General features: G+C 70.4%; 57 protein-coding genes (1 of these 57 cut by a window edge). 35 read left to right on the forward strand and 22 right to left on the reverse strand.

Features of this window, described 5'->3' with window-relative positions:
* Window positions 1-224, reverse strand: a 224-nt coding sequence (locus tag AB0I10_RS15545) for a Sua5/YciO/YrdC/YwlC family protein (RefSeq protein ID WP_363152973.1), incomplete at its 3' end; no start/stop codon positions are given.
* A 114-nt stretch (window positions 225-338) separates the two neighbouring features.
* On the opposite strand from AB0I10_RS15545, the gene AB0I10_RS15550 reads away from it, so the two are divergent.
* The gene (locus AB0I10_RS15550) at window positions 339-1,922 is read left to right on the forward strand and encodes a hypothetical protein (protein ID WP_363152974.1); all 1,584 of its coding nucleotides are present in this window, start codon (window positions 339-341) and stop codon (window positions 1,920-1,922) included.
* A 114-nt stretch (window positions 1,923-2,036) separates the two neighbouring features.
* Here AB0I10_RS15550 and AB0I10_RS15555 read toward each other — a convergent pair whose 3' ends face one another.
* Window positions 2,037-2,933: a glutathione S-transferase C-terminal domain-containing protein gene (locus AB0I10_RS15555; RefSeq protein ID WP_363152975.1), complete on the reverse strand. Its 897-nt coding sequence runs from the start codon at window positions 2,931-2,933 to the stop codon at window positions 2,037-2,039.
* 490 nt (window positions 2,934-3,423) lie between these two features.
* Between AB0I10_RS15555 and AB0I10_RS15560 the strand changes: the two genes are divergently transcribed.
* The 6 genes from AB0I10_RS15560 to AB0I10_RS15585 all read left to right on the forward strand — a co-directional run bounded on the left by AB0I10_RS15560 (window position 3,424) and on the right by AB0I10_RS15585 (window position 9,024).
* Window positions 3,424-3,882: an Rrf2 family transcriptional regulator gene (locus AB0I10_RS15560; RefSeq protein WP_363152976.1), complete on the forward strand. Its 459-nt coding sequence runs from the start codon at window positions 3,424-3,426 to the stop codon at window positions 3,880-3,882.
* 161 nt (window positions 3,883-4,043) lie between these two features.
* Complete coding sequence (locus tag AB0I10_RS15565) at window positions 4,044-5,324, forward strand: acyl-CoA dehydrogenase (protein ID WP_363152977.1); 1,281 nt, start codon at window positions 4,044-4,046, stop codon at window positions 5,322-5,324.
* A gap of 215 nt (window positions 5,325-5,539) precedes the next feature.
* Window positions 5,540-7,207, forward strand: a complete 1,668-nt coding sequence (locus AB0I10_RS15570; protein ID WP_363152978.1) for a BBE domain-containing protein — start codon at window positions 5,540-5,542, stop codon at window positions 7,205-7,207.
* 255 nt (window positions 7,208-7,462) lie between these two features.
* Window positions 7,463-7,894, forward strand: a complete 432-nt coding sequence (locus tag AB0I10_RS15575) for an SRPBCC family protein (RefSeq protein ID WP_363152979.1) — start codon at window positions 7,463-7,465, stop codon at window positions 7,892-7,894.
* Window positions 7,895-8,014: 120 nt separating this feature from the next.
* Window positions 8,015-8,152: a hypothetical protein gene (locus tag AB0I10_RS15580; RefSeq protein WP_363152980.1), complete on the forward strand. Its 138-nt coding sequence runs from the start codon at window positions 8,015-8,017 to the stop codon at window positions 8,150-8,152.
* A gap of 77 nt (window positions 8,153-8,229) precedes the next feature.
* Window positions 8,230-9,024, forward strand: coding sequence for a uracil-DNA glycosylase (locus AB0I10_RS15585; protein WP_363152981.1), 795 nt, complete (start codon window positions 8,230-8,232; stop codon window positions 9,022-9,024).
* Window positions 9,025-9,200: 176 nt separating this feature from the next.
* Here the strand turns inward: AB0I10_RS15585 and AB0I10_RS15590 are convergent, their stop codons facing one another.
* Window positions 9,201-9,611: a MarR family transcriptional regulator gene (locus AB0I10_RS15590; RefSeq protein WP_363152982.1), complete on the reverse strand. Its 411-nt coding sequence runs from the start codon at window positions 9,609-9,611 to the stop codon at window positions 9,201-9,203.
* A gap of 85 nt (window positions 9,612-9,696) precedes the next feature.
* Between AB0I10_RS15590 and AB0I10_RS15595 the strand changes: the two genes are divergently transcribed.
* Together AB0I10_RS15595 and AB0I10_RS15600 are read left to right on the forward strand one after the other, a co-directional pair.
* Complete coding sequence (locus AB0I10_RS15595; protein WP_363152983.1) at window positions 9,697-11,172, forward strand: MFS transporter; 1,476 nt, start codon at window positions 9,697-9,699, stop codon at window positions 11,170-11,172.
* A 24-nt stretch (window positions 11,173-11,196) separates the two neighbouring features.
* A complete protein-coding gene (locus tag AB0I10_RS15600; protein ID WP_363152984.1) occupies window positions 11,197-11,328 on the forward strand; it encodes a hypothetical protein in 132 nt (43 codons plus the stop codon).
* Window positions 11,329-11,447: 119 nt separating this feature from the next.
* Here the strand turns inward: AB0I10_RS15600 and AB0I10_RS15605 are convergent, their stop codons facing one another.
* Together AB0I10_RS15605 and AB0I10_RS15610 are read right to left on the reverse strand one after the other, a co-directional pair.
* Entirely contained in the window at window positions 11,448-11,576 is a 129-nt protein-coding gene (locus AB0I10_RS15605; protein ID WP_363152985.1) for an LPFR motif small protein, read from the reverse strand.
* Between the two features lie 139 nt (window positions 11,577-11,715).
* A complete protein-coding gene (locus AB0I10_RS15610; protein ID WP_363152986.1) occupies window positions 11,716-12,231 on the reverse strand; it encodes a DUF6328 family protein in 516 nt (171 codons plus the stop codon).
* Window positions 12,232-12,640: 409 nt separating this feature from the next.
* On the opposite strand from AB0I10_RS15610, the gene AB0I10_RS15615 reads away from it, so the two are divergent.
* The 12 genes from AB0I10_RS15615 (at window position 12,641) to aspA (ending at window position 27,188) form a co-directional block, all read left to right on the forward strand.
* Entirely contained in the window at window positions 12,641-12,991 is a 351-nt protein-coding gene (locus AB0I10_RS15615) for a PRC-barrel domain-containing protein (RefSeq protein WP_363152987.1), read from the forward strand.
* Between the two features lie 373 nt (window positions 12,992-13,364).
* The gene (locus AB0I10_RS15620; protein WP_363152988.1) at window positions 13,365-15,389 is read left to right on the forward strand and encodes a M3 family metallopeptidase; all 2,025 of its coding nucleotides are present in this window, start codon (window positions 13,365-13,367) and stop codon (window positions 15,387-15,389) included.
* Window positions 15,390-15,753: 364 nt separating this feature from the next.
* Window positions 15,754-18,189 carry a SpoIIE family protein phosphatase gene (locus tag AB0I10_RS15625; protein WP_363153077.1) on the forward strand — a complete coding sequence of 812 codons (2,436 nt, stop codon included), beginning with the start codon at window positions 15,754-15,756 and terminating at the stop codon, window positions 18,187-18,189.
* A 1-nt stretch (window position 18,190) separates the two neighbouring features.
* On the forward strand, window positions 18,191-19,291 hold the full coding sequence (locus tag AB0I10_RS15630) for a substrate-binding domain-containing protein (protein ID WP_363152989.1): 1,101 nt from the start codon (window positions 18,191-18,193) through the stop codon (window positions 19,289-19,291).
* Between the two features lie 26 nt (window positions 19,292-19,317).
* Window positions 19,318-20,097 carry an ATP-binding cassette domain-containing protein gene (locus AB0I10_RS15635; RefSeq protein WP_363152990.1) on the forward strand — a complete coding sequence of 260 codons (780 nt, stop codon included), beginning with the start codon at window positions 19,318-19,320 and terminating at the stop codon, window positions 20,095-20,097.
* Window positions 20,094-21,353, forward strand: a complete 1,260-nt coding sequence (locus tag AB0I10_RS15640) for a sugar ABC transporter permease (RefSeq protein WP_363152991.1) — start codon at window positions 20,094-20,096, stop codon at window positions 21,351-21,353. Before AB0I10_RS15635 ends, AB0I10_RS15640 begins: the two co-directional genes overlap by 4 nt.
* 176 nt (window positions 21,354-21,529) lie before the next feature.
* Window positions 21,530-21,721 carry a DUF6381 family protein gene (locus AB0I10_RS15645; protein ID WP_363152992.1) on the forward strand — a complete coding sequence of 64 codons (192 nt, stop codon included), beginning with the start codon at window positions 21,530-21,532 and terminating at the stop codon, window positions 21,719-21,721.
* Window positions 21,722-21,731: 10 nt separating this feature from the next.
* Window positions 21,732-22,244, forward strand: a complete 513-nt coding sequence (locus AB0I10_RS15650) for a DUF664 domain-containing protein (RefSeq protein ID WP_363152993.1) — start codon at window positions 21,732-21,734, stop codon at window positions 22,242-22,244.
* 112 nt (window positions 22,245-22,356) lie between these two features.
* Window positions 22,357-23,094 carry a FadR/GntR family transcriptional regulator gene (locus AB0I10_RS15655; protein ID WP_363152994.1) on the forward strand — a complete coding sequence of 246 codons (738 nt, stop codon included), beginning with the start codon at window positions 22,357-22,359 and terminating at the stop codon, window positions 23,092-23,094.
* Window positions 23,091-24,587 (forward strand): amino acid permease, encoded by a 1,497-nt coding sequence (locus AB0I10_RS15660; RefSeq protein ID WP_363152995.1) that lies wholly within the window; start codon window positions 23,091-23,093, stop codon window positions 24,585-24,587. The genes AB0I10_RS15655 and AB0I10_RS15660 overlap by 4 nt, the downstream gene beginning before the upstream one ends.
* Before the next feature lie 71 nt (window positions 24,588-24,658).
* Window positions 24,659-25,693 (forward strand): asparaginase, encoded by a 1,035-nt coding sequence (locus tag AB0I10_RS15665; RefSeq protein WP_363152996.1) that lies wholly within the window; start codon window positions 24,659-24,661, stop codon window positions 25,691-25,693.
* A 79-nt stretch (window positions 25,694-25,772) separates the two neighbouring features.
* Complete coding sequence (gene aspA / locus AB0I10_RS15670) at window positions 25,773-27,188, forward strand: aspartate ammonia-lyase (protein WP_363152997.1); 1,416 nt, start codon at window positions 25,773-25,775, stop codon at window positions 27,186-27,188.
* Between the two features lie 79 nt (window positions 27,189-27,267).
* Here the strand turns inward: aspA and AB0I10_RS15675 are convergent, their stop codons facing one another.
* The 4 genes from AB0I10_RS15675 to crcB (AB0I10_RS15690) form a co-directional block, all read right to left on the reverse strand.
* Window positions 27,268-27,873 carry a hypothetical protein gene (locus AB0I10_RS15675; protein ID WP_363152998.1) on the reverse strand — a complete coding sequence of 202 codons (606 nt, stop codon included), beginning with the start codon at window positions 27,871-27,873 and terminating at the stop codon, window positions 27,268-27,270.
* A 201-nt stretch (window positions 27,874-28,074) separates the two neighbouring features.
* Complete coding sequence (crcB, locus tag AB0I10_RS15680; RefSeq protein ID WP_363152999.1) at window positions 28,075-28,449, reverse strand: fluoride efflux transporter CrcB; 375 nt, start codon at window positions 28,447-28,449, stop codon at window positions 28,075-28,077.
* Window positions 28,446-28,802 (reverse strand): DUF190 domain-containing protein, encoded by a 357-nt coding sequence (locus AB0I10_RS15685; RefSeq protein ID WP_363153000.1) that lies wholly within the window; start codon window positions 28,800-28,802, stop codon window positions 28,446-28,448. The genes crcB (AB0I10_RS15680) and AB0I10_RS15685 overlap by 4 nt, the downstream gene beginning before the upstream one ends.
* Entirely contained in the window at window positions 28,799-29,278 is a 480-nt protein-coding gene (gene crcB / locus AB0I10_RS15690) for a fluoride efflux transporter CrcB (protein ID WP_363153078.1), read from the reverse strand. The genes AB0I10_RS15685 and crcB (AB0I10_RS15690) overlap by 4 nt, the downstream gene beginning before the upstream one ends.
* A 341-nt stretch (window positions 29,279-29,619) precedes the next feature.
* Between crcB (AB0I10_RS15690) and AB0I10_RS15695 the strand changes: the two genes are divergently transcribed.
* Together AB0I10_RS15695 and AB0I10_RS15700 are read left to right on the forward strand one after the other, a co-directional pair.
* Window positions 29,620-30,036, forward strand: coding sequence for a DUF2795 domain-containing protein (locus tag AB0I10_RS15695; RefSeq protein WP_363153001.1), 417 nt, complete (start codon window positions 29,620-29,622; stop codon window positions 30,034-30,036).
* A gap of 300 nt (window positions 30,037-30,336) precedes the next feature.
* The gene (locus AB0I10_RS15700) at window positions 30,337-30,798 is read left to right on the forward strand and encodes a DUF5709 domain-containing protein (protein ID WP_363153002.1); all 462 of its coding nucleotides are present in this window, start codon (window positions 30,337-30,339) and stop codon (window positions 30,796-30,798) included.
* 184 nt (window positions 30,799-30,982) lie between these two features.
* Here AB0I10_RS15700 and AB0I10_RS15705 read toward each other — a convergent pair whose 3' ends face one another.
* On the reverse strand, window positions 30,983-31,720 hold the full coding sequence (locus AB0I10_RS15705; protein WP_363153003.1) for a VOC family protein: 738 nt from the start codon (window positions 31,718-31,720) through the stop codon (window positions 30,983-30,985).
* Between the two features lie 452 nt (window positions 31,721-32,172).
* On the opposite strand from AB0I10_RS15705, the gene kdpB reads away from it, so the two are divergent.
* The 3 genes from kdpB to AB0I10_RS15720 all read left to right on the forward strand — a co-directional run bounded on the left by kdpB (window position 32,173) and on the right by AB0I10_RS15720 (window position 35,854).
* The gene (gene kdpB / locus AB0I10_RS15710) at window positions 32,173-34,320 is read left to right on the forward strand and encodes a potassium-transporting ATPase subunit KdpB (protein WP_363153004.1); all 2,148 of its coding nucleotides are present in this window, start codon (window positions 32,173-32,175) and stop codon (window positions 34,318-34,320) included.
* Between the two features lie 154 nt (window positions 34,321-34,474).
* The gene (locus AB0I10_RS15715; protein ID WP_363153005.1) at window positions 34,475-35,353 is read left to right on the forward strand and encodes a universal stress protein; all 879 of its coding nucleotides are present in this window, start codon (window positions 34,475-34,477) and stop codon (window positions 35,351-35,353) included.
* 201 nt (window positions 35,354-35,554) lie between these two features.
* Window positions 35,555-35,854, forward strand: coding sequence for a DUF1876 domain-containing protein (locus AB0I10_RS15720; protein ID WP_363153006.1), 300 nt, complete (start codon window positions 35,555-35,557; stop codon window positions 35,852-35,854).
* A gap of 57 nt (window positions 35,855-35,911) precedes the next feature.
* Here AB0I10_RS15720 and AB0I10_RS15725 read toward each other — a convergent pair whose 3' ends face one another.
* The gene (locus AB0I10_RS15725) at window positions 35,912-36,391 is read right to left on the reverse strand and encodes a CBS domain-containing protein (RefSeq protein ID WP_363153007.1); all 480 of its coding nucleotides are present in this window, start codon (window positions 36,389-36,391) and stop codon (window positions 35,912-35,914) included.
* 140 nt (window positions 36,392-36,531) lie between these two features.
* Between AB0I10_RS15725 and ppk2 the strand changes: the two genes are divergently transcribed.
* Window positions 36,532-37,368: a polyphosphate kinase 2 gene (gene ppk2 / locus AB0I10_RS15730; protein WP_363153008.1), complete on the forward strand. Its 837-nt coding sequence runs from the start codon at window positions 36,532-36,534 to the stop codon at window positions 37,366-37,368.
* Between the two features lie 14 nt (window positions 37,369-37,382).
* Here ppk2 and AB0I10_RS15735 read toward each other — a convergent pair whose 3' ends face one another.
* Window positions 37,383-38,258: a universal stress protein gene (locus AB0I10_RS15735; RefSeq protein ID WP_363153009.1), complete on the reverse strand. Its 876-nt coding sequence runs from the start codon at window positions 38,256-38,258 to the stop codon at window positions 37,383-37,385.
* A 19-nt stretch (window positions 38,259-38,277) separates the two neighbouring features.
* Window positions 38,278-38,739 (reverse strand): cyclic nucleotide-binding domain-containing protein, encoded by a 462-nt coding sequence (locus tag AB0I10_RS15740; protein WP_363153010.1) that lies wholly within the window; start codon window positions 38,737-38,739, stop codon window positions 38,278-38,280.
* A gap of 211 nt (window positions 38,740-38,950) precedes the next feature.
* Between AB0I10_RS15740 and AB0I10_RS15745 the strand changes: the two genes are divergently transcribed.
* The gene (locus tag AB0I10_RS15745; RefSeq protein WP_363153079.1) at window positions 38,951-40,669 is read left to right on the forward strand and encodes a GAF domain-containing protein; all 1,719 of its coding nucleotides are present in this window, start codon (window positions 38,951-38,953) and stop codon (window positions 40,667-40,669) included.
* Between the two features lie 51 nt (window positions 40,670-40,720).
* Here the strand turns inward: AB0I10_RS15745 and AB0I10_RS15750 are convergent, their stop codons facing one another.
* Window positions 40,721-41,425: a response regulator transcription factor gene (locus AB0I10_RS15750; protein ID WP_363153011.1), complete on the reverse strand. Its 705-nt coding sequence runs from the start codon at window positions 41,423-41,425 to the stop codon at window positions 40,721-40,723.
* A 195-nt stretch (window positions 41,426-41,620) separates the two neighbouring features.
* Here AB0I10_RS15750 and AB0I10_RS15755 point away from each other — a divergent pair, with 195 nt between their 5' ends.
* Entirely contained in the window at window positions 41,621-42,196 is a 576-nt protein-coding gene (locus tag AB0I10_RS15755; RefSeq protein ID WP_363153012.1) for a hypothetical protein, read from the forward strand.
* A 14-nt stretch (window positions 42,197-42,210) separates the two neighbouring features.
* Here AB0I10_RS15755 and AB0I10_RS15760 read toward each other — a convergent pair whose 3' ends face one another.
* Together AB0I10_RS15760 and AB0I10_RS15765 are read right to left on the reverse strand one after the other, a co-directional pair.
* The gene (locus tag AB0I10_RS15760) at window positions 42,211-42,666 is read right to left on the reverse strand and encodes a cyclic nucleotide-binding domain-containing protein (RefSeq protein ID WP_363153013.1); all 456 of its coding nucleotides are present in this window, start codon (window positions 42,664-42,666) and stop codon (window positions 42,211-42,213) included.
* A 371-nt stretch (window positions 42,667-43,037) separates the two neighbouring features.
* The gene (locus tag AB0I10_RS15765; protein WP_363153014.1) at window positions 43,038-43,655 is read right to left on the reverse strand and encodes a CBS domain-containing protein; all 618 of its coding nucleotides are present in this window, start codon (window positions 43,653-43,655) and stop codon (window positions 43,038-43,040) included.
* Between the two features lie 214 nt (window positions 43,656-43,869).
* On the opposite strand from AB0I10_RS15765, the gene AB0I10_RS15770 reads away from it, so the two are divergent.
* The 3 genes from AB0I10_RS15770 (at window position 43,870) to AB0I10_RS15780 (ending at window position 47,560) form a co-directional block, all read left to right on the forward strand.
* Complete coding sequence (locus AB0I10_RS15770) at window positions 43,870-44,628, forward strand: HAD-IA family hydrolase (protein WP_363153015.1); 759 nt, start codon at window positions 43,870-43,872, stop codon at window positions 44,626-44,628.
* Window positions 44,625-47,063 (forward strand): glycosyl hydrolase family 65 protein, encoded by a 2,439-nt coding sequence (locus AB0I10_RS15775; RefSeq protein WP_363153080.1) that lies wholly within the window; start codon window positions 44,625-44,627, stop codon window positions 47,061-47,063. Before AB0I10_RS15770 ends, AB0I10_RS15775 begins: the two co-directional genes overlap by 4 nt.
* A gap of 143 nt (window positions 47,064-47,206) precedes the next feature.
* Complete coding sequence (locus AB0I10_RS15780; protein WP_363153016.1) at window positions 47,207-47,560, forward strand: STAS domain-containing protein; 354 nt, start codon at window positions 47,207-47,209, stop codon at window positions 47,558-47,560.
* A gap of 34 nt (window positions 47,561-47,594) precedes the next feature.
* On the opposite strand, the gene AB0I10_RS15785 is transcribed toward AB0I10_RS15780, so the two are convergent.
* Complete coding sequence (locus AB0I10_RS15785; protein WP_363153017.1) at window positions 47,595-48,281, reverse strand: CBS domain-containing protein; 687 nt, start codon at window positions 48,279-48,281, stop codon at window positions 47,595-47,597.
* A gap of 215 nt (window positions 48,282-48,496) precedes the next feature.
* Between AB0I10_RS15785 and AB0I10_RS15790 the strand changes: the two genes are divergently transcribed.
* On the forward strand, window positions 48,497-48,973 hold the full coding sequence (locus AB0I10_RS15790; protein ID WP_363153018.1) for a hypothetical protein: 477 nt from the start codon (window positions 48,497-48,499) through the stop codon (window positions 48,971-48,973).
* Between the two features lie 292 nt (window positions 48,974-49,265).
* On the opposite strand, the gene AB0I10_RS15795 is transcribed toward AB0I10_RS15790, so the two are convergent.
* Together AB0I10_RS15795 and AB0I10_RS15800 are read right to left on the reverse strand one after the other, a co-directional pair.
* Window positions 49,266-50,552 (reverse strand): sigma-70 family RNA polymerase sigma factor, encoded by a 1,287-nt coding sequence (locus AB0I10_RS15795; protein WP_363153019.1) that lies wholly within the window; start codon window positions 50,550-50,552, stop codon window positions 49,266-49,268.
* The gene (locus AB0I10_RS15800; protein ID WP_363153020.1) at window positions 50,549-50,884 is read right to left on the reverse strand and encodes a YciI family protein; all 336 of its coding nucleotides are present in this window, start codon (window positions 50,882-50,884) and stop codon (window positions 50,549-50,551) included. Before AB0I10_RS15800 ends, AB0I10_RS15795 begins: the two co-directional genes overlap by 4 nt.
* A gap of 317 nt (window positions 50,885-51,201) precedes the next feature.
* Here AB0I10_RS15800 and AB0I10_RS15805 point away from each other — a divergent pair, with 317 nt between their 5' ends.
* A complete protein-coding gene (locus AB0I10_RS15805; protein ID WP_363153021.1) occupies window positions 51,202-51,951 on the forward strand; it encodes a PE-PGRS family protein in 750 nt (249 codons plus the stop codon).
* A gap of 236 nt (window positions 51,952-52,187) precedes the next feature.
* Here AB0I10_RS15805 and AB0I10_RS15810 read toward each other — a convergent pair whose 3' ends face one another.
* Window positions 52,188-52,463 (reverse strand): zf-HC2 domain-containing protein, encoded by a 276-nt coding sequence (locus tag AB0I10_RS15810; RefSeq protein WP_363153022.1) that lies wholly within the window; start codon window positions 52,461-52,463, stop codon window positions 52,188-52,190.
* Window positions 52,464-52,512: 49 nt separating this feature from the next.
* On the opposite strand from AB0I10_RS15810, the gene AB0I10_RS15815 reads away from it, so the two are divergent.
* Window positions 52,513-53,112, forward strand: coding sequence for a sigma-70 family RNA polymerase sigma factor (locus AB0I10_RS15815; protein WP_363153023.1), 600 nt, complete (start codon window positions 52,513-52,515; stop codon window positions 53,110-53,112).
* Window positions 53,113-53,242: 130 nt separating this feature from the next.
* On the opposite strand, the gene AB0I10_RS15820 is transcribed toward AB0I10_RS15815, so the two are convergent.
* Window positions 53,243-53,713 (reverse strand): copper chaperone PCu(A)C, encoded by a 471-nt coding sequence (locus AB0I10_RS15820; protein WP_363153024.1) that lies wholly within the window; start codon window positions 53,711-53,713, stop codon window positions 53,243-53,245.
* Window positions 53,710-54,925, reverse strand: the 3' portion of a protein-coding gene (locus AB0I10_RS15825; RefSeq protein ID WP_363153025.1) for a heavy metal translocating P-type ATPase. Its footprint extends 1,184 nt past the window's final position; 1,216 of the gene's 2,400 nt are visible here — the last part of the coding sequence; its start codon lies beyond the right edge, outside the window — the gene reads right to left on this strand; it ends in the stop codon at window positions 53,710-53,712. The genes AB0I10_RS15820 and AB0I10_RS15825 overlap by 4 nt, the downstream gene beginning before the upstream one ends.

Here is a 54,925-nt window from a genome sequence, read left to right on the forward strand (position 1 = left end):
AACTGCGCAAAGTTCTCGCACACAAGGGTGAAGTGGTGACGATCATCAAGGTTCCGGATCGACCGGATCCGGCCGATACCGTCACGACTGCCCAGTCGACATCCCAATGCGAAACAGGAATCCGTCGGATACACGACGAGCGCACCGGAGCGAATACTGTCAGCCACACTGCCGATGGTGCGCCGCTGAGGATTCTCGGGGTGCACGTCGAAATACTTCGCCATCCGCCGAGTCTAGGTGATCAGGGCATCCGTACTCACGACATCCGTGATCAGGTGACCAGGTGGGCAATACAGCGCCTATGCGTGCAATGTATACGTCGACTGTAGAGTTCCGGCATGCCTCTCGACCTTGGCCCCGGGCCCACCGCCGTCATCGGACGCAGGGCCGCACTGACCCCGGTCGGAGCGCGGTGGCCGGGCTGGGTGGTTCCCGCGGTGCCTGCGCTGGTCGTGCTCACGCTGGGCGTGTGGGGGCTGCCCCGTCAGGGCGCGATATGGCGGGATGAGGCCGCGACCTGGGAGACGGCCCGGCGGTCCATACCCGAGATCTGGCACATGATCGGGCAGGTGGATGTCGTCCACGGGCTCTACTACCTGCTGATACACACCGTCTTCGAGCTCTTCGGAGCGAACCTGGCGGCGCTGCGGCTGCCATCGCTGCTGGGCATGGCGGTTGCTGCGGCGGCCACCGCGTCGACCGGCCGCAGGCTCGCCGGACCCATTGGCGGCCTCTCGGCCGGGCTGGTGCTGGCCCTGCTGCCGGTGATGCAGCGGTACGCCCAGGAGGGGCGCGCGTTCGCGCTGGTGGCGGCAGGGGTGGCGGTGGCGACCAGACTGCTGGTGGGCGCGATATGCCCGGCGGGGCCCACGACTTCGCGCAACGGTCGCGGGCGCGGGGGCGCGTGGGGGTGGCAGGCCGCGTGGGGGTGGCGCTGGGGCGCCTACACGGCGGTCATGCTCGCTACCGCACTGCTCAACTGGCTCTCGCTCTTCGCGCTGGCGGCCCACGGCGCGACCGTCCTGATCGCCTGGCGCGCCGGGCAACGCCCGCTGCTGGCACGGTGGTTGGTGGCCGCAGCGGTGATCGTGCCGGGGACTCTGCCGCTCATACTCGCCAGCCGTCAGCAGGCGGATCAGGTGGCGTGGATACCGCCCCCCTCGGCTGCCACCTTGCTGGGGGTGACCGTGATGCTGGTGGTCGCCCTGGCATGTGCCCGAATACGGCGCCGCGAGCACACGAAGCTGTCACCCGCCTCGGTGGGGCTGCCGCTGCTCGCCGTCCCGCAACTCGGACTGCTGCTGGCCTCCTGGCTCGTCAAGCCGCTCTATGTCGACCGGTACGTGCTGTTCGCCTACACCGGGCTGGTGCTACTCGTCGGCCCCGCCGTCGCCTGGGCGGTGCAGGCGGTTCTGTCGTACGGCCGGGCCCGGGGCCATGGCTGGGGGCGGGTACCGGGCGAGGCGCTGCTCGCCGGGGTGGTGGCGGTCGTGTTTGTGGCGCTGCTCCCCCTGGAGCTGGGCCTGCGAGCGCCGACGAGCCGGACGGATGATGTGCGGGTGACGGCCGGCAAGGTCGCGACGCTCGCCCGCTCCGGGGACGGCGTCGTGTTCATACCCGACCAGCGGCGTGACGCCGCGCTCGTCACGCCCGCCGCGTTCAGCGGACTCGACGACCTCGCGCTGACCGAAGGCCCGGTCGCCTCCGGAACTCTGTACGGCGTCGAGGCCGCCCCCGAACGCATCCGGGCAGCCATGCTGACCCGGAAGCGCATCATCGTCGTCGGTGACATCAGCTCCTCCCCGGCGCCGTCCGCACCCCGCGACCTGGCCAAACTCGCCGTCCTCGCCGAGCACTTCACCCTCACCTCATCCGCTGACGCCGGGGGACGCCGGGTGATGGTGTACGAGAGGGCGCGGTGAGTCCGGGCTGCGGCACGGTCCGGTGGAAGCCGCAGGGCGCTGCGCCCACCGCGGGCCGCCACCGGCTGGGCCCGGTTCTCCGGGACATCGCCGTCACGACCGCCCCGTCCCCCGTCAACGCGGGCACGGCGTGATGTGACCAGGCGCGTGCGCCGTCCTCCAGTCCACGATCTGCACCGCTGCCCCGGCGGCCTCCCGGCCCTGGCAGCGTGCGTGATGCCGGTGTGCGATGCCGTCCAGGTCGAGGTGGTCGCCGAAGGCGGGAAGGGCTGCCAGTCGGCGCGCATACGTCCACAACCGCCGGTGGTCGGCGATGCGGTGTACCGCCGCGGCGTCCAGATGCCAGCGGTGCACGGTGTCGAGTTGCACGAGAGTCACCCACAACTGGACGTCGGCAGAGGTGAGTTCGCCGCCCAGCACGTAGTCGCGGCCGGCCAGTCGCCGCTCAAGGGAATCCAGCGCGCGGAACAGGGTCTCCAGCGCGGTCTCGTGGGCCGAGCTGTCGATGCCGAGCCGGCCGGCGCGCTGCGCGGCCTCGTTGACGTCCAGCTCGCAGAGGCGCCCGATCGCCTCGATGTCGTTCCGGGCATGGTGCGGATACAGCACGGGACCGTGGCCACCGAACCGTTCGGCCAGGTCGCGCAGGATGTCGGGGGTGTGCGTACTGACGATCCGCCCCGTCCATCCGTCGCTGAGCACCGGCGCCGTGGCCGGTCCGGGGTGCTGGTGCGAGCTCGCCTCGTACAGCGGGCGCAGCGTGGAGTACCCGCCGCCCGGAGCATCGGGGACGGCGGCCAGCAGCGTCACCGGGAGGGTGTCGCCGAGGTCCAGCAGGCGGTGGGTGACGGCGATTCTCAGACAGTGCGGACAGGACAGGGAGAGGTGCAGGCGGTAGCGGTGGGGTACGGCGTAGTGGCCGCTGCGTACATCGCAGCCGATCCTGCCCCGGAGCGACGGGATGCTGGTCTCGGACGCGGCGGATGTAGCGGTGGTAGCCGAGATGGCGGACATGCGACTCCCTCGGGGGACGGGCGACGGGCCCGTTCACGGACGTATGGACGGACGTGCGGACGTATGGATGGGAGACATGCGGGAGGAGAGGACGGGCGGCAGGCAGCGGGCATGGGGCGCCGTCGGCGCATGGCCGGGTGTGGAGATGACTCGGCGCGGAGGGAGTACGGCGCGGCGGAAGCCGCTAACGCCTCAGCAGAGGGGACTTGCCGCGCTGCATACCCGCAGGAGATCGATGTGCCTGCGTGAGGTCAGAAGGGGAAGCGGCTGGGCCGCGCGGACCGCGCGGTCGGTGTCCAGCCCTGCACGCCCCATGAATTCCCACCCGTTCGCTAGGGTTCCCGCCCTTGAGTGTCGAGCCGGCACCGAGCCGCGTCAAGGGCGTGCGCCGGTTGTGCGCCGGGTGCTGGTGCGCCGGCGGATCGGACGGGTCCCGACGGGGGTGGTGCGGCCGGAGAACCCATGCCTCCCCCTGAGGGATAATGCGGGCATGCGGATTTCAGCCAGAGCGGACTATGCGGTGCGTGCCGCACTGCAACTCGCTGATGTCCGGGATGCGGGGCCGCTCAAGGCGGAGGCCATCGCCGACGCTCAGGACATTCCGCACAAGTTCCTCGAAGGCATCCTGAACGATATGCGCCGGGGCGGGCTCGTCGTCAGCCAGCGCGGCGGCAACGGCGGCTACCGGCTGGCCAAGGCCCCGGAGGCGATCAGCATCGCGGATGTCATCCGTGTCGTGGACGGGCCGCTGGTGGCGGTACGCGGTGTCCGCCCACCGGAGTTGTCCTATACCGGCCCTGCCGAGTCGCTGCTGCCGGTGTGGGTCGCTCTGCGGGCCAACGTCCGTCAGATCCTCGACGGTGTGTCGCTGGCGGATGTCGCCTCGGCCGAGCTGCCCACCCGGGTGACTGCGCTGGCGGAAGACCCCGAATCCTGGACGAACCCCTAGGCCTGTCCGGAGTTGTCCGGAATTCAAGACACGGCTGTCCAGCCCTTGAACGGCCCTTGCTGCGAACGGAGTCCGGGCGCATTCTTATTCTCTACTAATCCAGTGGGAAAACTAGGGAATCGCTGGGAATCCGGTTCCGAGAGGGGACGGTGAACGGCGCCATGCCGAAGAAGTCCGCAGCAGCCCCCGCCGCCCCGGAAGTCAACGCCCCGCCGGAGGACGGAATATGGCCGCGCGTCACCCGTGAACTCGCGGACGATCTCGCCGTCGACGCGCTCGTCCGTGACCGGGCGGGCAAGCCTCCGTTCGACGAGATCTCCCGTCTGCGCGAAGCCGGTCTGCCGGCCCTGCTGACGCCGCCGGACCCGCTTGGGAGGGGCAGCGACTGGCGGACGGCCTGTGCGGTCATCCGGGAGATTTCGGCGGCCGACAGCTCCATCGGCGAGTTGCTCGCCCGTCATTACGTCCTGTCGTGGAGCGGCCGGTTCTTCGGCACCCCGGAGAAGGCCGACGGGCTTGAGTTGCGGGCGGCAGCGGAGCAGTGGCTGTGGGCGGGGAGCACCGACATCGCGGGGGCGGAGACGGGGGCGGAGTCGGAGCGAGGTCCCGAACTCGCGCTCACGCCGGCCGGAGGCGGGTACATCCTCAACGGGCGCAAGGCATTCGCCGCGGGTGTCACCGTCGCCGACCGGCTGGTGCTCGGCGCGGTCTGCACCGCGACCGGCGAGTCGCTGATCGTGCTCGTGGACCCGGCCCGTCCCGGCGTGACGGCCGAACCGGCGCATGACCGCCTGGGGCAGCGGCTCACCGGAGCCGGCAGCATCGGCTTCGACGGCGTCCCGGTGCCCGCGGATCACGTACTCGGCGCCGTTCCGTGCGACGAGCACGACGCCTCCCCCTTCGCGACGCTCGCCCCTCTGGCACTCCGACTCGCCCTCGTTCACGTCGGCCTGGGGATCGCCGAGGGGGCGCTGGCCGAGGCACGGGACTTCAGCCGCACCGCGCCGCGCACCTGGGCGGCCACGGCTGCGGACAACAGCGGGTACGCGGACCGGCCGGGCAGCGATCCCTACCTCCTCCTCGCCTACGGGGAGTTGGTGGCCGCCGCCCACACCGCCGCGGCTGTCGTCGAACCGGCGACGGAAGCTCTGGCGAGAGGCCTCCTCATAGGGCGGGAACTCGACGTCGACGAGCGCACCGACATCGCCGTCCTCGTCGCCGCGGCCGAGGCCGTCACCAGCAGGTCCGCCATGCACATCACGACCCGCATCCTGGAACTCACGGACGGCGCCGCCGACTCCCTCGCCGACGGTCCGGGGTTCGACAGGTTCTGGCGCAATGCGCGCGTGCTGACCGCACAGGGATCGCCCACCCACAGGCTCCGCGACATCGGCGACCACTATCTGAACGGCACGCGTCCGCCCTTGACGCTGCGTATCTAAGTGCCGATGCGCTGCCCATCCGCGTGCCGATGCGCTGCGCATCCGAGCACCGATTGAGTGCCGAGCGGTGACCACTGGTCCGCACGCGGCGACTGAGGCAGTCGTCAACGCTGGGCCCGACGGCCGACACCTTCCAGCTCTTCACACGCATGCAACCCGTCACCGAGAGTGGGTGTTTGATTACACAAGGTTGCACAACGGCGTGGGGAGATTTCATGGCCGCGGACCAGACCATCACCGGCTCCGAATGCGGTACCGAGGTGGTTCAGGGGGATGCCCGCTACCAGGCTCTGAGGAGGGGATTCAATCAGCGCTTCATTGCGACACCTGACTATGTATCGGTGGTCAGCTCGACCGCCGAGGTCGTCGCCGCGCTCAACAAATATCTGGCGAGCCACCGTTCCGACGAAAGCCTCGAAAGGCGGATCACGGTCCGGTCGGGAGGCCACTGCTACGAGAACTTCGTCTGCGGCGACGACGTGGGCGTGATCCTCGACCTCGGGCAGATGGACCGGGCCTATCTGGACCAGGACATGGGCGCGTACTGCGTGGAGTCCGGGGCGAACAACTGGCACCTCGCCACCCACCTCTACGCCCCGTTCGGCGTCGCCCTCCCCGGCGGATCCTGCTACTCCGTCGCCGCCGGCGGCCATGTGTCCGGCGGAGGGTACGGGCTGCTGTCCCGGCAGCACGGACTGACCGTCGACTATCTCTACGCGGTGGAGGTCGTCGTCGTCCGTGACGGACAGCATGCGGAGGTCGTGATCGCGCGCCGCGACTCGTCCGATGAGGAGCTGCGGAATCTGTGGTGGGCGCACACCGGTGGCGGCGGCGGGAACTTCGGCGTGGTCACCCGGTACTGGTTCAAGGGCCTGCCCAAACCCCCGTCCCAAGTTCTGCTGCACGCCATCGCATGGCCGTGGGACGACGAGCTCAGGAACGAACCGGAGCGGCTCAAGTCGCTGGTGCGCAACTACGGGCTGTTTTTCGAGTACGAGAACACCACAGAGCTCCCGGAGTCCCTCCGCGGCGACTACAGCGACATGTTCACCCTGCTGAAGCTGACCAACTGGACCAACGGCAAGATCGGTTTGATCACCCAACTCGACGCCACCAGGCCGGACAGCGTGCAGCGGCTGAACGCCTTCCTCGATTGGATCACCAAGGACCTGGGCGTCGAAGCCACGCCACTGGACCGGCGGATGGGCGAGCACGCGCCCATGGGCGGACTGCATGTACCGACCCGGCTCCCCTGGCTCACCGCCACCCAGACGCTCAATGGCTCCGGCGACAACCAGTGCGGCAAATACAAGTCGGCGTATATGACCCGTGGTTTCACGGAGCCGCAGCTGACCGCCATCCACAGCCACCTCACCCGCGAGGAGTACAAGAACCCGCAGGCGCTGCTCCAGGTCGATTCCTACGGCGGCGCGATGAACCTCCCCGAGAGCGCCGATACCGCGGTCTACCAGCGCAGTTCTGTGATGAAGCTCCAGTACCAGACGTACTGGAGCTGGAAGAAGGACGCCAACGACGACGGTGTCACCGACTATCTCGACGCCGCCGTCGATCCCTCGATCGCGGCGCCACACCTGCGCTGGATCCGCGAGTTCTACCGCGATGTCTACAACGACACCGGCGGTGTGCCGATTCTGGCGCCGGATGACACCCCGGACGGCGAGATTCCGGAGACGGTGACCGACGGGTGCTACATCAACTACCCCGATACCGACCTCGACGACCCCGAGTGGAACACCTCCGGGCAGCCTTCGCACCTTCTCTACTACGGCGACAACTACCAACGCCTGCAGGAGACCAAGGAGTACTGGGACCCCCGGAACGTCTTCCGACACGCCCAGTCCATCCAGCCGTTCACGCAGTGATTTTCACCCGGTGATCCGAGCGATCCGCCGCACTCCTGCGGACTTCCGCACCGGCACAACCCTCGCTTCGCCGGGCCCCGGGGGCACGGCAGCCCCGAGCCACTCCCCCATCCTGAGCCAGAGCTGTTGAAAGCGAAATAAGCCGGCGCGGGCCCCGCAGCACCGGGCACGCTCGACTCCGGTCGCTTCCGGCCCCCGCCCGGAGCACTCTGGATACGTGACCGTGTAGCCGTGAACCAAGCTGTGAGGCGCCCTATGAGCACTCTCGAAGAACACATAGACATCGACGCCCCCATCGACAGAGCCTGGGAGACCCTCCACCGTGCGGAGAGCTATCCACGGTTCGTGGACGGCGTGCGAGAAGCCCGTTCGGAGGGCCAGCACCGGACGCACCTGGACGTCGACGCGGGCGGCCGGTCCCGGGGGCTCGACGTCGAGACCACCGACCGCGGCAAGGAGATGACGTGGAAGACCACGAGCGGTCCCGACCTGGCGGGGACCGTCTCACTGCTGCCCATCGACCGGGAGCACACCCGGGTCCAGGCCCGGTTCGAGTACGAGCCGGACACCATCACAGAGGCGTTCGGCGGACCGAAGGGCTTCGCCCAGGCGGCCGCGATCGAGCGTGGCGTACGCAGTGACCTGCAGCAATTCAAGGATCTGGTGGAACGGGAGCGGAAGCGGTAGCGGACGGCTTTCCCCGGCCGGGGTGGCTCGGCCCTGGCCGGGGTGTCGTGCCGCTGGAGGCCGAGAGCAGGGTGTTCACCGGCGCCGCGGCCGCGGGCCGGGTTCATGGAGGAGTGGGCGGTGCGCGCGCCGGCCCGGCACGGGTTGGCCGACCGACTGCTGGAACGGGCCGATACCCAGGAGGAGTTCGCGTTCCGGTTCGACGGGGAGCGGCACACCGTACGGACGGCGGAGCTGTCGGGACGACGTCATTTCTGAGGCCCTCGTCCCGTGGCTCTCATCCGGCGGGTCTCGGCTGGCGGCTTCGGCCAGCTGCTCTCGGCTAGCGTGTGAGGATGGACGTGACCGGCGCGGCAGGCCCGCCGACCAGCGACGATGGCGCCTATCCGGGCTATCGCGCGGCGCGCTCCCGCGGGCTGGGCGAGCTTGACACCCACCTGACGCGGTGCCGGGCCTGCCCGAGACTCGTAGCCTGGCGGGAACAGGTCGCCACCACTAGGCGCCGGGCATTCCACGACGAGGAGTACTGGGCGAAACCGGTCCCCGGGTTCGGCCCGTCGGACGCTGCGCTGGCCATCGTCGGCCTGGCACCGGCCGCGCACGGCGGCAACCGCACCGGCCGGATGTTCACCGGTGACGCCTCCGGTGACTTCCTGTTCGCCGCCCTGCATGCCGTCGGCCTCGCCTCCCAGTCCCGTGCGACGCATCGGGGCGACGGACTGGCGTTGTACGGGGTAAGGGTGACCGCGCCGGTCCACTGCGCGCCGCCGCAGAACAAACCCACCCCCGCCGAGCGGGACACCTGCCGGCCGTGGCTGTCGGCGGAGCTCGCACTCCTCGGTCCGAGCCTGCGCGCGGTGGTCGCCCTGGGCGCCTTCGGCTGGCAGTCGCTGCTGCCCGCTCTCGGCGCCGCGGGATGGCAGATGCCACGCCCCCGGCTCGCGTTCGGTCATGGTGCACGGCTGACTCTGCCGGCCACCGACGAGCGGCAGGAGCTGCGGATCCTCGGGAGCTACCACCCGAGCCAGCGCAATACGTTCACCGGTCGTCTGACGTTCGCCATGCTCGTCGACGTACTCGCTCGCGCCGCCGCACTTGCGGGGCTGCGAAGCGAAGGACCTGAGGTGTGAGATCTGTTCCACGGCGTCCGGGACATCCCAAACGACCGCGTCAGACGCGCCTGATGCGTCTGATGCATCAGACGGAGGGACCGAGTTGGTCGAGTCAGTCGCGGGAGACTCCCGACCGCTCGGCGGCGATCCGCTCTCGACACAAACCCGGCTGCGCAGGAACGACCTCTAGCCCGTCATCGACTTGCTGCGGGGGTCTGGTCCGTCGTGTCGCGGAGTGTCCGCGCAAGCACGGAGCGGTGGGTCGGTTTCGCTTCGCCATGACGCTTGTGGCCTTCGTCGGTGAGGACGACGAAGATGCCACGGCGGTCGAGATCACACATGACACGCTCGACGAGGCCGCCTCGTTCCAGCCTGGCGACCAGGCGGGATGCGGCGCTCTGACTCAGATGCACCACGTTGGTGAGCTCCTGGCCCCGGCACTTGCCGTGGTCGGAGGAGGCGAGGAGTTCGAGTGCCTCGAACTCGCTGACGCTGAGGCCGTGCTGCGCCTGCAACTCGCACTCAAGAGCGTTGTGCACGGTGGCATGACGGGCGAGAAGCCCATGCCACTCGTCGACCAATTCCTGCTCCGAGCCACCGATCATGCAGCCACCATAACATGCGCCAGCATTTGATGCACGAAGATTAAATGCACTTGCATTCGATGCGTGTGCATGTGAGAGTCACGGCATGACTTCCTCCGCACCCCTGTCCGCCTCCACATCCACATGGAGCGCCAAACTCTGGGGAGTTCTACTCACGGTCTCCCTCGTCATCGGCCTCGACGCGCTCGACGTCTCGATGGTGGGCGTCGCGCTCCCCTCCATCCAGGCAGACCTGGGCCTGTCCACCAGCGCGCTGCAGTGGATCGTCAGCGGCTATGTCCTCAGCTACGGCGGACTGCTGCTGCTTGGCGGACGCGCCGCCGACCTGCTCGGACGACGCCGGGTGTTCCTGACCGCGGTAGCCGTGTTCGCTGCTGCCTCCGTGCTCGGCGGTCTGGTCGACGACGGAGCCCTGCTCATCGGCACTCGCATACTCAAGGGCATGGCAGCGGCGTTCACCGCGCCTGCCGCGCTGTCCATCGTCACCACCACGTTCGCCGAAGGGCCGGCGCGCAACAAGGCACTGGGCGTGTTCTCCGTCTTCGGCGCCAGCGGCTACTCGGCCGGCTTGGTGCTCTCCGGCCTGCTCACCCAAGTTGGCTGGCGGTGGACGTTCTTCCTGCCGGTACCGATCGCGGTGATCGCGTGGATCGCGGCCAACCGCCTGCTCCCCAAGGACGGTCCCCGCTCCTCCGGCGGCTACGACATCCCCGGCGCGATCACCTCGGTCGGTGCGATGCTGCTGCTCGTCTACACCGTCGTAGAGGCGCCGGAGGCCGGCTGGGCCGCACCGAACACCCTGATCCAGTTCGCGGTCTCCGCGGTGCTGCTGCTCGCCTTCATCGTGATCGAACGCCGCAGTGCGCATCCGCTGGTCCGTCTCGGAATCCTCCGCTCAAGCTCGTTGGCACGGGCCAACCTGGGCATATCGGTGTTCTTCGGCGGCTACATCGGCTTCCAGTTCGTGGTCATGCTCTACTTCCAGTCGGTGCTGCAGTGGTCGGCGCTCCAGACCGCGCTCGGCTTCCTTCCGGCCGCGCTGATCGTCGCCTTCGGCTCGCCGCAGATGGAGCCTCTGATCGCACGGATCGGCACCTCGCGCACCATCGCGGGCGGCGTCATCGCTCACCTCATCGCCTACGTGCTCTTCCTCGTCATCGACCGGGACGCCCCGTACGTCGTCGGTGTGCTGCCCAGCATGATCCTGCTCGGTATCGGGTTCACCCTGGCCTTCGCGTCCTTCAACATCCAGGCCACCGCCGGCATCTCGGACCACGAACAGGGCCTGGCCGGCGGCCTGCTGAACACCTCGACGCAGGTCGGCGGCGCGATCGGACTCGCCATCGTCACGGCCGTCCTCACCGCCGGAGGCGAAGGCAAGACCGGCCCCGACGCGCTGCTCGCCGGCTTCACCCCGGCGCTGCTCACGATCACCGTCCTCTCGGCCATCGGCCTGCTCATCGGACTGTCAGGAGTGCTCGGACGGCGCAAGACCGACAAGCCGACGGTTGCGTCGGCGGAAAAGCCGGCGGACGAGCCGGAGTTCGCCCTCGTCGACTAACCGCTCCTGTCACGGCACATCCCGGTGCGAGGCACCAGCCAGAACCGGGATGTGCCGTTCTGGGTGCGCATCCGCCTGACTCGCCGACAGCTCCGTCACGCATTCGCCAAGTACGGCCGCAGCTCGGCCGTTTCGTTCGGTCACCGGGCGGGCTAGAGAAGGTGCCTGCGATGTGGAGTCCGGCCAGGTAGACGGTCGCGGTCTTCTCGTAGCGGGTGGCGATGCCGCGTCACTGCTTCAAGCGGTTGATGCAGCGCTCGCGTGCCACACGGGTCTCAGTGGCGGCCGTGAGCCGTGTCCGAGGCTCCGCCGAAGAGCCGGGCCAGGGCCCGGAAGGGCAGGGTGACGACGGTGGCAACGGCGCCGCCGATGGCCCGGATCACGTCTGCGATCGCCTTCAGCATCGTGAGGACCTCCGTCCTGACTGCCCGGCGAGAGGGGGTGCCACGGCTCCGGTCCGAGCATCGGAGCGGGCCGCGGCGTCGGCTCGACGCTACCTCTTCCGGTTTCGTCCCGCTCACCGGCGGAGCAGCTGCGTACGGTTCAGGATCTGGACGCGTAACGGTGGCGCGCCCAGGCCGGCAGCACGAACCAGCAGAGCGTGAGCCATCCGACGACGCCGGCGACGATCCAGGGCACCACGCTGTCGTCCATCGCGATGCGCAGGACGAGCAGCAGCACCGAGGTGACGGTGGCCAGCAGCAGGACGATGCCGATGAATGTCAGTCGCGAAGCCCAGATGACCGTCTCCGGCTTGTTCTGGTGACCGGTGACGATCCGGTGAAAGGTGACAGGTGCGATGAGCGCACCTGTGGTGACCGCACCGAGGAGGACGGTGATCACATAGATGGTCGTGTCGGTGTCGCTGAGGGTGGCGAACCGCGGGGTGAAGACGACCGTCAGCAGAAAGCCGAAGAGGATCTGCACACCCGTCTGGGTGACCCGCACTTCCTGGAGCAGCTCGTTCCAGCGCCGATCGGCACGCTCCTCCGGTGTCTCGTCACGGCCACGCGACGCCTCATACGCGCGCGGACGCGGACGCGGATCCGAAGACTCCATACGACCTCCCGATCACATCGCCATCCGGGCCAAGAGCACCTCAGGCGCAACCAGCGGATCGGCCTTGGCCAGCAGCCCATCGCGATGGGAACACCGGCTTCCGCGATCATCAACACCGCTGACATTACCCCCGAGCTCACGCCGAGCACTGCCGGGCGAACAGGCGGTATCGATGCCCCAAACGGGGTCCCTGTGCCATGCCTTCCCGCGGTTGCGGCGGCGGCATCCCGACGGCGCCGGGCGCATAATTATCTGAGGAGGGGCAGACACTCAGCCGGAGGCGGAGAGCCGGCCGCTGGTATCGCTGGTAGGCGGCGGTCCACTGCTTCAATTGCTGCCGCGATTTTTCGCATGACGGCTTTTACACGAAGGCTTTTACACGAACCAGCGGGTCATTGGAGTCCCTTCCATGACGGGCAACATCTGGAGCCACCGGGACACCGCAGGCTATCGGCCAGGCACCGACCTGACCGGCTTCATGGTCGAGGCGATCGACGGCACCGTGGGCAAGGTCGACAAGCACTCCGACGAGGTCGACGCCGCCTATCTGGTCGTTGAGACAGGAGGGTGGATCTTCGGTAAGCACGTCCTGCTGCCGGCCGGCGTGATCTCCTCGATCGACCTCGACAACACGACGCTCTACGTCGCCCGCACCAAGGACGAAATCAAGAACGCCCCGAAATTCGATAAGGAGAAGCACATCGGTGACAGCGAATATCACCGTAAGCTGACCGGCTACTACGGGGCTCCCCACTCGTGATTCCGAGGACGTGGACACGGGCGAGGAGTAGGTAGAGGAGTAGGTAGAGGAGTATGTATCGGTCGAGCCGGACGAACTCGATGAGATCGCCCGGACGATCAAAAGCGTTGGAGATCGTCGCCACCTTTGTGACCCTCACCGAAGTGCGTGATCTGCCCGGGAAGACGAGGGTCTCCGCCAAGGAGCTCCGGACCGCGGGGCAGCTCATCTGCACCGGTATGGATGAAGGTCTTCAACCCGTAGCGGAGCACCCAGGGCGGCAGCCCGACCGGGTCGATCCGGTCGGCGCGAGCGCGGTATGCCGCTCCGATTCAGCCGCAGTCGAAAACTTCCGGTCCGGCTCCCGCCCCCGGGCGTAGGGTCGGCCCCTGTGATGTCGAATCCATTCTTCGAGGCCAGTGATCTGCCCTACGAGCTGCCGCCGTTCGCGCGGATCCGGCATGAGCACTTTCTGCCCGCGTTCGAGCGCGGGATGTCCGAGCAGCTGGCCGAGGTCGCGGCGATAGGTGCCCGCGCCGCGCCCGCGACCTTCGAGAACACCGTGGAGGCGCTGGAGCGCAGCGGGGCGATGCTGCGCCGGGTCTTTCTCGTGTTCCACAACAGGGCGGCCTCGGACACCGACGCCGAGTGCCAGGCGCTGGAGGCCGAGATCGCTCCCCGGCTGGCCGCCCATGACGACGCCCTGCTGCTCGACTCCGCCTTGTTCGCCCGCCTGGACGTGCTCTTCGAGCGGCGCGAGCAACTCGGCCTGGATGACGAGCAGTTGAGGTTGCTTGAACGCCATCACACCCTCCGGGTCCGGGCCGGCGCGCGCCTCGCCCCGGAGCAGCAGCAGCGTCTGCGCGAGCTGAACGCCGCGATCGCCACCCGGTGCACCGATTTCCGGCAGAACCTGCGCACGGACACCGCCTCCGCCGCGCTGGTGCTGGACCGTGCCGAGGAGCTGGCGGGCCTGCCCGAGGACGAGATCGCCGCGGCCGCTGAGAACGCCAGAGCGCTGGGGCACGACGGCAAGTACGTGCTCAGCCTCAAGAACTTCTCCAACCAGACCCAGCTCGCCACGCTGGAGGACCCGGCGCTGCGCGAGCGTCTGCTGGCCGCCTCGCTGGAGCGCGGCATCGACAGCAACGGTCCGGTCGCCGTAGCCCTGGCCACGCTGCGCGCCGAACGCGCCGCCCTGCTCGGCTACCCCAGCCACGCCGCCTGGGCGGTCGCCGACCAGACCGCCGGCACCACCGGTGCCGTCGAGGAGATGCTCGGCCGGCTGATCACCCCGGCCCTCGCCAACGCGGAGCGTGAGGCCGCGGCCCTGGCCGAGGCCGCCGGCGTCGCGGAGATCCGTGCGGCCGACTGGCAGTACCACGCGGAGCGGATCCGCAAGGAGCGGTTCGACCTGGACGCGGCGGCGCTGCGCCCGTACCTGGAGCTGGAGAGGGTACTGCGCGACGGGGTCTTCCATGCGGCCGGTCTGGTCTACGGGATCACCTTCACCGAGCGCCCCGACCTCGTGGCGTACCACCCTGATGCCCGGGTCTTCGAGGTACACGACAGCGACGGCGAACCGCTCGGCCTCTACATCGGCGACTTCCACGCCCGCGAGTCGAAGCGCGGCGGCGCCTGGATGAACATGCTGGTGACGCAGTCGCACCTGCTCGGCCAGCAGCCAGTGGTGGTCAACAACCTCAATGTCGCCAAGCCGCCGGCGGGCGATCCGGTGCTGCTGACGTGGGACGAAGTGACCACGCTCTTCCACGAGTTCGGGCACGCGCTGCACGGCCTGTTCTCCGACGTCCGCTACCCGCTGCTATCCGGCACCCAGGTGCCGCGCGACTTCGTCGAGTTCCCGTCCCAGGTCAACGAGATGTGGGCGGACCGGCCCGAGGTGCTGGGCCATTACGCGCGGCATCACGTCACCGGGGAACCGATGCCGGCCGAGCTGCCCGCCAGGCTGCGCGAGGCGGAGAACTTCGGTGAGGGCTTCGGGAGCGTGGAGCATCTGGCCGCCGCGCTGCTCGACTGGGCCTGGCACACCCTCCCCGCCGACGGCGACCCGCCGGACGCGGACGGCGCCGAGGCGTTCGAGGCCGCCGCGCTGGAGCGCCACGGTCTGGCCCTGCCCGCGATCCCGCCGCGCTACCGCAGCGGCTACTTCGCCCATGTCTTCGCCGGCGGCTACGCGGCCGGGTACTACGGCTACCGCTGGGCCGAGGTACTGGACGCCGACACCGTGCGGTGGTTCCAGGAGAACGGGAAGACGATCCGCGAGAGCGGTGAGATCTTCCGGCGGGAACTGCTCAGCAAGGGCAACAGCGTCGATCCGGTCGGGGCGTTCCGCGCCGTTGTCGGCCGTGATCCGGCCATCGGTCCGCTGCTGGCCCGGCGTGGGCTGACCGGCTGACGGCTAACGGCTAACGGCTAAGACGAGGCTGAGGGTCTGACGGGCGAGTGCGGGCCTCCGAGAGCCCGCACTCGTCCGGCCGCCATGCCCCGTACTGCGCGCTGCAGTACCCGGTCAAGCCTTCGGGGCACCGGTACACCTGGGCCACGGCGCACTGAGCGGCCGCCTGGGCGGCCGTGAGCGCCGCCGGGCGGCCGCTGCCTGACTGGCTCGTGCCTCCCTGGATGCCGCATCATGGTGTGGAGGCGTTAAATGACGAAATATCCGATAGGGCGGCGTTGGGGCGGACATCTCGGCGCCGAGGGCGGATACGGCGACCGTGGCTTACGACGACGGCTTCCCGCGTACGGAGGCGGTGCAGGCAGTGACCGCGCGGGTGCATGGATCTTCCGGGGCTGAGCTGACCGCCGTCTATGTGCCGGCCGAAGAGAACGGCGATCTTCAGCTGGCCGAGATGGTGGGCGGCTCCGGTGTCACCTACGGGTTGCCGACGCGCTACGCCGTGTCCGGCGACTCCCCGGTGGCCGCTGCCTTCCGTACGGGTCTGCCCCTGTGGCTGAGCCCGGACGAACTCGCGGCCGATGTCTCACTGGGCGTGCTGCCGCTGGGCGGCGACGCCAAGCGGCTGGGCTGCCTGGTCGTCGTGGACGAGTCCGCGGACGCCTTCGACGCCGACCGCCGCAGCCTTCTGGAGCTGCACGCGGACCAGGTTGCCGCGGGGCTGGAGGCCGTCGCGGCGCGCGTCATCGGACAGGCAGGGGGCCCGGTGGAGGGGCGGGCGCTGCTGGGGCCTGGGCTGGACACCCTCCGGGGCGGCGCGTTCACGCTGGCGCTGAGCACCGGACGGATGGACGCGGACGCGCAGGTCCTGGACCTGTTCGGCATCGCTCCGGACGACTTCGACGGGCGGGTGGAAACCCTGCTGGAGCACACCGTGCCGGACGATGTGCCCGCGCTGATGTCCGTCACAGAGCCCGGCCGGCTGGCCGCCACCGGCCAGGAGCTGGCATTCCGTATCCGCCGGGCGGACGGCGAGCTGCGCTGGCTGAGCCTGCGCTGCCGACTGCTGGTGACCGCCGACGGCACACCGGAGCGCATCCTGGGCGTGGTCGCCGACGCCTCGTATCTGCGCTCCGGAGCCGACGAGGTCTCCATCGTGCAGCGGCTGTCCGCCGCGCTGGCCGGCGCGACGACGATCCGGGACGTCAGCCGGGTGGTGGTCGCAGCCCTGCGGGTACCGCTCGATGCCAGCCGGGTGGCGGTCGCCGAGGTGGAGGCCGACCGGTTCGTGGTGACCTTCCTCGATCCCCCGGAAGCCGATGCCTGGCCCGACACGTGGCGGTCCGAATGGCGGTCCGAGTGGCCCGACACGTCGTGCCACACCATGCCCACCCTGGAGGGCGCGCTGCGTGCGGGCCATGTGGCCCTGTGGCCGCCGGGGGCCGCCCTGGAACCCGGCCTCGAAGGCATCGGCCCCGGTGGTCTCGCGGTGCTGCCGCTTCCGGCCGAGGGCCGGATGGTGGGGGTGTGCCTGGTCGGATGGGACGAGGAGCACCGGTTCGGGCCGGAGGAGCGTTCCCTGCTGACCGCGACGGCCGGCCTGGTGGGGCAGGCCCTGGTACGCGCCCATGCGCTGGACGCCGGGCATGAGCTCGCCACGATGCTGCAGCGCAGCCTGCTGCCCCGCAAGCTGCCGAAGCTGCTCGGAGGGGTGGCCGTCGCCCGCTATCTGCCCGCCACGATGGGGCTCGAAGTGGGCGGCGACTGGTATGACGTCATTCCGCTCACCGACGGCCACGTGGCGCTGGTCATCGGCGATGTGCAGGGGCACAGCGCCGGCGCCGCCACGATCATGGGCCAGATGCGGACCGCCATCAGGGCCTACGCGGTGGAGGGCCACCCGCCGGACGTCGTGGTCGCGCATACCAACCGACTGCTGGTCGGTATGGAGACCGATCTCTTCGCCACCTGCTGCTATGTGGACCTGGACATGGTGGAGGGCATCGCCTGGTTCGTCCGGGCCGGGCATCTGCCGCCGTTGCTGCGGCTGCCCGACGGCAGCACCGAAGAAGTGTGGGTCGAGGGCGGCCCCCCGCTGGGCGTGGTCGTGGACGCGGAGTACCCGATGACCGAGGTCGGTCTGGCCCCCGGCACCGTCCTCACCCTGCTCACGGACGGCCTGGCCGAGTCGGCGGAGCTCGCTCTGGACGACGGCATCCGCAGCGTGCGCGAGGTGCTCGGCAGGACCGACCCGGCCGATGCCGGGCGGGTGGCCGACGACCTGCTCACCCTCGCAACCCGGCGGGACGACGATGTGGCGGTGCTGGTCCTGCGCTACGACGGGATGCGCGTCCAGCCGATCCGGGCCCGCTGGGCCGTATGGCGGCTCCCCGACGCCGTGATGCACGCCCGCCGCTTCACCGCGCGCACGCTGCGCACCTGGAACGTGACGGAGGAGGTGGATGTGGCCCTGCTGGTGGTGTCCGAGCTGGTCACCAACGCCGTCGTGCACACGCAGGGCGAGGTACGGCTGGATCTGACCCTGACCGCGGACCGTCTGCGGATCGCCGTGAACGACACGTCCCCCCGCACCCCCGTCAAACCGACGTCGGTGGACTGGGAGGCGACCGGCGGCCGCGGGCTGCTGCTCGTCGAGGCGATGTCGGCGTCCTGGGGCTCGCTGCCGCTCAGTGGCGGCAAGCAGGTGTGGAGCGAGGTCGCCCTGCCGCCACGCGAGCGGTACCGCAGTGCGGACGCGGCGACGCGAGCACGTCCGGCCGGAGGGCAAGGAGGTCCCTGACGTGACTGGTCACCTGCGGGGAACCGCCATCGTCCTGGCCGCGCTGTGCGTGGCCGCCGGATCGGCCGCATGCGGGAAAGCCGCCCAAGTGGACGGTCCGGGCGGCCTTGCCTCCGGAAGCGGTCTGGAGATCGGCGTACTGCTCCCGGACAGCACCTCGCGCTTCCACAACTTCGACCGGCCACTGATGCAGAAGAAGATCCATGAGCTGTGTGCCACCTGCCGCGTGGAGGTCGTCAGTGCGCAGCACGACGTGGCCACCCAGCGGCAGCAGGTGGACGCGATGATCACCAAGAAGGCCAAGGTGCTGATCCTCGACGCGGTCGACTCCAGGTCGCTCCGCTCCTCGGTCGAGAACGCGCGGAAAGCGGGGATCCACGTCGTCGCCTATGACCGTCTCGCGGAGGGTCCGGTCTCGGCTTTTGCCTCCTTCGACGGCGAGCAGGTCGGGCGGCTCCAGGGCGAGGCGCTGCTCAAGGCGCTCGGCGCCAAGGCGCACGGCGGCCAGATCGTCATGATGAACGGCGCCTCGACGGACCCCAACTCCGCCTGGTTCCGGCAAGGCGCGCTGGCCGCCCTCAAGGGCAAGGTGAAGATCGGCAAGGCCTACGAGACCGTCGGCTGGCGGCCGGTCAACGCCCATATGAACATGTCCGGCGCCATCTCCGCCCTGGGCGCCGACAGCATCGACGGCGTCTACTCCGCCAACGACGGCCTCGCCTCCGGCATCATCTCCGCCCTCAAGGCCGCCAAGATCGAACCGCTTCCCCCCGTCACCGGACAGGACGCCGAACTCGCGGCCATGCAGCGCATCGTCAAGGGTGAGCAGTACATGAGCGTCTACAAGCCCTTCAAACCCGAGGCCAATGCGGCCGCGGCCATGGCCGTCGCGCTGGTGCGCGGCGAGAAGGTCGGCAACATCGCGAAGGACAAGATCAACAGCCCCACCGACCACAACATCCCGGCCGTACTGCTCACCCCGGTCTCCGTGACCGCCGACAACATCAAGGACACCGTCATCAAGGACGGCATGTACACGATCGATCAGATTTGCACCCCGAAGTACGAGTCCGCTTGCGCGAAGGCGGGGCTCACCACGTAGGGGCTCACCACGTAAGGCGGGTCAGTATGTCGGCACCTCCCCTGCTGGCGCTGCACGGAATCTTCAAGCGGTTCGGCGCGGTTCAGGCCCTCGCGGACGTCGAGCTGGAGATACACGCCGGTGAAGTCGTCGCGCTGGTGGGCGACAACGGTGCCGGCAAGTCCACCCTGGTCAAGGTGATCGCCGGCGTCGACCCCGCCGATGAGGGCGTGGTCGAGTGGGAGGGCCGGAGTGTCCAGATCACCCGCCCGCACGAAGCGCAGGACCTGGGAATCGCCACCGTCTACCAGGACCTCGCCCTGTGCGACAACCTCGATGTCGTCGGCAATCTCTTCCTCGGCCGGGAGATCCGCAGGTTCGGGATCCTCGACGAGGTGGAGATGGAACGCCTCACCCTGGACCTGCTCGACACCCTCGCCATCCGCATGCCCAGCGTGCGCTACCCGGTCGCCTCGCTGTCCGGAGGCCAGCGGCAGACCGTCGCGATCTCCCGCTCGCTGCTCGGCGAACCCAAACTCCTCCTCCTCGACGAGCCCACCGCGGCGCTGGGCATCGAGCAGACCGCCCAGGTCCTCGACCTCGTCGAGCAGCTGCGCGAACGCGGCCACGGCGTGCTTCTGATCAGCCACAACATGGGTGACGTGAAGGCTGTTGCGGACTGGATCGCGGTACTGCGGCTCGGCCGCAACAACGGGTTCTTCGATGTGACGACCACGTCCCACGAACAGATCATCTCCTCCATCACCGGGGCCACGGACAACGCCGTGACGCGCCGCAAGGCACACGACCGGGAGGTGGAGCTGTGAGCAGGCCATCGGCCCTCGGGAAGGACAAGCCCCCCAAGAAGCACAAACCCGCAGGCCGGGATGGCCGCGAGCCCGGCGCGGAGAGCTATCTCGACACGTTCCAGCGCAGGTTCCGCGGCGGTGAGCTGGGGTCGCTCCCGGTCGCTCTCGGGCTCGTCCTCGTATGGGTCATTTTCGAGACGCTCAACAAGAACTTCCTGTCGCCGCGCAACCTGTCCAACCTCAGCGTGGACATCGTCGGTGTCGGCATGATCTCGATCGGCGTCGTCTTCGTGCTGCTGCTGGGCGAGATCGATCTGTCGGTCGGCTCGGTGAGCGGCCTCGCGGCGGCCGTGTTCGCGGTGCTGAACGTGCAGCAGGGCATGGCGGAAGGTCTCGCTCTTCTCCTCGCGGTGCTCTGCGGAACGGCGGTCGGAGCCGTGCAGGGATTCTTCTTCGCCAGGATCGGGGTACCGGCGTTCGTGGTCACCCTCGCGGGCCTGCTGGGTTGGACCGGCCTGATGCTCTACATCCTGGGTTCCAGCGGCACCATCAACCTCGACGACAACGGCCTGGTCGCCGGCCTGACCAGCTTCTACTTCAACGATGTCGCCGCCGCGTACGGGCTGGCGGCGCTCGGCACGGCCGGCTACTTCCTCGCTTCCTACCAGGACGCGAGGCGGCGCCGGGCCGCCGGGGTGCCGTCCCGGCCGCTGAGCGAGATCACCGTACGGACGGGCGTGCTGGCCGCGATCTCGCTGGCCTCGGCGTATGTGCTCAACCAGTTCCAGGGGCTGCCGCTCGCCCTGCTGATCTTTCTCGTCGTCCTCGTCGGCCTTGACTACGTCCTGCGCCGCACGCCCTACGGACGGATGATCTTCGCGCTCGGCGGCAGCGTCGAGGCCGCCCGCCGGACCGGCCTCAATGTGGAGCTGGTGCGGATCTCGGTCTTCATGATGTCCGGGACGATGGCCGCGGTCGGCGGCCTGTTTCTGGCCTCGAGGGTCACCTCGGCCAGTCAGACCTCGGGGTCCGGCAACCTGCTGATGGACGCCATCGCCGCGGCGGTCATCGGCGGTACCAGCATGTTCGGTGGACGCGGCCGGACCTGGTCCGCGCTGCTCGGCGTCCTCGTCATCCAGTCGATCGCCTCCGGCGTGGCCCTCATGGGCATCCAGCAGGCCGTGCAGTTCATGATCACGGGTGGCGTGCTGCTGCTCGCGGTGGTCATCGACTCGCTCTCGCGGCGCGCACAGAAGTCGCACGGCCGGGTGTGAGCCGCCCGGGCCGTGGCGGGCGGCGGCGAAGCGCCTCGAAGCGCGCAATGGCGCAGCAGACTCGATACGTCGGGCCTCTGCGGCCGTCACAGAGGGCGACTGCTCAAGATGCCGAGGCACCCGGGCCCTGGTTCGCTGAGGGGACAAGCTCTCACGCCCTCTTCGAAGGAATGACCATGAGCCCGAAAGACGAATCACGCGAGCGACTCCAGCAGATGCGGGACAAGGCCCAGCAGCTGAAGCAGACCGCGGAGCGGACCAGCGATCCCGAGGAGAAGAAGCGGCTCCAGGAAAAGGCCCGCAAGCTGGAGAGCCAGAGCGAGCAGGAGCGCCTCATGGGTGGCGGAGACATCTACCCCACCAAGTGAGGAACCCATGATGACCGCCGGAACGGACCTGCTTGTCGACGCCTTCGGCCGGGTCAGGGAGGCCGTCGAGGAAGCGGTCACCGGACTCGGCCCGGACGAGCTCGCCACCCGTCTCGACGACGAGACCAATTCGATCGGCTGGCTCGTCTGGCACCTCACCAGGATCCAGGACGATCACATCGCCGGAGTGGCCGGAACCGAGCAGATCTGGACGTCGCAGGACTGGTCCGAACGCTTCGGGCTGCCGTTCCCGGACGACGACACCGGATACGGCCACTCCGCCGAGGACGTGGCGGCGGTGCGGGACCTGAGCGCGCAGCTGCTCACCGGGTACCACGAGGCCGTGCACGACCACACGGTGCAGTACCTCGCCGGGGTCCAGGACGCGGATCTGGAGGGGATCGTCGACCGGGCGTGGACGCCGCCGATCACACTGGGCGTCCGGCTGGTCAGCGTCATCGCCGACGATCTCCAGCATGCCGGCCAGGCCGCCTTCGTCCGGGGCGTGCTCCGGGGCGGGTAGGCACGCCCGCGCCATCCGCTGGGGCCCCGGACAACGTTTCCCGGTGGTGCCGCCACGTCGCCCCACGTCACACCCCTTGACAGCACTCCCCCGGGCGTCCCACTATCCCCGGGTGAACCTGTCAGACAGCCAGACAGCCGGTGGTGTGCCCCGGCGGATCAGTGCGATGGAAGCAGTGCTGACCCATTTGCGCGGTGCCATCGAGCGGGGCGAGTACGCGGTCGGGGACAAACTCCCCTCGGAGGCGGAGCTCTGCCGGCGCCTCGAAGTGAGCCGGCCCGTGCTCCGCGAGGCACTGCGGGCCCTCCAGACGATGGGGCTCACGGTCTCCCGTACCGGCAAGGGCACCTTCGTCGTGTCCCAGGGCCCGTCGGAGGATCCGACCTTCGGCGACTACGCGGCCAGCGACCTCCTGGAGGTACGCCGCCATGTGGAGATCCCGGTGGCCGGGTACGCGGCGGTGCGCCGTACCCCCGAGGACCTGGACCACCTCACTCACCTGCTGGAGCGGATGGAGCAGGAGACCGACACCACCGCATGGGTGGCGATGGACACCCTCTTCCATCTGGCCGTCGCCCAGGCAGCCCGGAACCCGGTCTTCCGCCGGGTCATCGAGGAAATCCGCGACGCGCTGGCCCGGCAGTCGGCGTTCCTCAACGAGCTCGGCGGACGGCGTGAGCAGTCGAACCGGGAGCACCGGGCGATCGTCGAGGCGCTGGTCGACCGTTCCGAGCAGGACGCCGTCGATGCCATGACGCACCACCTCGCACGCGTCGAATCGACGCTGACCACCATCGTGCGGTCGGCACACCGCACGGACCCCTCCGAAGAAGGCGAGCACCACGCGTGAGTGAGCAATCCCTCCAGAAGGCGGAGCGTCAGGAGCATCGGGAAGGGCAGCAGGAAGGGCAGCGGACCGGCGGGCATGTCGACGCCGGCGACGCCGGGTACAGCAAGTCCCTCAAGTCCCGGCACGTCAACATGATCGCGATCGGCGGGGCGATCGGCACCGGGCTGTTCCTCGGCGCGGGCGGCCGGCTCGCCGGCGCCGGTCCGTCGCTTGCGGTGGCGTACGCGGTCTGCGGTGTCTTCGCCTTCCTCGTGGTGCGTGCCCTGGGCGAGCTGGTCCTGCACCGGCCGTCCTCCGGGGCGTTCGTGTCGTACGCGCGGGAGTTCCTCGGCGAGAAGGGGGCGTTCGTCGCGGGCTGGATGTACTTCCTGAACTGGGCGACCACCGGGATCGCCGACATCACGGCGGTGGCCACCTATACGCACTACTGGGGCATGTTCTCCGATGTCCCGCAGTGGGTGATCGCGCTGATCGCACTGGCGGTCGTGCTGACCGTGAACCTCATATCGGTGAAGATCTTCGGCGAGCTGGAGTTCTGGTTCGCGATCGTCAAGGTCGGTGCACTGGTCGTCTTCATGCTGATCGGCATCTTCCTACTGGTCACCCAGCACCCGGTCGCCGGCCACTCCCCCGGCCCCTCGCTGATCACCGACAACGGCGGCATCTTCCCCACCGGGACGCTGGCGATGCTGCTGGTCATCCAGGGCGTCGTCTTCGCCTACGCCTCGGTCGAGCTGGTCGGCGTCACCGCGGGTGAGACCGCGGAGCCGGAGAAGATCATGCCCAAGGCGATCAACTCCATCATGTGGCGGGTGGCCGTCTTCTACGTCGGCTCGGTGGTCCTGCTGGCGATGCTGCTGCCCTGGAACGCGTACTCGGCCGACGAGTCGCCCTTCGTGACCGTGCTGTCCAACGTCGGGGTGCCCGCGGCGGGCGGCGTGATGAACCTGGTGGTCCTGACCGCCGCGATGTCCAGCCTCAACTCCGGCCTCTACTCGACGGGCCGCATCCTCCGCTCCATGGCGATGTCCGGGTCCGCGCCGCAGTTCACCGGCGTGATGAGCCGCAGTCATGTCCCGTACGGCGGCATCCTGCTCACCTCCGGCGTCTGTGTGCTGGGCGTGGGGCTCAACTACGTCGTGCCGAGCGAGGCGTTCGAGATCGTGCTGAACTTCGCGGCGATCGGCATCCTCAGCACCTGGGCGATGATCATGATCTGTCATCTGCTCTTCTGGCGGAAGACGCAGGCCGGGCAGCTCGTCCGCCCCGGCTACCGGCTCCCCGGCTCCCCGTGGACCGAGATCGTCACGCTGGTCTTCCTCGCCTCGGTGCTGGTGCTGATGTGGGCGGACGGCGGGGCCGGCCGGACGACCGTGCAGTGTCTGCCGGTGATCGTGGCCGCGCTGGTCGGCGGCTGGTTCCTGGTACGGCGCCGGGTCGGGGCCCTGCGGGACGCGGCTGCGCACGACGGCGCCGAGAGCAGCATCAAGTAGCTCAGGGCATCAAGTAGTCGGGCTCGCCGAACCGGCGAGCCCGGCATCACGTAAGCGAACACCGAAAGTTGATGATGAGTCACACCACCCTGCCGCGCCGCGTTTCGGGCGAGCCGCCCGTCATCCGCGAACCGGCCCATGTTCCGGTCGCCCATGTCGTACGCGGAGGCGTCGTCGAGGGCGTCCATCACGGCTCGGTCGTCGTGCTGGCGGCGGACGGCAGCGTGGAGTTCCAGGCGGGCGACATCGAGGCCGCGTTCTACCCGCGCTCGGCGCTCAAACCGGTCCAGGCGGTCGGGCTGCTGCGCGCGGGGCTGCCGCCGCTGGACGACGAGTCGCTGGCCCTCGTCGCGGCCAGCCACTCCGGCGAGGAACGGCACCAGACGACGGCCCGGCGGATTCTGGACGCCGCCGGGCTGACCGAGGACGACCTGCGCAATGTCCCCGATCTGCCGTACGGCGCCGCGGAGCGGGACGCGTGGCTCCGGCGCGGCCTCGGGCCCACCCGGCTCGCGCAGAACTGCTCGGGCAAGCACGCCGCCATGCTGATGACGGCCCGGACCCGGGGCTGGCGCCTGGAGAACTATCTCGACCCCGGGCATCCGCTGCAGTGGGAGATCGCCGCGACCGTGGAGGAGCTCACGGGCCAGGGCATCGCCCGGGTCACCGTCGACGGCTGCGGTGCGCCGCTGTTCTCCGTATCGCTGCACGGCCTCACCCGGGCCGCCGCCCGGCTGGCGACGGCCGCCCCCGACACCGACGAGGGCCGGGTCGCGCAGGCCATGCGCGCGCACCCGGAGATGGTCTCGGGGCAGGGACGGGACGTCGCCCGGCTGACGCGCGCGCTGCCCGGTCTGCTCGCCAAGGACGGCTTCGAGGGCGTGCAGATCGCGGCGCTGCCGGATGGGCGGGCGGTCGGCGTGAAGATCGCCGACGGCGCCGACCGGGCCCGGATGCCGGTGACGGCCGCGGCCCTCGCCCGGTGCGGAGTCGATCCGCAGATCCTGACCGAATTCGCCGCCACACCGGTCATCGGGGGCGGCGCGGCGGTCGGCGCACTGCAGGCGGCAGGCGCGCTCGCTGCGCCGGTCTCCGCGATCGCCTGACACCACCGGCCCCTCCCGAGAGCCCACCCCGCTCAGCCCCACCCCACCCGCACCACCTCACAAAAGGAACACCTGCGTCATGACTGCCGGCCACCGCCGCGAACACGACCTGCTCGGCGACCGCGACATACCCGCCGACGCCTACTGGGGCGTCCACACCCTGCGCGCCTCGGAGAACTTCCCCATCACGGGTACGGCGATCGCCGCCTACCCGCACCTGATCAACGCGCTCGCGGCCGTCAAGGAAGCCGCCGCGCGGGCCAACGAGGACCTCGGACTGCTCGCCCCGGAGAAGGCCGCCGCCATCGCCGCCGCCTGCCGGGAGATCCGGGAGGACGGCCGGCTGCACGACCAGTTCGTCGTCGACGTCATCCAGGGCGGCGCCGGAACCTCGACGAACATGAACGCCAACGAGGTCATCGCCAACCGGGCGTTGGAGATCCTGGGCCACGGCAAGGGCGACTACACCCGGCTGCACCCCAACGAGGACGTCAACCTCAGCCAGTCGACGAACGATGTCTACCCGACCGCCGTCAAGGTCGCCACGGTCATCGCCGTCCGGGAACTGCTCGATGCGATGACGGTCCTGAGGGAGGCCTTCGCCGCCAAGGCCGAGGAGTTCCGCGACATCCTCAAGATGGGCCGCACCCAGCTCCAGGACGCCGTGCCGATGACCTTGGGCCAGGAGTTCTCCGCGTATGCGGTGATGCTGGAGGAGGACCAGAGCCGGCTGGCCGAGGCCGTCCTCCTCATCCATGAGATCAACCTCGGCGCCACCGCCATCGGCACCGGCCTCAACGCCCCCAAGGGCTATGCCGAAGCGGCCCGCCGCCACCTCGCCGCGATCACCGGTATGCCGCTGGTCACCGCGGCCAACCTCGTCGAGGCCACCCAGGACTGCGGGGCGTTCGTCCATCTCTCCGGCGTGCTCAAGCGCATCGCCGTCAAGCTCTCCAAGAGCTGCAACGACCTGCGGCTGCTCTCCTCCGGCCCGCGTGCGGGATTCGCGGAGATCAACCTGCCGCCGGTCCAGGCGGGTTCGAGCATCATGCCCGGCAAGGTCAATCCGGTCATTCCCGAGGTCGTCAACCAGGTGGCCTTCGAGGTGATCGGCAACGACGTCACCATCACCATGGCCGCCGAGGCGGGCCAGCTCCAGCTCAACGCCTTCGAACCCGTCATCCTGCACTCCCTCTCGGAGAGCATCACCCACCTCGGAGCCGCCTGCCGTACGCTCGCCGAGCGGTGTGTCTCCGGTATCACCGCCAACACCGAGACGCTCCGCGCGACCGTGGAGAACTCCATCGGCCTGGTCACCGCCCTCAACCCGCACATCGGCTACACCGCCGCGACCGCCATCGCCAAGGAAGCGCTCGCCACGGGGCGCGGCGTCGCCGAACTGGTGCTGGAAAAGGGCCTGTTGCCAGCCGACCGGCTCGCCGCCCTGCTGCGCCCGGAGGAAGTCGCGGGCACCGGCGGCGCCCCGGCGGCGTAGTCCGCGGCTCGCCCGTCCTTACGACGCCCGCGCCGGTCAACTCGCTGACCAGCGCGGGCGATCGGAATCGGCGAGCGGCTCAGCGCTTGGCCGCCTCACGCGACGGCATCCAGTGATGCACCTTGTAGTCGCCCTTCTCCAACGTCTCGATCGGGGCGGTGCTCTCACACTTGCCGACGCTGTTCTTCGGCAGGCCGTCCACGGCCCAGCTGTAGCCCAGTCGGTCCTTCTTGCCGTCGTCGAGCACCGTGAAGCCGAATCGCTTGCCCTTGAGGTCGCCGATCTCCGGCATGCCCGGTGTGTTCTTGAAGTGCGACTCGGACACGACGCCGGTGGCGACGGCGACCGGGCCGCCGGTCAGCAGGCAGTCGATGCGGCCCTTGAAATAGCCGCCCCAGTCCTTGCCGAAGTAATGGCTGACGTAGAAGGTGCCGCGTGCCTTGTCGGCGAATCCGTGGGCGTCGATGGTGAAGTGGACGTTGTCGCCTGGCTGGCGCTTGAGCTTGGCGGATCCCTTGAGCAAGGGTTCTTCGGTGGTGTGCCGGGTGGCGTGCGCCCCCGTTCCGGCGGCGTTCTCGGCAGCGGTGGCAGCGCCCGTCGTGCCGAGGGTCAGCGCGGTCGCCGCGCCGACGGTGAGGGCCATGGCGGCGGCGACGAACGGGCGACGAACGCGAACACGAGGCATTGCTTCCTCCAACGGAAGGTGGCGTTGTGGCCGGGGATTCCCGGCCGATCACCACGTTGCCGTCCGCGGCCGCATCGGCGCATCGCACCTCAGGTCGGTGGTGCTCCGCCGTGCGGGGGAAGGGGGGTGGTACGCGCGGCCGATGCGCGTACGCAAGGTCATCGGCAGGAGGCTGGGGCCGCCCCGTCCGATGGTCAACCCCTAGGTCCACACCGCCTCGGCCAGCGCCGCGCCCGCGAAGACGGCGCCGAGCCCCGCCGCCAGGCTCGCCGCGACATTCGCCGCGGCGAAGAAGCGGGCGCCGTCCTCGGCGAGGCGCAGGGTCTCGTACGAGAAGGTGGAGTAGGTCGTCAGTGCTCCGCAGAAGCCGGTGCCCAGGAGCAGTTGGACCTGGGAGCCGGCGGCCCCGCTGGTCACCGCGCCGGTTATCAGGCCCAGGACGAGGCACCCGACGACGTTGGCGGTGAAGGTGCCCCAGGGGAAGACCGTGTCGTGCCGTGCCTGGACGGTGCGGTCGGTGAGGTAGCGCAGCGGCGCGCCGACCGCCGCGCCGGCGATGACCAACAGCCAGTTCACCGCGTCTCCTTGTCACGCCCGTACCGGATGGCCTCGCACGCGTCGAGGACGACCAGGCCGTCCCCCTGACCGTCCCCCAGCAACTCGTCCAGCTGCGGAAGGAAGCCACGGATACGCTCCTCGCTGTCGACGAGGACGACGGCGACCGGGAGGTCTTCGCTCAGCGAGAGCAGCCGGCTGGTGTGGATCATGGACGAGGCGCCGAATCCTTCGATGCCGTGGAAGACCGAGGCCCCGGACAGCCCGGCCTTGTGCGCCCGGTGCACGATTTCGGTGTACACGGGCTTGTGATGCCAGGTGTCGTTCTCGCCGACGAGGATCGTCGCACGCAGGGCCGGGCCGGTGGTCTTCACTGCTGCCTCCACTCAACGGCGCGACGGGTCAGCGTCGCCGCGATCCACACAGATGCCAGTGCCGTGAACAGCGTGAGGGCCAGATAGGCCAGTCCGGTCCGGGCGCGGCCCTCTGTCACCAGGTGCTGGATGTCCGCCGCGTAGGTGGAGAACGTGGTGAACCCGCCGAGGACGCCGGTGCCGAAGAACGGGCGTACCAGGCGGTGGGCGGCCCATACGTCGGTGATCACCACCATGAAGACGCCGATCACGGCACACCCGACGGCGTTGACGAGGAGGGTGGTCCAGGGGAACGAGCCGCCGGCCGTCGGCCACAGCAGCGACGCCCCGTAGCGCGCGGATGCCCCCAGCGCACCGCCGAGCGCCACGACGCCCAGCACCGGCCACTGGCCGCGCAGCAGCTCGCGCCGCGGTGCGGCCACCCGGAGAGCGGCCTGGGCATCGGCACCGCGATCGGGACCGGTGGGTTCGTTCAGCACTGGGATCCGGGCTCTCCCTGAGGACACCGCGGTCCCCTTTCCTTCCCGGGGAAACCGCGGTGATCACGATAGCTCTTCGGCCGCGCGAACCCGCGCTCCGGCCTCCGAAATCCGTTCTCCGGCCCCGATCAGGAATTCCGGGAATCGGCAAACTTCGGTCACGTACCGTGTGCGGCCGAACCACCTCCGTACCAGCCGTTGAATCTCCGCTGCCGGACTGTTATTGCGGAGGGATAAGGGGCACTCCGTAATGCACAGGGCACTCCGTCATGACAGTGGAGCCTGAGCGGTGCGACGGTGCCCGGCCTAGTAGGGGCGCGTAACCCTGGAGGGCAGAAATGGCCATGGAACACGGTACGGAGAAGATCGGCCCGGCCCGGGACGACCTGCTGAAGAAACAGCTTCGGGGAGAATTGGCAGGAGACCGGTCGGTGCGGGCGGAGGAAGAGCGGGATCTCCAACCGGCAGGCGCGGAACCGCTGGTGGCACGCCGGAATCCCGACACGGTGTTCACGGGCGCCGCGCCGCGCGGCATGACCGCTCAGGATGTCGGCGTGCGTTCCGAGCTCGCTCAGCACCTCGGCCGGAGCGTTTACCCGGCAGGAAAGAACACCATCATCGCCACGCTCCGGCGCAACAACGCTCCGGACGAATTGGTCGCACTGGCCGAGCGGCTCCCGAAGAACGAGCAGTACGGCAACGTGCAGAGCATCGCCGAGTCCCTGGGGCTCGGAACCGAGGAGCGCCGCGGCTGACGACTCCGGACACGTGGTAGCCCCTGACTGGGGAAGGACCGGCGTGGCCGCCACCCATGCGGCCGACGCCGGCAGCCCGGCCGGCGGGGCCGGTCCGTCCCCGGATGCGGCCCGCCTCCGCCAGGCGCGGCGGGACAGGACGCGGACGCTTTCCGTCGAGCCCGCCGGCCGCTGGATTACCGCGCGGTGGGTAAGTGGACGAGAATGTTGACCAGGTGAAGGACGCCGAGATCTTCAGCGTTCCGCACGGACTCGGCAGGCAGTCTGAGCCCACGATCGCACCGCAGAAGGAGAGCGGCCATGTCCGACGACGCGATGGGCGATGAGGTATATCAGCCGTCCAGATCCGATCCGCAGGACAACCCCGACGACCTGGACATGGAAAATGCCCTCGATGAGCCGGGGCTAGATCAGATACTCGACGAAGGTTACTCACCACCCGAAAGACCCTTCGTGGTGAATCACTCGGGGACCACCGCGCGGGAACAGCACGACGGCGAAACCCTCGATGAGCGGCTGGCCAAAGAACTGCCGGATGTCGGCGTGGCCGATGACGACGGTATCGGCGACCAGCCCGGCGGTGACGGTGAGCCGGTGGACGAGGAGGTCGGTGACCGGCGTGCGGGGCGGATTGTGGGCTCGGACCAGGGATTCCCGATGGGCAGCAGCAACGACGTCATCGCGCGTGATGTCGGAATAGACGGCGGGGCCGCGTCGGCGGAAGAGGCCGCGGTCCACATCACGCCCGAACCCGGCGACTGAGAGCGGCGGCCGCGCTGCGGCCTCCGGCCGCCCACGGGACGGCCGGACGAACCGTGGCGCAAGAGCGGGCCGCAGAACGCCGTGGGAGCGTCGCAGAAGCGGGCAGACAGGCATCTGGGTGTGCCGTGCCGCAGTCCCTGCGCGCGCGTTCCCCTCCCGCCGGTACCCCTCCCGCCCGTACCCCCTACAGCCCGTATTCCTGCGGAGTCGAGACCGTGAAGAGGCCCCCGTCCGGGTCGCGGATGACTGCCTGGCATCCCGTGCTGTCCACGGCCGGGGTCACGGGCGTGACCATGCCACCCGCTGTCACGGCGGCCGCGGTGACCTTCTCGATGTCCTGGACGGGGAAGTGGACATGCCAGCGGGGCCGGATGTGCGGGTCCGGTGCGGCTTCGACGCCCCCGCCACGGAGTGCGGCCACGGTCTGCTTACCGTCGCGCACGATCACCTCGTCGTGCTCATACGTGACAGTGCACGAGCCCGGCTGTCCGGATGCCCACCCCAAGACCTCCGCGTAGAAGATGGCGGCGTCGAAGGCGTCGCGGGTACGCAGTTCCAGGCAGGACGGCGCGCCACCGTTCCCGATGGCCCACGACAGGGTCTGGCCCTGCCACAGTCCGAAGACCGCTCCGTCGCGGTCGGCGGCGATGGCGGCGCGTCCGTCGCCCACCTCCAGGGGGCCGACCGCGACCGTGGCGCCGCGCTCCAGGATCCGGGACGCGGTCTCGTCCGCGCTGTCCACGGAGAAATACGGCATCCAGGCCACCGCCACCTGCCAGCTGGGCGACAGCGCCCCGATCCCGGCGACCGGCTGCCGGTCGGCCAGCGCGATGGAGAACTCCACCCCCAGACTGCCCGGCCGGAAGCGCCAGCCGAGGACCTCCGTGTAGAAATCCTGCGCGGTCGGCAGATCGTGCGTCATCAAGGTCACCCAGCACGGCGCACCCCGTGCCGCAGCGGTGGGGCCAGTGGCCGGCATGGCAATCCGCCTCCTGTGCTCAGCACCCCGTCTTCACTGTGCCAGCGACGGCGCGTCCTCGCACGGGTTCGCTGCGCTGGGCCCGGGGCCGATGGGGTGCCCGTGTGTTGGCGGGCACCGCGCAGCGAACCCGTAAGAGAGGCGCAAGAGAGGCGCAAATACCGCGCGCAGGACGACATCCATCGACCCGCCGGGCCATAGATTTCCCTCAGCGCGACGTCTCACCGCCGCGTCCCTGAGGAGCCCTGTCGGCGCCGGGGCCCAGGCGCCGGCAGGGCCGCTCGGCGGCGAATCAGCCATCCGTCGACCCGTCCGGCCGCTCGCACCCGCCGGCGGCCGCTCTCCCAGAAGGTCTCCCCATGCTTCCCGCCCCTCCCCACGCTTCCACGGCGCCGATGACCGCGACGGATCCGGCGGCGACCGCGCCTCCGCCGGGTACTCCGGCGCCAGGGGGCCGGGGACGCCGACGGCGCCGTCCGGGCGGGCTGTTCGATCCGAAAGCGCTGCTGACGTCGTTCCCCGAGGCGCTGCGCAAACTGCATCCGCGGGCGCTGGCCACCAACCCCGTACTGTTCGTCGTCGCCTGCGGCTCGGTCCTCACCACGCTCTCCGCCCTCCTCAACCCGTCCGTCTTCGCCTGGGTGATCAGCGGCTGGCTCTGGCTGACGGTGATCTTCGCCAACCTCGCGGAGGCGGTCGCCGAGGGCCGCGGCAAGGCGCAGGCCGAGACGCTGCGCAGGACACGTACCGACACCGTCGCCCGGCGGCTGCGCAACAACTGGCGGGTCGGCATCGACCTCCGCGGCGCCGAGACCGAGACCGTCGCCGCCGTCGATCTGCAGCCCTTCGACTTCGTCCTGGTCGAGGCGGGCGAGCTGATCCCGGCGGACGGCGATGTGGTCGACGGCGTGGCCGCGGTCGATGAGTCGGCGGTCACCGGCGAGTCCGCCCCGGTCATCCGCGAGTCGGGCGGCGACCGGTCCGGCGTCACCGGCGGCACCACGGTGCTGTCGGACCGCCTCGTCGTACGGGTCACCTCGCGCCCCGGGCAGTCCTTCCTGGACCGGATGATCGCGCTGGTCGAAGGCGCGACCCGGCAGCGGACCCCGAACGAGATAGCGCTGCACATCCTGCTCGCCGCGCTCACCATCGTCTTCATCCTGGTCGTGGTGACCGTGCAGCCGATGGCGTCGTACGCGGGCGCGGACCAGTCGACGACGGTGCTCGTGGCGCTCCTCGTCACCCTGATCCCGACGACGATCGGCGCGCTGCTGTCGGCCATCGGCATCGCCGGCATGGACCGGCTCGTCCAGCGCAACGTCCTGGCCATGTCGGGCCGCGCGGTCGAGGCGGCCGGCGACATCAACACCCTGCTCCTCGACAAGACCGGCACCATCACCCTCGGCAACCGCGAGGCGGTGGCGTTCGTCCCGCTGCCCGGCCTCGACGAGCTGCAACTCGCCGACGCCGCCCAGCTGTCCTCCCTGGCGGACGAGACGCCGGAGGGACGCTCCGTCGTCGTCCTCGCGAAGAGTAAGTACGGGCTGCGGCAGCCCGCCGAGGGGGAACTGCAACATGCCGGCTATGTCGAGTTCAGCGCGCAGACCCGGATGAGCGGTGTCGATCTGCGATGGGCCGACGGGACCGGAGTGGCGATTCGTAAGGGCGCGGCCGCCCAGGTCATCGACTGGGTGGCGATGCGCGGGGGCGAAGTGCCGCCCGAGGCCCGGCTGTTCACCGACGCGATCGCGGCGTCCGGCGGCACCCCGCTGCTGGTGGCGGTACACGACCGGTACGGGCCTCGGGTCCTCGGCGTCATCCACCTCAAGGACGTCGTCAAGGACGGCATCCACGAACGCTTCGCCGAACTGCGGCGGATGGGCATCCGAACGGTGATGATCACGGGAGACAACCCGCTGACGGCCAAGGCCATCGCGCAGGAGGCGGGGGTGGACGACTTCCTCGCGGAGGCGACACCCGAGGACAAGCTCGCCCTGATCACGCAGGAGCAGGAGGGCGGCAAGCTGGTCGCGATGACGGGTGACGGCACGAACGACGCGCCCGCGCTGGCACAGGCGGACGTCGGGGTGGCGATGAACACCGGTACCTCGGCCGCCAAGGAGGCCGGCAACATGGTCGACCTCGACTCCAACCCGACCAAGCTCATCGAGATCGTCGAGATCGGCAAGCAACTCCTCATCACCCGGGGCGCGTTGACGACCTTCTCGATCACGAATGACGTCGCGAAGTACTTTGCGATCATCCCGGCGATGTTCGCGGGCGCCTATCCGGGCCTCTCCGCACTCAACGTCATGGGCCTGCACAGCCCGACCTCGGCGATCACCTCGGCGATCATCTTCAACGCGCTCATCATCATCGCGCTGATCCCGCTGGCCCTGCGCGGTGTGCGCTACACCCCGTCCTCCGCCCATGACCTGCTGCGCCGCAACCTCACCCGCTACGGGCTCGGCGGCCTCATCGCCCCGTTCGTGGGCATCAAACTCATCGATCTGGTCATCTCGGGGATCCCCGGCCTGGGCTGAGGCGCAGCGCCGGAGTCCGCAGGTTCACGGGCCCGCCGGCCGCCCGATGGGGCCGAGTGGCTCATGTCGCGACCGTCATGGATCCGATCTTCTGGAGGTAGGCGCGCGGCTGCGACAGACCGGGCCGCGACCGCCGGGAGAAACGGAGCGAGCCATGAGCGAGTCCCTGAAGGACGTAGTCACCGTCGGTCTGGACGGTTCCCCCGAGTCGCTGTCCGCCGTCCTGTGGGCGGCGCACGAAGCCCGGCTGCGGCAGTCCCGGCTGCAACTGCTGCACGCATGGGTGATGCTCGCGCCGGAGCACGCGCACCGTCCGGACGACGCGGACCAGAACTACTGGCCCCACCGGATCATGGATCAGGCGCGCGAGACGGTCCGGGCCCGTCACCCGGATCTGCCGGTGGACGAGGCACTGGTGGCCAAGGACCCGCTGGACGCGCTGACGGACGCCGCCGGGGAGTCGGACCTGCTGGTCCTCGGCTCCCGGGAGCTGGGCGCCATGGCGCGCTATGTCATCGGTGAAGTCGCTCTCCAGACGGTGGCCCGCTCCGGCATCCCCACGGTGCTGGTACGTGCCCCGCAGGCCCCCCTGCCGTCGGAGAAGGACCGCGATGTGGTGGTCGGGGTGGCCTTGAAGGACCCCTGCGAAGCCCTGATGGCGTACGCCTTCGAGACCGCCGCACGGCGTGGGGTCACCCTGCGCGCCGTCCACGGCAGGCACCTTCCGGCGCATGCGTACAACCGGGGCGGCGGCGTGGAGCCGTATATCGCGGAGATCGCGGCGAAGGACGCGCGGATGGAACTCGCCGAGGTGCTGCGTCCGTGGCGGGAGCGGTTCCCGAAGGTTCCCGTGGACGACCGTGTCGAGATGGAGAGTCCGGCGCACGCGCTGCTCACCGGGGCGGCGGGCGGCGGGCTGCTCGCCGTCGGCCGCCGGCACAAGCTGCATGTGCTGGCGCCGCGTATCGGCCATGTGGTCCAGGCTGCCGTCCATCACGCACCGTGCCCGGTGGCGGTCGTGCCGCACGAGTGAATCCCGTGACCCTGGTCCGAGGCCCGCCGCGCCGCTCGCGTCACCGGGACCTTTGGCCCCTGCCCGCCGGCGCAGGTGCCGTCGGACAGTGGTAACTACGAGGGCAGCCGAACCGGGTGCCCGCGCGCGTCTTCATGCGCACACAGTCTCGGAGCTCCGCCGGAGACGCGGTACGTCCGGCGGACGGAGCGGAGGCGGATCATGGCAAGGACACTGGAGTGGACCGTCCATGTGTACCTCTTCGAGGAGGACGGCACGACCAAGGCACGGGCGGTTCTGGACACCGGAACCTCGACGCTGACCGGACTCGGCACCGCCAGGTGCAATCCCGAGGACGTGGACATCCCGGCGATCGGGGACGAGTTGGCCGCGGCTCGCGCGATGCATCACATCACCGCGCAGCTGATGCGGGCGGCCGACCACGACATGCAGGAGGTGGGCTCGTTGCCGCCCGGCACTCAGCATCGGGAGGCCTACGGCTGGACGAACGCGATGGCCTGAGCCCGGGGCGGCGATCCGGCGGTCGTCGGGCCGGGGTCGCCGTCGCGCGGCCCGCCGTCAGCGTTCGGCCGCCCGGTCCGTCCCGGGTGGCCGGGACGGAGGTGACGGTGGCGGGCCGGGCTGGTCCCCCAGCACGCACCAGGACAGGGGCACCAGCAGTTCCCCGACGCGCCTGGAGACGTCCATGAGCAGATCGTCCAGTGTGACGGCGCCGGCGATCCTTGGTCCGTCCAGGACGGGCAGTCTGCGGACGCCGGACCGGCACATGGCGCGGTAGGCCTCGTCCAGATCGTCACCGGCCCGGATGGTGACGACCGGCGCCGACATGACCTCGGTGACCGGCGCGTCCGCGCCCAGGCCGGCGGCGAGGCCCCGTACGGCCAGGTCCCGGTCGGTGACGATCCCCCGGATGGTCTCCCCGGCCACGACCACGACACAGCCGACGGTGTGCTGCACCATCCGCTGTGCGGTCTCCCGCAGCGTGGTGCCGGTGGTGACGGTGACGACCGGTGTGCGCATTACGTCGCGGATCTTCATGGCCCACCTCCGTGCTGTTTCACTGTCGCGCCGGGGCGGGGGCGGCGGCCGTGGGTCGGGTGTCCCTTTCCCGGGCCGGACGGCCTACGGGGACCCGCGCCCTCGCGCGTTCTCCCCGTTTTTCCTCGTACCGTCATCGCATGGCGGAAAAGCACGGCACCCGCGGACACGGCACCGACCGGCCCGACAAGCTGCCGCGGGCGATGTACGAGCGGGAGCTGTTCCGGTTGCAGACGGAACTGGTGAAGCTCCAGGCGTGGGTGCGTGCCGAAGGCGCCCGGCTCGTCGTGATCTTCGAGGGGCGGGACGCGGCCGGCAAGGGGAGCACGATCAAGCGCGTCGCCGAACACCTCAATCCGCGGGTCGCCCGGATCGTCGCGCTGCCGCGGCCCACCGAGCGCGAACGCACCCAGTGGTACTTCCAGCGCTACACGGAGCACCTCCCCGCGTCCGGCGAGATCGTGCTGTTGGACCGCAGTTGGTACAACCGGGCGGGCGTCGAGCACGTCATGGGGTTCTGCACGAAGGAGGAGCACCAGCGCTTCCTCCGTCAGTGCCCGATCTTCGAGCGGATGCTGGTCGAGGACGGGATCCTGTTGCGCAAGTACTGGTTCTCGGTGAGTGACGAGGTGCAGGAGAAACGGTTCCGGCGGCGGCTCGACGACCCCACCCGGCGCTGGAAGCTCTCCCCCATGGACCTTGAATCGATCACCCGCTGGGAGGCGTACTCCCGGGCGAAGGACGAGATGCTCGTGCACACGGACGTCTCGGAGTCACCGTGGTTCGTCGTCGAGAGCGACGACAAGCGCCGGGCCCGGCTGAACATGATCGCCCATCTGCTGTCGACCGTTCCGTACTACGAGGTGCCGGCGCCGGCGCTGGACCTGCCGCCGCGCCCGCCGTCCACCGGCTACCAACGGCCGCCCAGAGACCTGCAGTCGTACGTTCCCGACCACGCCGCCGGACTCCGGAAGTAGCGACGGGTGGCCGCTCACCCCGGCTGCGGCACAACCGCCACAGGGCACTCCGCGTGGTGCAGAGCCGCGTGCCCCACCCGGCCGAGCTGGAGGCCCAGATGGCCGTGGCGGCGCTGCGCTCCGACGACGAGCAGATCCGCGGCGGCGCTGCGCCGCACCAGCACCTTGTGCGGCGGGCCCTCGACGGTGGCGCGCCGCACATGCACCATCGGGTGGGCGCCGACCGCGTCGGTGAGGGCCTTGTCGAGGAGGGCCGAGGCCCGCTCCTCGTGGTACAGCTCGGGCGCACCGGCGAGCAGCGGATGGTCGGTGGTCTCGTGTGCGGGGCAGCGCCAGGCGCGTACCGCGTCGAGGGCGCAGCCCCGGGCCTCGGCCTCGCGGAAGGCGAACTGCGCCGGCTGTGTGCCCTGGTCCGGGTCCCCGACGCCGAGCAGGACCCGGTCGTGCGTCCCCGCCAGGGCGGCCTTGTCGCCGCGCACCACGATTACCGGGCAGCTGGCGCGGGACGCCACGGCGAGACTGACCGAGCCGAGCAGCAGTTCGGCGAATTCGCCGCGGCCCTTGGATCCCAGGATCAGGGCCGAGGCATAGCGGCCCTCGCGCAGTAGCGCGGTCACCGTGTCGTCGGACAGGACCTGCACCGAGACATGGACGTCCGCGTTGCGTTCATGGGCGTATTCGGCGGCGGATCCGACGATGTTGTCCGCGAGCAGTTCCTCGGTGGGGCGGGCCGGGCTCCGGGCCGGCGCCACACCCTCGTAGCGTTCCCACCGGGAGGCGTACACCAGGCGCAGCGGAAGTCTGTGGAGGGCCGCCTCATTCAGCGCCCATTCAAGCGCCCGGTGAGCGGAACCCGATCCGTCCACTCCGACGACCAGGGGAAGTTCCATCGTCTCCACCGCCTTCCGCTCACGCCACCGGCATGTGGTGTGCGTTGGGCGGACCGTACAGATCGAGCAGCCGCATCCGGGTGGCCTGGAGCCGGCGTGCGACCACGTCGAGCATCCGGTGGGTCACCGCCAGTCCGAGTGCGGGGTCCGCCTCGCACAGTGCGCGTACCGCGATCGCGTCGAACTCGTGGGCCCGTACGGGGCTGGTCGCCTCCGCGCCCAGGCGCCAGGTGTACGGCGGTACCAGCCATGACCACCCCAGCAGGTCGCCGTGCCCCAGCATCTCGACGGTCGCCGGGCGTTCCCCGCGGACCTGGACATCGAGGTTGACCGAGCCGGTACGGATGATCCAGAAGCGGTCGGCGTGGCCGCCCTCCTCGAAGATCCGGGTGCCCTCCGGGAAGGACACATCGCGGGCGAACTCCATCAGACGGTCCCGCCCGCGTGGTGGCAGCACATTCAGCAGTGCGGTGGTGGTCATGGCAGCCCTCCAGGGTGTCCGTGGGCACCAGCGTGCGCGTGTTGCGTACGGCCGGGGCAGGGGCTGTTCGGCACGGCCCGGGGCCCGAAGGTCCCGGGCCGGGCCGTGCCCTGACCGACCGCGGGGACAAGGCATCACAAGATGCCCGAAACCCCACGGCGGCTACGGTGGAGACATGGCCCCGCCACGGCGCGCGGGCCGTGGCGGAGGCATGGTGGTGGGTGACGACGGAACCGACCGGCGAGGTGACGCCCGGCGGCGGCTGGATGCCCTCCCGGACGACCTTCAGGAGCGCCTCGACGCCGTGCAGCTGGGCTCCGGCGCGACGGCCCATCTGCTGCTGGAAGCCGTGCTGTCGGTGGGCAGGGGGCTGGATCTGCCGCGGGTGCTGCGCCGGATCGTCGAGGCGGCGGTGGTGGTCGTGGACGCCGAGTACGGGGCGCTGGGCGTGGTCGGCGAGGGCACCCGGCTCTCCCAGTTCCTGCCCGTGGGGGTCACCCAGGAGCAGCAGGACGCGATCGGTCATCTTCCGGCCGGGCACGGCATTCTGGGTGAGCTGATCCGTCACCCCGAGCCGCTGCGGCTGCCGGAGCTGTCCGAGCACCCCTCGTCGTACGGCTTCCCGCCGAACCACCCGCCGATGCACTCGTTCCTCGGGGTGCCGATCAGGGTGCGCGACGAGGTGTTCGGCAATCTCTATCTCACCGAGAAGCGCGGCGGCGGCGAGTTCGACGCCGAGGACGAGACCGTGCTGTCGACGCTCGCGGTCGCGGCCGGGGTGGCCATCGAGAACGCCCGGCTTTACGAGGAGGCCCGGTACCGTCAGCGGTGGCTGGAGGCCAACGGCGAGATCGTCGCCGGTCTGCTGCCCGGGGCGGACGACATGCAGGTCCTGGAGATGATCGTCAATCATGCACTGCGTATCCTCGCCGCCGATCTCGGCGTCCTGGCGCTGCCCGTCGAGGGCGCGGCGGTGCGGGTGGCGCTGGCCTCCGGTGTCGATGCCGGGGCGCACCGCGGGCTGGTCCTGCCGCGCGAGGGGTCGTTCATCGGCGCGGCCCTCGATGCGAAGAAGCCGCTGATCAGCCTGGGTGTCGACAACGATCCGCGGAGCACCGCCGGGCCGCGCTGGACGGGCCTGGGGCCCGCGGTCGCCGTCCCGATGATCACCGGCGAGCGGGTGCGCGGTGTGCTGCTGCTGGCCCGGGTCAAGGGGCGCGACCCGTTCACGGAACCGGAGACCGCGCCGCTGCTGACGTTCGCCGGCCAGGCGGCGCTCGCCATCGAACTGGCCGAACAACGCCAGTCCGCCGAACAGCTCGCCCTTCTGGAGGACCGCGACCGCATCGCCCGCGATCTGCACGATCTGGCCATCCAGCGGCTGTTCGCCACCGGCATGACGCTGCAGAGCGCGGTGCGCTTCGTGGATCATCCGGAGGCCAGCGAGCGGCTGCTGCGCGCGGTGGACGACCTGGACGAGACCATCAAGATCATTCGGTCGACCATCTTCGGGCTCCGCGCCCGCGAATCGGGCCGGGCGAGCCACGGTCTGCGGGTGCGGACCGTGACCGCGGTGGAGCAGGCGGCACGCCCGCTGGGCTTCACCCCGTCCCTCCACATGGAGGGGCTCATCGACACCGATGTGCCGGCGGAGATCGCGGAACATGTGGTGGCGGTGCTCGCCGAAGCCCTGAGCAACACCGCCCGGCACGCACACGCCACCGCGGTGGACGTCTCGCTGATCGTACGTGGCGGCACGCTGCGGCTGAGTGTCGCCGACAACGGCACGGGCATGCCGCCCGGCGGCCGCCGCAGCGGGTTGGCCAACCTCGCCAAACGCGCCGAGAGCGTGGGCGGTGAGTTGACCGTCGGGACGTCGGAGCACGGCGGCACCCGCCTGCTGTGGTGCGCACCGCTCCCGTCCTCCTGAACAACGGCCCGGCAACACGGCTTCGCCCCACCCAACGAGACCCAGCGGGCGTCACATCCGATGCGATCCGGGGTCGGCATGCGGAGGATGCGCCTGGGTGGCGAGGACGGCCGCCTGAATGCGGCGCTCGACGCCGAGTTTGGCCAGCAGCCGCGAGATGTGATTCTTGACCGTCTTCTCCGACAGGTAGAGACGGGAACCGATCTGACGATTCGTCAGCCCTTCACCGATCAGACCGAGGATCTCCCGCTCCCGCGGCGACAGCCCGGACAGCGCGTCCGCCTCGGGCTCCGCGTCGGAGTCCTCGCCCCGCAGGCTGTTCATCAGCCGCGCCGTGGTCGCCGGGTCGAGCATCGACCGGCCGGACGCGACCGTACGCACGGCGGCAACCAGGTCCGAACCCTTTATCTCCTTGAGGACATAGCCGGCCGCACCCGACATGATCGCGTCGAGCAGCGCATCGTCGTCGTCGAACGAGGTGAGCATCAGACAGGCCAGGCCGGGCATCCGCGACCGCAGCTCACGGCAGACGCTGATGCCGTCCCCGTCCGGCAGCCGCACATCCAGGACGGCGACATGCGGCCGCAGCGCCGGGCCCCGGGCCAGCGCGTGATCTGCCGTACCGGCATCGCCGACCACCTCGATGTCGGGCTCCGCGTCGAGCAAGTCCTGCACACCGCGCCGGACCACTTCGTGATCGTCGAGCAGGAAAACCCGGATCGGGTTCTGCGGTGAGAACTCCCCGGCCTCGGTCATGGCGTCCTCCAGGCTGTTGTCCGGTGTCGCCGGACGTTTTCCATCGTGGCCCCGGCCCCAGGGGCACACCAGGGCCGAACGGGCCCATGGGCCGCTCCTGGGGGCGCCCACCGGCCTCCGGGCAGGGCCGTTCGGCCCCTCTTGCCGGACCGTTCGGCGTGCGACCGTCGGGGGACGGGCAAAGGAGGGTGCGCGATGGCTCTCACGATGATCCTCCGGCACTTGCGGCGCGGCCCGCTCCGACGCGGTACGGACGTGGCGGAAGCCTGGCTGGTGCTGGCCACCGGGGCGCTGATCGCGGTGGCGGCGCCGGTCGCCGGCGTGTCGGCCGCGAGCGAGGTGAGCGCCGCCGCCCAGCGGCAGATCCAGGAACGGCACAGCGTGTCGGCCGTACTGACGGAGAACCCGCCGGCCCGTATCGGGGTCGACTCCACGGGTGGCGTCGGGGGCCGGGTGTACGCGACGGTGCGGTGGACGACGGCCGACGGCTCGACCCGGACAGGCGACACGGCGGTGCCGCCGCACCTCAAGGCCGGTGACCGGACCACGGTCTGGCTCAACGGGCGCGGTGTACTGCTGCGTGATCCCATCAGCCCTTCCGAGGCGAGAGTCGAGAGCATCGCGATCGGCACGGTGGCCGCCGGCGGCACCTGTCTGCTGCTGCTCGTCGGGGAGCGGGCCGGCGCCATCCTGCTGAACCGACGGCGCGCCTGGCAGTGGGAACGGGAGTGGGCGGAATTCGACCCGCAGCGGGGCCACCGCGAGGCGTGACGCGGCACCGCGCATCACTCCAGGCCGCTGCCCTGGGGACCGTAGAGGTCCAGCAGACGGGTGCGGGTACGGTGCAGCCGGTCGGCCACCGTCTCCGCGACGTACCGGTAGATCTCACGCCCCAGCACCGGATCGGACGCACAGAGGGAGCGGACCACCGCGGCGTCGAACTCCAAGGCCTCCACCGGGCTCTCGGTCTCCGCGCCCAAGTGCCACAGGTGCGGCGGAAAAAGCCAGGACCAGCCCAGCAGATCATCCCGGCCGAGCGTCTCAACTACGGCCGCACGACGCCCCGGAACACGCTGGTCGAGCGTGACCCGTCCACTACGGATCACCCAGAAGCGGTCCGCCCGCCCACCCTCCTCGAAGATCCGGGCACCACGCGGCAGCGAGACCTCATGCGCGATCCCGTCCAGCCGCGCACGCGCCTCAGCCGGCAGCGCGTCGAGCAGACTCCTGGTCGTTGACATCCGTCCTCCGTCCACCGACGTGCTGACGTGCACGAGCCTAAGCACCTGCCTTTTCACCCACCACTCACAGCCCGCGCAGCGGCAACAACTGCCGCAGGCGAAACGACACCGCACCCCCCCCCGTTCACCCACCACCCACGGGAGGTGCCGGGCCGCAGGACGAAGTCCGGAGGCCCGGAACCGCACCCAAAAGCCCCGCGCAGCGGCAACAGCGCCGCAGGCGACACGGCGCGGCACCCGGCAACGAACGGGCCCCCATCGACCCAGCCCAAGCGCAGCACCCCGCCCGCCGCAGGCGAAACGCGCTGCACCCGGCAACGCACGGAACCCCCGTCGGCTCAGGCCAAGCGCAGCGGACCGCGCAGCGACCCTCACCGGCTTGGGCCAAGCCCAGCGGCGCGCCGATGCGTCAGCCGATCCACCACCGCGATCACCCCATCGACCTGGCGCGTCATCCGTACGGCGATGGCCACGTCGGCGCCGCTCTCCAGGCAGCCGCGCAGCGTCACCACCCCGTCGTGGACGCGGACGCTGACCGTGTGCGGGCTCAGCCACAGAGCGCGGACCATGATCTCGTCGATCACCTCGTCGCGGATCTCCGGGTCCGGGCGGAGAAAGATCTGCAGCAGGTCGCGCCGGGTGACGATGCCGACCAGACGGGCTTCCTCGTCCACGACCGGCAGCCGCTCGATGCGGTGCTCGGCCATGAAGCGGGCCGCCCGGACGAGGGAGTCGTCGGCGCGTACGGTGACCGCGGGGGCGGACATCAGCTCGCCGGCGGTCGGCGGCTCGTCCGCGGCGGTCCGCTGCCAGGTGAGCCGCAGATCGGTGGTGGAGACGACCCCGATCACCTTTTCGTCGGTGTCCACCACCGGCAGCCCGCTGATGTGGTGTTCGTCCAGCCAGCTTTCGATGTCCTTGCGCGGCGTCGTGCTCCGGGCCCGGACCACGTCGCCGGTCATGACGCTGCCGACTCTCCGGGGCTTCATCTCACGCCTCCTCTCGGCCGTGCGTCGGCGCGGTGCCCCTCCGGGGGATCGTGCTCCCACGATCGGACACCGGAGGGGCCGGCCACAGGGGCCGTCCGGTGCCGCCGGTGGGCCGACCGGCCCCGGCGGCACCGCCGCCCGCCCGCGTACCGCGCCGCTGTCCCGGAGTCGTGATGCGATGGGAGACGGCACCCTCACGAAGGGATCCGTGATCATGACCGCCGCGCCCTCCCCGGCCGCGTGCCTGCGCTCCGTACGGGCCGTCGTCTTCGACACCGACGGCGTCATCACCGACTCCGCCCAGGTGCACGCTGCGGCCTGGAAGGACGCCTTCGACGCCTGTCTGGCGGTGGCGGGCGGACAGCGGCCCTTCGACCCCGCGGACGACTACCGCCACTATGTCGACGGCCGGTCCCGGCTGGACGGGGCGGCCACGTTCCTGGCCTCCCGAGGGTTGGATCTGCCGCTCGGCGACCCCGCCGACGCGCCGGGAACCGCCACGCTGTGGGCGGTCGCGGCCCGCAAGGAAGAGCTGTTCACCGCGAGCCTGCGTACGCACGGCATCGCCACCTGGCCCGGCACCGTGCGCCTGCTGCATGTCCTGCGCCGCGAGCGGGTGCGGTGCGCCGCCGTCTCGGCGTCCCGCCATGCGACCGAGCTGCTGTCCGCCGCGGGCGTACGCGATCTCTTCCAGGCCGTGGTGGACGGCAATGAGGCGAGCCGGCTCGGTCTGCCAGGCAAACCGGACCCGGCGCTCTTCGTGGAGGCGGCCCGGCGGCTCGGTGTCCCGGCCCGGGACACCGCCGTGGTGGAGGACGCGCTGGCCGGTGTCGAGGCCGGCCGGCGCGGCGGCTTCGGCCTCGTCGTGGGCGTGGACCGCACGGCCGGGCAGGGCGCCGCCGAGCTGCGCCGACGCGGCGCCGATGTGGTCGTCTCCGACCCCGGCGAGCTGCTGACGTCCGGGGAGGGCTGACGGTGGCGGCCTGGACATGGACGTACGAGGGGTACGAACCCGAGGCGGAACGGCTGCGCGAGGCACTGTGCGCGCTGGGCAACGGCTACTTCGTCACCCGCGGTGCCGCCACCGAGGCGCTCCCCGGCCCCGCGCACTACCCGGGCACCTACGCGGCGGGCTGCTACAACCGGCTGACGTCCACCGTGGCGGGCCGCCGGATCGAGAACGAGGACCTGGTCAACCTGCCCAACTGGCTGCCGCTGCGCTACCGGATGCGCCCCGCCGACGCGCCCCCCGGCCCCTGGCTCTCCCCCGACCACCCGCAGCTGGCCGAACACCGGCAGACGCTGGATCTGCGGCACGGCACCCTGACCCGCTGGTCGGTCTACGAGGACGCGGCCGGGCGGCGCCTGAGCGTGGAACAGTGCCGCCTGGTGCACATGGGTGACCCTCATCTGGCCGCGCTGCGCACGTCGTTCACGACTGCCGGGTGGGCCGGCGAGGTGGAGGTGGTGGCCGGCATCGACGGCGATGTCCGCAATGCCGGCGTGGCACGCTACCGAGAACTGGCGAGCCGGCACCTGACCGGCTGCGACACCGGCTCCGAGGACGACGACACGGTGTGGCTGCGCTGCCGCACCATCGAGTCCGGCATCCATATCGCGATGGCCGGGCGGACCCGCACGGCCGTCGGCGGAACGGCCTCCGACGGCGGCGGCGCGGCCTCCGGTGGCGTGACTCCCCGTACCGAACTCACCTCGCAGCGGGCCTTCCACACGCTCATGCTGCCCGTCGAACCCGGCTCGACCGTCGTCGTCGACAAGACCGTGGCGCTGTACACCTCCCGCGACCCGGCGATCGGCAATCCCCTCCGCGCGGCCGTCGACGGCGTACGCCGGGCGCCGGATTTCCCCGGGCTGCTGGCGTCTCACCACCGCGCCTGGAAACACCTGTGGCAGCAGGCGAAACTGGACGTCCCCGGAGACTCGGGCCGGATTCTGCGGCTGCACCTCTTCCACGTACTGCAGACGCTGTCTCCGCACACCGCCGAACTGGACGCCGGCGTACCGGCGCGCGGCCTGCACGGCGAGGCATACCGCGGCCATGTCTTCTGGGACGAGCTGTTCGTCCTGCCCTTCCTGAATCTGCACTTCCCGGAGGTCTCCCGGGCGCTGCTCGGCTACCGCTACCGGCGGCTGCCCAGCGCCTGCCGAGCGGCGTCCGAAGCGGGCCGGGCGGGGGCGATGTACCCGTGGCAGAGCGCCGGTGACGGCCGTGAGGAGACCCAGGAATTCCATCTCAATCCGCGTTCGGGACGCTGGCTGCCGGATCACTCCCGGCTCCAGCACCATGTCGGCTCCGCGGTGGCGTACAACGTGTGGCAGTACTGCCGGGCCAGTGGGGACACCGCGTTCCTGCACACCAAGGGCGCGGAGATGCTCCTTCAGATCGCCCGCTTCTGGGCGGCGGCCGCAGACTGGGACGAGGACCTCGGCCGGTACCGCATCCGTGGCGTCGTCGGGCCCGACGAGTACCACGACGGCTATCCGGGGGCCGCGGAACCGGGGCTGGACGACAACGCCTACACGAACGTCACGGCCGCCTGGGTGCTGATGCGGGCGCTCGTCCTCTGCCGCGACCTGCCCGAGGCGCGCCGCCAGCAGCTGTTCGAACGGATCCAGCTCGCCCCGGACGAGCGGGAGCGCTGGGACGACATCGCGCACCGGCTCCATGTGCCGTACCACCAGGGCGTCATCAGCCAGTTCGCGGGCTACGCGGACCTGGCCGAACTCGACTGGGACGGGTACCGCCGGCAGTACGGCGACATCCGGCGGCTGGACCGGATCCTGGAGGCGGAGGGCGACACCGTCAACCGCTATCAGGCGTCCAAGCAGGCCGATGTGCTGATGCTGGGCTATCTCTTCCCGCCGGCGGAGCTCGCCGCCGTGTTCCGGCAGCTGGGGTACGCCGTCGACGATGACGTCTGGCGCGCCACCGTCGACTACTACCTCCACCGCACCAGCCACGGCTCGACGCTCAGCGCGCTGGTCCACGCGTGGGTACTGGCCCGGGCGCGCCGCGCCGACGCATGGATGTACTGCGAGGAGGCGCTGACCGGGGATGTGGCGGACGTCCAGGGCGGCACCACCGCGGAGGGCATCCATCTGGGCGCGATGGCCGGCACCCTGGACTTCGTCCAGCGCGGTATGACCGGCCTGGAGGCCCACGAACACGCGCTGTGGCTCGATCCGGTGCCGATCCCCCAGCTCTCGAAGTTCCGGGTACGCCTGCGCTACGGCCGCCACTGGGATGTCGATCTGCGCATCCGTGCGCGGCGGGTACGGATCGCGGTGCCGGAATCGGACACTGCCGCGGTGCGGGTGAGGCTCGGTGGCCGTTCGTACACCGTCGCCCCCGGCACCACCCGCTGGCTGGACCTGAGCGGCTCCTGAATGGGGCCGAAGGTCCCTATCGGCATGGCCCGCCCGGCACTCCTCAGGACCGCGGTCCGCGCTTTTGATGGTGGCAGCCTTGAAGGCCGCAGCGTTGATGTGCCGGCGACCCTGAGGCGGAAGCGTTCGGATGGGTGGAGGACATGCTGAGGGAGAAGGCCGGGGACGTACGGGGGCGCCGCGCGGACGCCCTCACCGTGGTACGCCTCGACGGGGAACTGGACTTCGTGAGCGCCGCCGCGACCACGAGGAACCTCGATCCGCTGACCTCCGGGACACGGCCCCACCTGGTGCTCGACCTGACGGGGCTGACCTTCCTGGACTGCAGCGGGATCGGGGTCCTGTGCCGGGCCCGGCGCCGGATTCTGGCACGCGGCGGCCGGCTGTCGCTGGTCATCACCGATCCCCGCCAGCGGAGGCTCCTGCGCACCGTCGGGCTGGCCGGAGCCTTCGAGGTCCTGGACGCGGTCCCGGACGCGGTCCCGGACGGCGGGTGAGCCGCCGCCTTCAGGGGGCGGAGCTGCGGGCCGGTCAGCGGCGCGGGTCCGCGACAGGCGGCCCGGACCGGGCCGCATCCGGACCGGTGACATCGAACGTGACGTCCACGACGCCCTCGACCGCCCGCACCAGGCGCGCCGCCATCGGAACGACCGAGGCGTCCCGGACCCGGCCACTGATGGTCACCACCCCTTCGGCGACGGTGACGTCCAGATCGTCATGGGACATCGCGAACAGGTGGCCGACGATGTCCGTGCGGATCTCCTCGGCGAGGTCTGCGTCGGTCCGCAGGAAGACCTTCAGCAGATCGGCGCGGCTGACGATGCCCTGCAGCAGCCCGAGGGAGTCCACCACGGGCAGCCGCTTCACGGATTTGTGGGCCATGGTCCGCGCCGCCTGCGCGAGGGTGGCGTCGGCGTGGACGGTGTAGGCGGGCGCGCTCATCAGCTCCGCGGCCGTCACCGCGCCTGCCTTGCGTACGTCGTCGAGGCGTTGCAGCTGCTCCAGACGGCTGGGATCGGCTTCCCGGAATTCCTCTTTCGGCAGCAGATCGGCCTCGGAGACCACGCCGACCACCCGCCCTTCGCCCTCCAGAACGGGCAGGGCGCTCACCTGCCACTGTTCCATGGTCTCGACGATCTCCTTGAACCGGGCCTCCTGGCCGACCGCGACCACGGTCCGTGTCATCACATCGCTGACGATGTGCGGTGTGTGCCCCATGGCTCCTCCTCGGTACGGACCACCGTCACGGCCGCTGTGACACCTCCAGGGTGAGAGCCACCCGGCGGCGCCGGACAGGGGCCGGTCGGTCCGCGAAAGAGGCCGGCCGGTCCGTGAAGGGACCGACCGGCTCTGTCGGGGCAGGCGCAGACCCGGGGAGGCAACGCCAATTCCCCGGGCCCACAACAGTGATGACGGTCAGGAGGTCAGAGGAGATGCCCCAGGACCTCCCCGAGCCCGAGAAGGCTCTCGCTCTCCTGCTGGCCGGCCTTGCGGCTGTCCTGACGGTTGTCGCGCTCAGGGGCGCGCTCGTAGTCACTGTCACGGCCGTAGTCACTGTCGCGGCCGTACTCACTGTCACTGTCACGGTCGCGGTCACGGTCGTAGTCACGGTCCGGACCGTTGTCGCGCTCACGGTCACGGCCGTAGTCACTGTCACGGTCGCGCTCGCGGTCAAGGCCGTTGTCGCGCTCACGGTCACGGCCGTTGTCGCGGCCGTTGTCGCGGCCGTTGTCGCGGTCGCGGTCACGACCGTTGTCGCGGCCGTTGTCGCGCTCACGGTCACGACCGTAGCCATCATCGTCACGACCGTAGTTGTAACGGTGATCGCCGTCGCGGTGGACGGCCTTGCTGCCGTTGTTGGCGTGGGGCCGGCCGTCGCGACCCGAGAAGCAACCACCGTCCTTCTGTGAGGCGCACTTGACGGTCGGGGTGGTGCTGGGAACGGCGGTCGCGGCGCCTGCCATCGGCACCGCGACGGCGGCCACGGTCAGCCCCGCCACTGCGAGCGCACGAGGAATTGAACGGATCATTCTTCCACCTTCACTCAGCTTGGAGCAGAAAAGGAACATTCTCTGCAAAAGCGACGATAAGGTGGCTTTTACCCCCTGCCGTGCGACCCACCGGAGAGTCACTGGAACGCAGCAGCTCTTCGGCAGCAGCGCGTCAGCAAGAGCTCTTCCATAGGGGCATCCCCCGCGCTTCTCACGACGCGCCCTCGGACCCCAGCCCCGCCAGCCGCCGCTCCAGTTCGGCCCGCTCGACCGCGTTGCCGGTCAGCGCCAGCGCCCGCTCGTACGCCTGACCTGCGGCTCTGCGGTCACCAGCCCGTCTCAGCAGCTCGGCCTGGGCCGCGTACAGCGGCTGATAGTGCGTCAGACGGGGGTCGTCGAGCAGCGGGGCCAGCAGTGCGAGGCCGGCCTGCGCCCCGTCGGCCCCGGCGACCGCCACCGCGCGGTTGACCTCGATCACCGGTGACGGCGCCAGCCGCCCGAGCGCCCCGTACAGCTCGGCGATCGTCTCCCAGTCGGTCTCCGCCGCGCTCGGCGCCTCGACGTGCAGCGCGGCGATCGCGGCCTGCAGCTGGTAGGGACCGGCGCGGCGGAACGCGAGCGCTTCCGCCAGCGTTTCGTGCCCCTCCGCGATCCGCGCCGCGTCCCAGCGCGAGCGGTCCTGTGCGTCGAGCGGCACATACCGGCCGTGCTCGTCGACCCGTGCGGCGCGCCGCGCATCGTGCAGCAGTATCAGCGCGAGCAGCCCGCGCACCTCGGCGTCGTCCGGCATCAGCGCGCACAGCAGCCGCCCCAGCCGGATCGCCTCGCCGCACAGCTCGCCGCGGACCAGACGCCCGCCCTCGGCCGCCCCGTATCCCTCGTTGAAGATCAGATACACGGTGGACAGAACCCCGTTCAGACGGCCGGGGAGCGCGTCGTCGCTCGGGACGCGGTACGGGATCCGGGCCTCGGCGATCTTGCGTTTGGCCCGTACCAGGCGCTGCGCCATCGTCGGCTCGCTGACGAGGAACGCGCGGGCGATCTCCCCGGTGCTGAGGCCGCCGAGCGTCTTCAGTGTGAGCGCGACCCGCGCGGGCAGCGCGAGCGCGGGATGGCAGCAGGTGAAGATCAGCCGTAGCCGGTCGTCGGTGACGGCTCCCGCGTCGGTTCCCGGCCGGTGCTCCTGCGCCTCCAGCCGCGCCAGCTCCGCGAGCCGTACGGTGCGGTCGGCGACGGCACGCTCACGCCGCACCCGGTCGATCGCCTTGCGGCGGGCGGTCACCATGATCCAGGCGCCGGGGTTGGTGGGGATCCCGTCGTCGGGCCAGGTGGCGACGGCGGCCGCGAAGGCGTCCTGGACGGCGTCCTCGGCGAGCTGGAGGTCACCGAGGTGCCGGATCAGCGTCGCGAGGACGGCAGCCCGCTCCTCGCGGAAGGTGCGCTCGACGGCGGCGGCCGGGTCCGGGCCCGGCCGCCGCTCGCCGTCGCGCGGGCTCACGCGCTCCAGACCGGCCGCACCTCGACGGGCCCGTAGCTGCTGTTCGGCATCTCCGCGGCCCACTTCAGCGCTGCGTCCAGGTCGTCGACCTCGATCAGGAAGAACCCGGCGAGAAACTCCTTGGTCTCCGCGAACGGACCGTCGGTGATCTGTGTCTCCTCGTCGCGGACCCGCACGGTCGTCGCCATGTCGGTCCTGGCCAGCCCCGCATTGGCCACGAGCACCCCGGCGTCCTTCAGGGCCTGGTGGTACGCGCCCCAACGGGCGCCGACCTCCTCGGGCGTGGGCTCGCCGCCGACCGGCAGATAGGTCAGCATCACGTACTTGGGCATAGCGCCTCCTCAGCAGGGTTTCGCCGCTCGTTTCGCGGCCTCGTGCCGCTCGTTTCGCGGCCTCACCCATGACGACGCCGCAGGTCTGCCCGATTCGACACCCCGCGGAATATTTCCCGGCAGCCGACAGGCCGAGCCGGCAGCCGGTGCCACCCGATCGCACATCCCGGCGTTCCGGCATCCCGGCATCCGGACGGTGCCGGCCTGGAGGACACAACGGGACAGGTACGCCGCCTGTCGTCCGTTGCGCCCCCTGCCGGGCGTGCAGATGACCCTCGCGTTCGCCCCGGAGGCCGGGGTGCGACGATGGGCCCGTCATGGATGCGGGGGAAGTACTCAGGGGGCTGCGCGCCGCGGTGTTCGCGGCGGTCTGTGTGCTGCTTGCCGCGCTGGGACACGTGATGATGTCGGATGCCACCGTGCCCTGGTGGATGCTGCTGACCGCCTGGTTGGGAACCGCGTCCGTCGCCTGGTGCTTCGCCGGGCGTGAACGGGGCCCGTTGCTGGTGGGGTTGCTGACGGTGGGCACCCAGGCGGCGCTGCACAGCGCGTTCTCGTTCGGCCGGGCGGTCGCCGACTCCGGTGGTGAGCGGTTGTCGCTCGCACGGGAGTGGGCGAATGCGTGGCTGTGCGGCGCGGAGGGGATGTCGTCCTCGCAGATCCATCAGATGCAGCAGATGCAGCAGATGCAGCAGCACGTCCATCACATGCAGCCCATGGATCGGATGCAGCAGATGGATCAGTTGCCGCAGATGGGCCCGATGGATCAGATGCCGGGCATGCAGGGGATGCACGGCAGCGGGAGCGGCATGCTCGCCGCGCACCTGCTTGTCGCGCTGTTGAGCGCGTGGTGGCTGTGGGGCGGGGAACGGGCTGCCTTCAGGGTCGTAAGGACCGTGTCGGCCCGGCTGTTCGCGCCGCTGGTGCTGGTCCTGCGGATCGTCCTTCCCGATGCGCCACCCGCCGTACGAGCCGCCCGGCAGGTGCCGCGGCATGCCGTACGCACGCTCCTGCTGGCCCATGCCATTTCGTTGCGGGGCCCGCCGCGTGGGCCGGCTGTCGTCTGACAGCACGGCGAATTCCCGGTTCCCGGGCCGGCCCTGGCGCTGATTTCACGCGCCGGCTCTCCCGGGTTCTGACGTCACCGGTCCCGCTGCCCGCGGTGACCGGATCACGCGAAGGACTACAGATGATCTTCCCTGTCCGGATGTCGGCGGCAACGCCGCCCGGATCCGTTCGCCCTCCACTTTTCCGTCCGCTTCTCCCTCCGCTTCTCCCTCCAGTTCCGCCTCCAGTTCTTCCCTCAGTTCTTTCGCCGGTCGCGCGCCTTCGCCGATGCGGGGGCCGCGGCCGCCTTCCGCAGATGGGCGAGCAGCTCGTCGGCGGACGCCGTGTCGTCGTCGGCGTGCCTGAGGTGGGCCCCGGTGTCCGCCGCCAGCTGTCGCGCCCGCGCCTCCCATCGGCGGCAGTCGGCGCAGCCCGCCAAGTGGTCGTCGAGGTGGCGGTTGGTGAGGCCGGGCGGCAGTCGCTCGCCGTCCAGGCGGGCGGAGAGTGCCGTGCGGATACGCGAGCAGAGCATGCCTCCATCCTCTCCGAAGCGTGGACGCCCGGCGAGGGGCGGTCGCGGTATGCGTGACGACGAGGCGGTGACGGGGTGGGCGCTGGCCGCCCGTAGCGGCGACGAGCGGGCCGTCGAGCAGTTCGTCAGGGCCACTCAGCTCGATGTGCGACGTTATGTGACGCACCTGAGCGGCGATCCGCAGGCGGCCGATGATCTGGTGCAGGACACCTACGTGCGGGCGTTGCGGAGTCTGCCGCGGTTCGAGGGCCGGTCGTCGGCGCGGACATGGCTGCTGACGATCGCCCGGCGGGTGGTGGCGGACCGCATCCGCTCCCATGCGGTTCGGCCGCGGCTGGCCGCGACCGACGACTGGCAGACGGCGGCGGAGCGGGTGCAGCCGCGTGGTGTGCCGGGGTTCGACGAGGGAGTCGCCCTGGCGGAGCTGCTGTCGGCGCTGGTGCCGGGGCGGCGCGAGGCGTTCGTCCTGACGCAGTTGCTGGGGCTTCCGTACGCGGAGGCCGCCGGGGTGATGGGCTGCCCGGTGGGAACCGTACGGTCCCGGGTGGCACGTGCCCGGGAGACGCTGATCGCGCGGCTGGCGGAGGCGGAAGCGGAGCGGCCGGAGCCGGGTGACCGGTCACGCGATCTCGCGGGCGCGGTGGCCTGACGGTCGCTCCCGATGGGTGACCTCCCGGCGGGACGGCCTCCCGGCGAGGTGGTCTCCTGACGGATGTCGGGGCTCATGGGCGGGCAGGAGCCGGTCCATGAGCCCCGCGTCGGTATCCCTGTATCCCTCGTCACCGGCCTGGGCGTATGGCCTTCGCCCGTACGGTCAGCGGCGGGCCGTCGCGGAAGTGGAGGGTGAAGGTGAGCCGGTCCCCCGGTGCGATCCGTGGGGGTGGGCTGATCATGACGTCCAGGGTGGTGGCCGTCATCCGCAGCGAACCGCCCGCCGGGACGGTGGCGGAGCGGACCATCTCCATGCTCCGCGCGTTCCGTCCGATGTCGACCGTGCGGCTGAGCATGGTGCGGTGGCCTGCCGGGCCGGTGACGCCGGTCAGCACGTCGTCCGATGTACCGGTGTTACGGACGGTGAAGAACGCCGCGGTGGCCTCCGCGGCGGACGGGACCAGCACCCGGCCCTCGGCGGCACTGAGACGTGCGGGCGTCCCCGCGTTGCCGGTGGCGGTCCAGACGGTGAGCGTACCCAGCGTTGCCAGGCAGGCGAGCAGCGGTACGGCGACCGCCGCCGTACGCGGCCGGTTCATGTGGCCTCCCAAGTAGCGGTTTTCCGGGCGCTGTTGATACGGCGGGCCGACTTCGAGGCCCGCGCCGGTTTCCAGGCCCGCAGCCGCAGGCTGTTGCCCACGACGAGCAGCGAGCTGGCGGACATGGCGGCGGCCGCGAGCATCGGGTTCAGCAGTCCGACGGCGGCCAGCGGCACAGTGACCAGGTTGTAGCCGAAGGCCCAGATCAGGTTGGTGCGGATGGTGCCCAGGGTGCGGCGGGCCAGGCGTACGGCGTCGGCGATGGCCTGGAGGTCCTCGCGTACGAGGGTGACATCGGCGGCGCCGATCGCGGCGTCGGTGCCGCTGCCCATGGCGATGCCGAGGTCGGCGAGCGCGAGCGCGGCGGCGTCATTGACGCCGTCGCCCACCACGGCGACCCGGCTGCCCTGCTCCTGCAAGGTGCCGACCAGCGCGGCCTTGTCCTGAGGGCGGGCCTCGGCGTGGATCTCGGTGATGGCGAGGTGCCCGGCCACGGCGCGGGCGGTGGCCTCGCGGTCCCCGGTGGCCAGGACCGGCCGGAGCCCCAGGCGGCGCAGATGGTCGACGGCGCGGTAGCTGTCCGGGCGGAGCGAGTCGCCGACGGCGATGACGGCCTCCGGGGCGCCGTCGACGGTGACCAGGACCGCGGTGTGGCCCGCGGCCTCGGCTGTGCGTACGGCGTCCGGCAGCGGAACCGGGAGGCCGCCGACGTCCCCGGGCCCGGCGATCGTCACCTGACGGCCGTCAGCTGTGCCGCGTACGCCGTACCCGGGTGTGGCGGTGAAGTCGCTTACCGGTGAGAGGAGTTGACCGGGGTGGAGTTCGTGCGCACGGGCGATGACGGCGTGCGCCAGCGGGTGCTCGGAGCCCTGCTCGACGGCGGCGGCCAGCCGGAGGACGGCGGCCGGGTCGAGGCCATCCGTACGAGCGGTGAGGGCGGTGACACTCATCCGGCCCGTGGTGAGGGTGCCGGTCTTGTCCAGCACCACGGTGTCGATGCGACGCAGCCGCTCCAGTGCCTGCGGCCCGCTGACGAGGATGCCGAGTTGGGCGCCGCGCCCGGTGGCGGCCAGCAGCGCGGTCGGGGTGGCGAGCCCCAGTGCGCAGGGGCAGGCGACGACGAGGACGGCGACCGCGGCGGTGACGGCGGCCTGCAGGTCGGCCCCGGCGCCGAGCCAGAACCCCAGGACGGTGACCGACACGGTCAGTACG

Source organism: Streptomyces sp. NPDC050636 (genome assembly GCF_040654775.1).
GTDB lineage: Bacteria > Actinomycetota > Actinomycetes > Streptomycetales > Streptomycetaceae > Streptomyces.

Excerpts from the sequence above, each read along its gene's own strand:
- AB0I10_RS15550 (WP_363152974.1), top strand. The coding sequence starts at position 339 with ATGCCTCTCGACCTTGGCCCCGGGCCCACCGCCGTCATCGGACGCAGG.
- AB0I10_RS15555 (WP_363152975.1), bottom strand. The coding sequence starts at position 2,933 with ATGTCCGCCATCTCGGCTACCACCGCTACATCCGCCGCGTCCGAGACC.
- AB0I10_RS15560 (WP_363152976.1), top strand. The coding sequence starts at position 3,424 with ATGCGGATTTCAGCCAGAGCGGACTATGCGGTGCGTGCCGCACTGCAA.
- AB0I10_RS15565 (WP_363152977.1), top strand. The coding sequence starts at position 4,044 with ATGCCGAAGAAGTCCGCAGCAGCCCCCGCCGCCCCGGAAGTCAACGCC.
- AB0I10_RS15570 (WP_363152978.1), top strand. The coding sequence starts at position 5,540 with ATGGCCGCGGACCAGACCATCACCGGCTCCGAATGCGGTACCGAGGTG.
- AB0I10_RS15575 (WP_363152979.1), top strand. The coding sequence starts at position 7,463 with ATGAGCACTCTCGAAGAACACATAGACATCGACGCCCCCATCGACAGA.
- AB0I10_RS15585 (WP_363152981.1), top strand. The coding sequence starts at position 8,230 with ATGGACGTGACCGGCGCGGCAGGCCCGCCGACCAGCGACGATGGCGCC.
- AB0I10_RS15590 (WP_363152982.1), bottom strand. The coding sequence starts at position 9,611 with ATGATCGGTGGCTCGGAGCAGGAATTGGTCGACGAGTGGCATGGGCTT.
- AB0I10_RS15595 (WP_363152983.1), top strand. The coding sequence starts at position 9,697 with ATGACTTCCTCCGCACCCCTGTCCGCCTCCACATCCACATGGAGCGCC.
- AB0I10_RS15605 (WP_363152985.1), bottom strand. The coding sequence starts at position 11,576 with ATGCTGAAGGCGATCGCAGACGTGATCCGGGCCATCGGCGGCGCCGTT.
- AB0I10_RS15610 (WP_363152986.1), bottom strand. The coding sequence starts at position 12,231 with ATGGAGTCTTCGGATCCGCGTCCGCGTCCGCGCGCGTATGAGGCGTCG.
- AB0I10_RS15615 (WP_363152987.1), top strand. The coding sequence starts at position 12,641 with ATGACGGGCAACATCTGGAGCCACCGGGACACCGCAGGCTATCGGCCA.
- AB0I10_RS15620 (WP_363152988.1), top strand. The coding sequence starts at position 13,365 with ATGTCGAATCCATTCTTCGAGGCCAGTGATCTGCCCTACGAGCTGCCG.
- AB0I10_RS15635 (WP_363152990.1), top strand. The coding sequence starts at position 19,318 with ATGTCGGCACCTCCCCTGCTGGCGCTGCACGGAATCTTCAAGCGGTTC.
- AB0I10_RS15645 (WP_363152992.1), top strand. The coding sequence starts at position 21,530 with ATGAGCCCGAAAGACGAATCACGCGAGCGACTCCAGCAGATGCGGGAC.
- AB0I10_RS15650 (WP_363152993.1), top strand. The coding sequence starts at position 21,732 with ATGACCGCCGGAACGGACCTGCTTGTCGACGCCTTCGGCCGGGTCAGG.
- AB0I10_RS15665 (WP_363152996.1), top strand. The coding sequence starts at position 24,659 with ATGATGAGTCACACCACCCTGCCGCGCCGCGTTTCGGGCGAGCCGCCC.
- aspA (WP_363152997.1), top strand. The coding sequence starts at position 25,773 with ATGACTGCCGGCCACCGCCGCGAACACGACCTGCTCGGCGACCGCGAC.
- AB0I10_RS15675 (WP_363152998.1), bottom strand. The coding sequence starts at position 27,873 with ATGCCTCGTGTTCGCGTTCGTCGCCCGTTCGTCGCCGCCGCCATGGCC.
- AB0I10_RS15695 (WP_363153001.1), top strand. The coding sequence starts at position 29,620 with ATGGCCATGGAACACGGTACGGAGAAGATCGGCCCGGCCCGGGACGAC.
- AB0I10_RS15700 (WP_363153002.1), top strand. The coding sequence starts at position 30,337 with ATGTCCGACGACGCGATGGGCGATGAGGTATATCAGCCGTCCAGATCC.
- AB0I10_RS15705 (WP_363153003.1), bottom strand. The coding sequence starts at position 31,720 with ATGACGCACGATCTGCCGACCGCGCAGGATTTCTACACGGAGGTCCTC.
- kdpB (WP_363153004.1), top strand. The coding sequence starts at position 32,173 with ATGACCGCGACGGATCCGGCGGCGACCGCGCCTCCGCCGGGTACTCCG.
- AB0I10_RS15715 (WP_363153005.1), top strand. The coding sequence starts at position 34,475 with ATGAGCGAGTCCCTGAAGGACGTAGTCACCGTCGGTCTGGACGGTTCC.
- AB0I10_RS15720 (WP_363153006.1), top strand. The coding sequence starts at position 35,555 with ATGGCAAGGACACTGGAGTGGACCGTCCATGTGTACCTCTTCGAGGAG.
- AB0I10_RS15725 (WP_363153007.1), bottom strand. The coding sequence starts at position 36,391 with ATGAAGATCCGCGACGTAATGCGCACACCGGTCGTCACCGTCACCACC.
- ppk2 (WP_363153008.1), top strand. The coding sequence starts at position 36,532 with ATGGCGGAAAAGCACGGCACCCGCGGACACGGCACCGACCGGCCCGAC.
- AB0I10_RS15735 (WP_363153009.1), bottom strand. The coding sequence starts at position 38,258 with ATGGAACTTCCCCTGGTCGTCGGAGTGGACGGATCGGGTTCCGCTCAC.
- AB0I10_RS15740 (WP_363153010.1), bottom strand. The coding sequence starts at position 38,739 with ATGACCACCACCGCACTGCTGAATGTGCTGCCACCACGCGGGCGGGAC.
- AB0I10_RS15745 (WP_363153079.1), top strand. The coding sequence starts at position 38,951 with ATGGTGGTGGGTGACGACGGAACCGACCGGCGAGGTGACGCCCGGCGG.
- AB0I10_RS15750 (WP_363153011.1), bottom strand. The coding sequence starts at position 41,425 with ATGACCGAGGCCGGGGAGTTCTCACCGCAGAACCCGATCCGGGTTTTC.
- AB0I10_RS15755 (WP_363153012.1), top strand. The coding sequence starts at position 41,621 with ATGGCTCTCACGATGATCCTCCGGCACTTGCGGCGCGGCCCGCTCCGA.
- AB0I10_RS15760 (WP_363153013.1), bottom strand. The coding sequence starts at position 42,666 with ATGTCAACGACCAGGAGTCTGCTCGACGCGCTGCCGGCTGAGGCGCGT.
- AB0I10_RS15765 (WP_363153014.1), bottom strand. The coding sequence starts at position 43,655 with ATGAAGCCCCGGAGAGTCGGCAGCGTCATGACCGGCGACGTGGTCCGG.
- AB0I10_RS15770 (WP_363153015.1), top strand. The coding sequence starts at position 43,870 with ATGACCGCCGCGCCCTCCCCGGCCGCGTGCCTGCGCTCCGTACGGGCC.
- AB0I10_RS15780 (WP_363153016.1), top strand. The coding sequence starts at position 47,207 with ATGCTGAGGGAGAAGGCCGGGGACGTACGGGGGCGCCGCGCGGACGCC.
- AB0I10_RS15785 (WP_363153017.1), bottom strand. The coding sequence starts at position 48,281 with ATGGGGCACACACCGCACATCGTCAGCGATGTGATGACACGGACCGTG.
- AB0I10_RS15790 (WP_363153018.1), top strand. The coding sequence starts at position 48,497 with ATGCCCCAGGACCTCCCCGAGCCCGAGAAGGCTCTCGCTCTCCTGCTG.
- AB0I10_RS15800 (WP_363153020.1), bottom strand. The coding sequence starts at position 50,884 with ATGCCCAAGTACGTGATGCTGACCTATCTGCCGGTCGGCGGCGAGCCC.
- AB0I10_RS15805 (WP_363153021.1), top strand. The coding sequence starts at position 51,202 with ATGGATGCGGGGGAAGTACTCAGGGGGCTGCGCGCCGCGGTGTTCGCG.
- AB0I10_RS15810 (WP_363153022.1), bottom strand. The coding sequence starts at position 52,463 with ATGCTCTGCTCGCGTATCCGCACGGCACTCTCCGCCCGCCTGGACGGC.
- AB0I10_RS15815 (WP_363153023.1), top strand. The coding sequence starts at position 52,513 with ATGCGTGACGACGAGGCGGTGACGGGGTGGGCGCTGGCCGCCCGTAGC.
- AB0I10_RS15820 (WP_363153024.1), bottom strand. The coding sequence starts at position 53,713 with ATGAACCGGCCGCGTACGGCGGCGGTCGCCGTACCGCTGCTCGCCTGC.